The following is a 54,244-nucleotide window of genomic DNA, read 5'->3' on the forward strand; positions in this document are numbered from 1 at the left end:
CTGCGGCGCGGCGGCCCGGCCGCCGCACCCTCACTGGTCGCCGCCTGGGCCGCGGCGGCCGCCCTGCCCGGCGACCTGGGGGAGCGCGCCATGCTCGGCGACACCGGGGCGCACGCCCTGGGCGCGGCTCTCGGCGCCGCCGTCGCCGTGGGCAACGGGCGCGCCGGACTGCTCGCGCACGCCGCCCTGGTGGTCGCCGCCGCCGGGTGCGGCGACCGGGTGAGCCGGCTCGCCCGCGCCCTCTGATCCTCCGAAGCGCCGGGCGCACGCGCCCTCAACGCTTCCCTTTCACTCGTGTGAGTGACGTGGTGCACCGTGTCGGCCCGTCACCGAGCGTTTTCCGCCACCCGTTGGCGCCGGAACACCCGTACGTACTGGCATCCTTGAGGAGGGAGCGGCGCCCGGAGCGGACCCGCGCGACGCGGCCCTCGGCCCCGGACCCTCCGCCCGATCTTCGGTACGTTTCCCCGTGACCGCCCGACGCCGCACCCGCAGGCGCCGACCATCCGAGCCGTCCGACGCCGTACCGACCGGCGCCGACCGTCCGACGCCGAACCAGGAGCCCCGGCCGCGTGAGCCCCGTGACCCGCCACGTAACGCACGGTCAGCCGCCGCTGCGCACCGTGCAGGTGCTGGGCGGCGGCAACGCGGGCAGCAGCGCGCACGTGCGGTCGCTGACCGCGGGACTGATCGCCAGGGGCGTACGGGTCACGGTGTGCGCCCCCGAACAGGTCGACCGCGCCTACGGCTTCACCGCGGCCGGCGCCGAGCACGTCCACGTGCCGCGCAGCAGCGACCCGGTGTCCGTGGCCGCGCTGCGCACCGTCTGCGCGGGCGCCGACCTGGTGCACGCGCACGGACTGCACGCCTCCTTCCGGGCGGCGCTCGCCCTCAGCGGCCACCCCACCCCGCTCGTCGTCACCTGGCACAACCACGCCCACGCCGAAGGGCCCCGCGCGCATCTGCTGCGCGTGCTGGAGCGGCGCGCGGTCAGGGCCGCCACCATCGTGCTCGGCACCACCTCCGAACTGGTGGACCGGGCCCGCCGCCGCGGCGCGCGCGACGCCCGGCTCGCCGCCGTCTCCGTGCCCCGGCCGCACCCCGCCGCCGCGCATCCGGGCCGCCCCGACGCCAAGGTGCGCGCCGAGATCGGCGCCACCGGGCGGCCGTTGCTCGTCACCGTCGCCTCCCTCGACCCGCACCGCGGCCACGAACTGCTGCTGGACGCCGCCCGCGCCTGGCGCACCGCCGAACCCGTGCCGCTGGCCGTGGTCGCCGGCGAGGGACCGCTGCGCGGGGCGCTGCAACGGCGGATCGAGGACGAAGGGCTGCCGGTGCGGCTGATCGGCCGGCGCGAGGACGCCGGCGAACTCCTCGCCGCCGCCGACCTCGCCCTGCTGCCCGGCAGCCGGGAGGCCCGCTCGGTGCTCGCCCAGGAGGCCCTGCACGCGCGCGTGCCGCTGGTCGCCGCCCGCACCGGCGGGATCGCCGAACTCGTGGGCGACGCCGCCGAACTCGTCCCGCACGGCGACGCGCGGGCGTTCGCCGCCGCCGTGCTGCGGCTGCTCGGCGACCCCGGACGCCGCCGGGAACTGCGGGAGCTGGGCGCCCGGCAGGCGGCCGGCTGGCCCACCGAGGACGAGACCGTCGCCCAGGTGCTCAGCGTCTACGACGAGTTGACCCGGCCCGGCCCGCTCGGCCGGCGCCTCGTCACCGGCTGACCGGGGCGGCGAGAGTGCGTGCACGGCGTCTCGCGGCAGCCGGGAATCGTCGGACAGGTCCTACGGCACGTGCCGGCGGGCGCGCAGGGCGAGGCTGAGGGCCAGCACTGTCTGCGGGTCGTCCAGGTCGGTGCCCAGCAGCTCACCGATGCGGGCCAGGCGGTTGTAGAGCGTCTGCCGGTTCAGATGCAGCTCCCGGGCGGTCTCCGCCTTGCGGCCCGCGTGCGCCAGATACGTCTGAAGGGTGGGCAGCAGCGGCGGCTTGGACCGGTTGTCGTGATCCCGCAGCGGGCCGATCGCCCGGTCCACGAAGGCCGCCAGGTCCGGATGGTCGCGCAGCCGCCACAGCAGCAGGTCGATGTCCAGCCGCCGGGCGTCGTACCAGGGCCGTTCCGGCAGGCCCTGCGCCGCCGTTGCCGTCTCCGCCGCGTGCCGCAGCCCCGCCGAGGCCGCCGCCCAGCCGCCCGCCACGCCGACCACCACCACCGGCGGCTGCGCGCCCGGCCGGTGCATCCCGGCCCGCTCCACCCCGGCCCGCAGCGCCGCCGCGACCCGGTCGGCGACCGCCGCCCGCTCCGTCTCGGAGCGCAGGCCCACCAGCAGCGGCACCCGGCCCTCGACCGGCCGCACGCCCAGCAGCACCGGCACCCCCACCGCGGCCAGCTCCTCGGCGACCGCGCGGGCCAGCACCGCCCAGCCGCCGCCGGGCGCCAGGGCGTCGCCGAGCCGCATCACCACGGGCAGCAGCGGACTGGCGCCCGGCTTGAAGCCGAGGACGCGGGCCTGCGCCGGGGCGTCCTCGGCGGCGATACGGCCCTCGGCGAGGTCGGTGAGGAAGTCGCCGCGGCCGCGCGCCGCCAGTTCCTCCTCCTGCCGGGCCTGCATCAGCACCACGGCGAGGATGCCGGCCGCGCGCTCGGTGGCCATCCGGTGCACCGGGGCGAGCGGGGCGCGCACCGGCAGCAGCACCAGCCGGGCGCGGACCGAGCCGGTGCCGGGGCCGCCGCCGGGCACGTCCACCAGGACCGAGCCGGCCGGCGGGGCGTCCTTGTGCTGGCCGCGCAGGCCCTCCCACACCTGGAGCGGGTCGGCGCCCTCGGGGCCGGGGCCGGCCGCGTACAGGAGCCGGCCGTCCGGGGTCTCCAGGAAGACCGGGTTGCCGGCGGCGCCGGCCAGGATGGCGAGCACCTGGGGCACCCCGCCGCCGCCGAGCAGCGCCTCGGTGCAGCGGCGGTGCACCTCCTCGGCGCGTTGCAGCAGGGCGTAGTGGCCGTTGACGATCTCGGTGTGGATCTCCTCGGTGACCGTCACGAACGGCACCTCGCGGTGCAGCTGGACGAGCGGGAGACCGGCGGTGCGGGCCGTCTCCACCAGGGTGGCGGGCAGGCGGGCGAAGCGGGGGCCCAGCTCGACGACGAGGGCGGCGATGCCGCGTTCGGCGAGGGTGCGGACGAAGGCGCGCTGGTCGGCGGGGCGGGTGCCGAGGCCGTAGCCGGTGGTGAGGAGGAGTTCGCCGCCCTTGAGGAGGGAGGCGATGTTGGGGACCTCGCCGGCGTGCACCCAGCGGACGGTGCGGGTGAGGCGGTCCGCGCCCGCCAGGATCTCTGGGAGGCCGCTGCGGAGGCCGGGGAGTTCGAGGGCGCGCTGGACGGTGATGCCGGCGCCCTCGGTGTCTGGTCGAGGGTCCATGAAAGCGGACGCTACCTGCAAGTTTGGGGGCTTGGGGGTTCTTGGGTGACCGGAGTCGCGGGATGCGTGGAGCTCGGGGTGACCGCAGTGGCCGGGTACCCCGAGCTCGGGGTGGCCGTCGGGTGAGTGACGCTTGCCCCGCTTGAGGGGGCGCCTCCCCCAAGCTCTTCGAGCAGGGGGGACCCCCAGCCCACCCGTGCCGCCCCAGCGGCACGACTGCCCGCACTTGGGTGAGGGCAGCCGCGGGGGATGCTTCAGCCGCCGTAGGCTCCGCTCGCTGTGAGGCGGAGGGCGGTGTCGATCAGGGGGACGTGGCTGAAGGCCTGGGGGAAGTTGCCGACCTGGCGTTGCAGGCGCGGGTCCCACTCCTCGGCCAGCAGGCCCAGGTCGTTGCGGAGCGAGAGCAGCTTCTCGAAGAGCTTGCGGGCCTCGTCCACGCGGCCGATCATCGCCAGGTCGTCGGCCATCCAGAACGAGCACGCGAGGAACGCGCCCTCGTCGCCGGGCAGACCGTCCACGCCCGCGTGGTCGCCGTCGGTGGGGTAGCGCAGGATGAAGCCGTCGCTGGTGGACAGCTCGCGCTGGATCGCCTCGATGGTGCCGATGACGCGCTTGTCGTCCGGCGGCAGGAAGCCCATCTGCGGGATCAGCAGCAAGGAGGCGTCCAGCTCGCGGGAGCCGTAGGACTGCGTGAAGGTGTTGCGCTCCTTGTCGTAGCCCTTCTCGCACACGTCCCGGTGGATCTCGTCGCGCAGGTCCTTCCAGCGCTCCAGCGGCCCGTCGACGTCGCCGGACTCCATGAGCTTGATCGTGCGGTCCACCGCGACCCACGCCATGACCTTGGAGTGCACGAAGTGGCGGCGCGGCCCGCGCACCTCCCAGATGCCCTCGTCCGGCTCCTGCCAGTGCTTCTCCAGGTAGCGGATCAGCTTCAGCTGGAGCAGGGAGGCGTAGTCGTTGCGGGCCAGGCCGGTCATGTGGGCCAGGTGCAGGGCCTCGGTGACCTCGCCGTAGACGTCCAGCTGGAGCTGGTGCGCGGCGCCGTTGCCCACGCGGACCGGGGCGGAGTTCTCGTAGCCGGGCAGCCAGTCCAGCTCCGCCTCGCCCAGTTCGCGCTCGCCGGCGATGCCGTACATGATCTGGAGGTTCTCCGGGTCGCCGGCGACCGCCCGCAGCAGCCACTCGCGCCAGGCGCGGGCCTCCTCGCGGTAGCCGGTGCGCAGCAGCGAGGACAGGGTGATCGCCGCGTCCCGCAGCCAGGTGTAGCGGTAGTCCCAGTTGCGCACGCCGCCGATGTCCTCGGGCAGGGAGGTGGTCGGGGCCGCGACGATGCCGCCGGTGGGAGCGTAGGTCAGGGCCTTCAGCGTGATCAGGGAGCGGACCACGGCCTCGCGGTAGGGGCCGTGGTACGTACAGTGCCCGACCCACTCGCGCCAGAACTCCTCCGTCGCCTCCAGCGACTGCTCCGGCTCGGGCAGCGGCGGCGGCTCCTTGTGCGAGGGCTGCCAGGAGATGGTGAACGCGATCCGGTCACCGGCGGCGACGGTGAAGTCCGCGTACGTGGTCAGGTTCTCGCCGTAGGTCTCCGCGGGTGTGTCGAACCACACCGAGTCCGGGCCGGCGACGGCGACCGTCCGCGTCTCGTGCCGGTGCACCCAGGGCACGACCCGGCCGTAGGAGAAGCGCATGCGCAGCGTCGAGCGCATCGGGACCCGGCCGGTGACGCCCTCCACGATGCGGATCACCTGCGGGGCGCCGTCGCGCGGGGGCATGAAATCGGTCACGCGGACCGTGCCGCGCGGGGTGTCGTACTCCGATTCCAGGATCAGCGAGTCGCCGCGGTAGCCGCGCCGGGTGGCCGAGGGCGGCTCCGCGCCGTCCGGGAAGACCGGGCCCAGCCGCCAGAAGCCGTGTTCCTCGGTGCCCAGCAGACCGGCGAAGATGGCATGCGAGTCGAAGCGGGGCAGGCACAGCCAGTCGACCGTGCCGTCCCGGCAGACCAGGGCAGCGGTCTGCATGTCTCCGATGAGTGCGTAGTCTTCGATGCGCCCGGCCACGTGCAACTCCAGTCGAACGGCCACGTCACCCCGCAAATGGGGGCTGTCGCTTGGTGAGGTCAAGGGGTCTTGGTAGTACGTCGTCGAGCGGTGAGGCAAACCGCCGGCCGTGGGGCACGACGACGGACCTTGCGCACACCACTGCTCAACGAACTGACGAGCTCTCGATGTTCCGGTCGGATACGGGCGGGGGTGGTGCCGTCTTGCCGGCCCTGCTCGGCAGCGAGTGTCCGAGCAGGATACGACGCACGTTCATGATCCGCGTGCCGCTCCGGACAACCTGCCTGCGCCGAACGGGTGAGCGCCGGGTGAGGAAACCGTGACCGCCACGCACCGCTGACGACGCGTGTGCGGAGGGTGCCCGGAGGCCCTACCCGTCCGGCGCTGATACCCTGGTAGCCCGTGGACCGGTGGGCAGGAAACCCCCGACCGCAGCGACGGCGCCTCAGCCGGAAAACCCGGGTTCCCCGGGCCGGAGCGCCGTACCGCACGACAATTCGCGACCACGGGAGCCCCCTCTTGGCCATGCCGCCCGCTGCTTTCCGAAACAGCACAGCAACGACGACCAAGCACATCTTCGTCACCGGGGGTGTCGCCTCCTCGCTCGGCAAGGGCCTCACCGCCTCCAGCCTGGGCATGCTGCTCAAGGCCCGGGGCCTGCGCGTCGTGATGCAGAAGCTCGACCCGTACCTGAACGTCGACCCGGGCACGATGAACCCGTTCCAGCACGGTGAGGTGTTCGTCACCAACGACGGCGCCGAGACCGACCTGGACATCGGCCACTACGAGCGCTTCCTCGACCGCGACCTGGACGGCTCGGCCAACGTCACCACCGGCCAGGTGTACTCGACCGTGATCGCCAAGGAGCGGCGCGGCGAGTACCTCGGCGACACCGTGCAGGTCATCCCGCACATCACCAACGAGATCAAGCACCGCATCCGGCGGATGGCCACCGACGAGGTGGACGTCGTCATCACCGAGGTCGGCGGCACGGTCGGCGACATCGAGTCGCTGCCGTTCCTGGAGACCGTCCGCCAGGTCCGCCACGAGGTCGGCCGGGACAACGTCTTCGTGGTGCACATCTCGCTGCTGCCCTACATCGGCCCGTCCGGCGAGCTGAAGACCAAGCCGACCCAGCACTCGGTGGCCGCGCTGCGCAACATCGGCATCCAGCCGGACGCGATCGTGCTGCGCTGCGACCGCGAGGTGCCCACCGCCATCAAGCGCAAGATCTCGCTGATGTGCGACGTGGACGAGGCCGCCGTCGTCGCCTGCCCCGACGCCCGCTCGATCTACGACATCCCGAAGGTCATCCACGGCGAGGGCCTGGACGCCTACGTGGTGCGCAAGCTCGACCTGCCCTTCCGCGACGTGGACTGGACGACCTGGGACGACCTGCTCGACCGCGTTCACAACCCCGACCACGAGATCACCCTCGCCCTGGTCGGCAAGTACATCGACCTGCCCGACGCCTATCTGTCGGTGACCGAGGCGCTGCGCGCCGGCGGCTTCGCCAACCGGGCCCGGGTGAAGATCAAGTGGGTCACCTCCGACGACTGCAAGACCGCGGCCGGCGCCGCGCAGCAGCTCGGCGACGTGGACGGCATCTGCATCCCGGGCGGCTTCGGCGACCGCGGTGTGCTCGGCAAGGTCGGCGCGATCCGCTACGCCCGCGAGAACAAGGTGCCGCTGCTCGGCCTCTGCCTGGGCCTCCAGTGCATCGTGATCGAGGCCGCGCGCAACCTGGCCGACGTCGCGGACGCCAACTCCACCGAGTTCGACCCGGCCACCGCCCACCCGGTGATCTCCACCATGGCCGAGCAGCTCGACATCGTCGCCGGCGAGGGCGACATGGGCGGCACCATGCGGCTGGGCATGTACCCGGCGAAGCTGGCCGAGGGCTCCATCGTGCGCGAGGTGTACGACGGCAAGGAGTACGTCGAGGAGCGCCACCGCCACCGCTACGAGGTGAACAACGCCTACCGCGCCGAACTGGAGAAGAAGGCGGGCATCCTCTTCTCCGGCACCTCCCCGGACGGCAAGCTCGTGGAGTACGTCGAGTACCCGCGCGATGTGCACCCCTACCTGGTCGCCACCCAGGCCCACCCCGAGCTGCGCTCGCGCCCGACCCGCCCGCACCCGCTCTTCGCCGGCCTGGTGAAGGCGGCGGTCGAGCGGAAGATCGCCGAGTAACACACCGGGTTGTACGGTTGCCGGGGTGCACACCTGCCGAAGGTGGGCACCCCGGTTTTTCGTAGGCGGTGCCGGCCGCGGGCCGCGGCGTGTGTGGGAAGGACAGGGCATGACGATCAAGGACACCCCCGAGGAGTGGGAGATCCGGGGGAGCCGGACCCCGTTCACCGGGGCCAAGACCTCCGTCCGCACCGACGAGGTGGTCATGCCCGACGGCTCGGTGGTCGGCCGCGACTACCAGGTCCACCCCGGTTCCGTGGCCGTCCTCGCCCTGGACGGCGAGGACCGGGTGCTGGTCCTCCGCCAGTACCGCCATCCCGTGCGCGAGCGGCTGTGGGAGATCCCGGCCGGCCTGCTCGACGTGCCCGGCGAGAACCCGCTGCACGCCGCGCGGCGCGAGCTGTACGAGGAGGCGCACGTCAAGGCGGAGGACTGGCGGGTGCTGACGGACGTGTACACCACCCCCGGCGGCTGCGACGAGGCGGTGCGGATCTTCCTCGCCCGGGACCTGTCGGAGGCGGAGGGCGAGCGCTTCGCGGCCGAGCACGAGGAGACCGACATGGAGCTGGCCCGGGTGCCGGTGGAGGAGCTGGTGCGCGGCGTCCTCGCGGGCGACCTGCACAACAACTGCCTCGCGGTCGGCGTGCTCTCCCTCGTCGCGGCCCGGCACGGCGCCGGCCCGGACGCCCTGCGCCCGGCCGACGCGCCCTGGCCGGCCCGGCCCTTCGCGTCCTGAGCCGCGGGTGCTCTGTGGGTGCACGGCAGGTGCTCCGCGGGTGCGCCCTCCCCGCCCGTTCCGGTGTGACGATCGCTTGATCCGATTGGGCGATGTATCCGCGCTGCTCGTCACGGCACGTCGCAGAGCGTGAACTAGGCTCTGGAAACGCCCGTACCGAAGACCCGGTGGGCTGGCGCGTGCAGTGGGACGGGAGTGTGGCCCGTGACGGATCAGGCGGTGGACGCGGACGGCGCGAACCTGTCCGGGACCGACCGGTCACCGGCGGCCGCGCCGGGCCTCTTCCTGGGCCGCACACGGGAGTTGAAGGAGCTGCGCGCCGACATCGAGCGCGCCGGTCTTGATACCATCTCCGGCCGCAAGGCGCCCCGCGCGCGGGTCCTGCTCATCGCCGGCCGCCCCGGCTCCGGCCGCACCGCGCTCGCCGAGGAACTGGTCCGCCAGATCGCCGAGCGTTACCCGGACGGCGTGCTGCGCGCCCGCCTCGCCGAGCCCGACGGCGCCCCCGTCCCGGTCGAGCGCGCCGCCGGCGACCTGCTCGCCGCCCTCGGCCTGCCCGTCCCGCCCGGCGCCGCCGAGGACGACCTGAGCCAGGCGCTGCGCACCGCCCTCGCCGAGCGGCGCGTGCTGCTCCTGCTGGACGACGCGGCCGGCGCCGAGCAGGTCGACCCGCTGCTGCCGGACAACGCCGACTGCCTGCTGGTCGCCGTCTCCCGGGGCCCGCTCACCGGCATCGCCGACGTCCGCCCCTGCACGCTCGGCGGCCTCGACGCCAAGTCCGGGGTGGAACTGCTGGCCCAGCACATCGACCCGGTGCGCATCACCGTCGACCCGCGCGCCGCCGAGTCCCTGGTGGAGGTGTGCCAGGGCCAGCCCGCCGCGCTCACCCTGGCGGGCGGCTGGCTCGCCGCCCGCCCCAAGGCGGCCGTCTCCGATCTCGCCAAGCAGCTGCACGCCGATCTGGACGAGGGCGCCGTGCTCGACCGCGTCCTGCGGTTCGTCCACGACTCCCTGCCCGGCTCCGCGGCCCGGGTGCTGCGCCTGCTCGCCCTCGCCCCGGCCGGCGCCGTCGACCCGCAGACCGCCTCCGCGCTCGCCGGCTGCTCGCTGGAGAGCGCCCGGGACCTGCTCGACGACTTCGCCGCCCTCGGTCTGCTGCGCACCGTCGCCTCCCCGCTGCCGAGCTACGAGGTGCCCGGCTGTCTGCACCCGGCCCTCGCGGCCCTCGCCGAGCGCCTGGAGCGCCCCGCCGAGCTCCAGCTGGCCCGGGCCCGGATGCTGGAGCGGACGGTGCGGCTGCTCCAGTCCTGCCGGGCGATCACCGAGACCGACAGCGCCGAGACCCGCGAACGGCTGGGCAGCCTGCCCCCCGGCCTGCGCTTCCCGCATCCCCGGGCCGCCGACCAGTGGCTGCGCGCCCGCCGGCCCGCCCTGCTCGCCGCCGCCCGGCTCGCGGTCGCCGACGGGGAGCTGGACACCCTCGCCCGCCGGCTGATGTCCCAGCTGGTCCGGGCCATGGTCGCCCACCTGGGCACCCAGGCCGCCGCCGGCGACCTCTACGGCATCCACCGCCTGGTGCTGGACGTGGCCCGGCGCCGCCATCTGCCCCGAGAGCAGGCCGCCGCACTGCTCAACCTCGCCGATCTGGACGCCCGCACCGGCCGGACCGCCGACGCCCTGGCCCGCTACCGGGCCGCGCTGGACGCCGGACGCGCCGCGAACGACCCGTACGCGACCGGCAGGGCGATGGAATCCGTAGGCGGCGCCCACCAGGAGCTGGGCGACTTCGACCGGGCGGCCGACTGGTTCGGCCGGGCGCTCGCCCAGCGCCTGGCGCGCGACGAACGCGAGGACGCCGCCCGGCTCTACGGCCGGATCGCGACCGCCCACACCTACGCGGGCCGCTACGGCGAGGCGCTGCGCAACTGGCGGGCCGCCGTCGCCGCGCACCGCAAGGCGGGCGATGTCGCCGCGCACGCCCGGGCGTTGAGCGAACTCGCGCGCGTCCAGGAGTACGCCGGGCGGCCCGCCGACTGCCTGCGCACCTGCCAGGAGGCCGTGGAGCTGGCCCGCCGCGCCGAGGACGTACGGCTCCAGGCGGCGCTCCAACTGCGGCTCGCCGACACCCTGGAGCGACTCGGCGATCCGGCCGCCGCCGCGCTGCACCGGGGCGCCGCCGAACGCCTGCTCGCCGGCGAAATCCGGCCGCCCGGCCCCGCCGACGCGTCCACGGCCCAGGACGGTCAGGACGGCACATCACGGGAACAGGCCGCTGACGCCTGCGAAATCCGCAGCACGCCTGGTGAAGATTGATGCAATGAAAGGCTAGACAGGGAGAACGCCTTCATTAGACTGGCTCTGCCGCTCGTTCTCCTGCGGTGTCTCCTGGTATGCCCGTGCGTGCCGGGGTACGTCTTGTATTGCCCCACATTCCCTGAGCCAAGGACCGTGATCGACGTGAAGGTCGGCATCCCCCGCGAGGTCAAGAACAACGAGTTCCGGGTGGCCATCACCCCCGCCGGCGTGCACGAGCTGGTGCGCAACGGCCACCAGGTCGTCGTCGAGCGGAACGCCGGCGTCGGCTCCTCGATCCCGGACGCGGAGTACGTGGCCGCCGGCGCCGAGATCCTGGAGACGGCCGACGAGGTGTGGGCCGCCGCCGACCTGCTGCTGAAGGTCAAGGAGCCGGTCGCCGAGGAGTACCACCGCCTCCGCAAGGACCAGATCCTCTTCACCTACCTGCACCTGGCCGCCTCCAAGGAGTGCACGGACGCGCTGCTGGAGTCCGGCACCACGGCGATCGCCTACGAGACGGTCGAGCTGCCGGGCCGCGCGCTGCCGCTGCTCGCCCCGATGTCCGAGGTCGCGGGCCGCCTCGCCCCGCAGGTCGGCGCCTACCACCTGATGGCCGCCGCGGGCGGTCGCGGTGTGCTGCCGGGCGGCGTCCCGGGCGTGCCGGCCGGCAAGGCCGTCATCATCGGCGGCGGCGTCTCCGGCTGGAACGCCGCGCAGATCGCCATCGGCCTGGGCTTCCACGTGACCCTGCTCGACAAGGACATCAACAAGCTCAAGGAGGCCGACAAGATCTTCGGGACGAAGATCCAGACCGTCGTCTCCAACACCTTCGAGCTGGAGAAGGCTTGCCTGGACGCCGACCTCGTCGTCGGCGCGGTGCTCATCCCGGGCGCCAAGGCCCCCAAGCTGGTCACCAACGAGCTGGTCTCCCGGATGAAGTCCGGAAGTGTCCTTGTCGACATCGCGATCGACCAGGGCGGCTGCTTCGAGGACTCGCACGCCACCACGCACGCCGAGCCGACCTTCCGGGTCCACGAGTCGGTGTTCTACTGCGTGGCCAACATGCCCGGCGCGGTGCCCAACACCTCCACCTACGCGCTGACCAACGCCACGCTGCCCTACATCGTCTCGCTCGCCAACAACGGCTGGGTCGAGGCGCTGCGCCGCGACGCCGCGCTCGCCAAGGGTCTCAACACCCATGACGGCAAGGTCGTTTACAAGGAGGTCGCCGAGGCGCACCACCTGGAGCACGTCGCGCTGGAGACCCTGCTCGGCTGACCCGGACGGCCGCGCCGCCGGCCAAGTGCCCAGGGGTCACAAGGCGATACGTCAACATGTGTCGTCAACCCCGCCCACCCGGCCGGACCTTGCCCGACAAGGTCCGGCCGGGTGTGTGTATGGTCACTTCGCCGCACTCGGCCAACTCGCCTCGAACGCAACCATTCGACCGATTCACGCACCGGTGAAACCTGCTGTGCGACGGTTGTACGCCCTTGACAGGGGGATGTTCCATTGCCGACACATCGGGCCGGGTCCGGCGGATTGTGTTGCTGCGGACGCCCGACACGCCATAGAGTCGCCGAACGTCGGCATGGTGCCACGCTGACCTGTCTAGAAGTTTCCTGGTCACCAAGGAGGTAAGACGACTTGTGAATGAGTCGACATTTACTCCCGGGGGTGGTCAACCAGGAATGCCTGCGCGGGGCCAGGGCTCCACGGGGCTCCAGGCTGTCGGCTCCGTAGCTGTGCGCACCTTCGCAGCCCACCAGGGTCACCGGTTCCCAGGGGTGACCCAGCCAGGACACCAGAGCATGGATGGCCATCACGTGAACGCCATGGCCGGCGACGGAAGTGGCGCGCCCCACAACCACTTCGCCGACTACGACGAACTGCCCGAGGGGCACTTCTACGACCCCGACGCCGAGTACGAGCCCGATCCCGAGTACGCGGCCACGCTCGCGCCCGACGCGGCCCGCCAGCGCCGTGAGCGCGTCGGTCCGACCGGACGCCCGCTGCCGTACTTCCCGATCCCGGGCCCGCTGACCGAGCACGGCCCCGCGAAGATCATCGCGATGTGCAACCAGAAGGGCGGCGTCGGCAAGACGACGTCGACCATCAACCTGGGCGCCGCGCTCGCGGAGTACGGCCGCCGGGTGCTGCTCGTGGACTTCGACCCGCAGGGCGCGCTGTCGGTCGGTCTCGGCGTCAACCCGATGGAGCTGGACCTCACCGTCTACAACCTGCTCATGGAGCGGGGCATGTCTGCGGACGAGGTGCTGCTCAAGACGGCGGTCCCCAACATGGACCTGCTGCCCAGCAACATCGACCTGTCGGCGGCCGAGGTCCAGCTGGTCTCCGAGGTCGCCCGCGAGTCGACGCTGCAGCGCGCGCTGAAGCCGCTGCTGGACGACTACGACTACATCGTCATCGACTGCCAGCCCTCGCTCGGCCTGCTCACCGTCAACGCGCTCACCGCGGCGCACAAGGTGATCGTGCCGCTGGAGTGCGAGTTCTTCGCGCTGCGCGGGGTCGCGCTGCTCACCGAGACCATCGAGAAGGTCCAGGAGCGGCTCAACCCCGATCTGGAGCTGGACGGCATCCTCGCCACGATGTACGACTCGCGCACCGTGCACAGCCGCGAGGTGCTCGCGCGGGTCGTCGAGGCGTTCGACGACCACGTGTACCACACGGTCATCGGCCGCACGGTCCGCTTCCCGGAGACCACGGTCGCCGGTGAGCCGATCACCACGTACGCCTCCAACTCCGTCGGCGCCGCCGCCTACCGCCAGCTCGCCAGGGAGGTGCTCGCCCGGTGTCACGCCGAGTGAGTCTGCCCGGGGCCGACGAACTGTTCCGCACCACAGGGGGGTCGGCGCTCCAGGCGTCCGCTCCCCGGCGCCAGGCCGGCGGCGAGGGCCGGGTGCCCGCGCCCGCGGGGGAGAGCGATCCCTCCGCCGCCCCGGCGGAGGACGCCCCGCAGTCGGTGCCCGCGCAGGGCGGCGACGGCTCGGGCGCGGAGCACGCGGCGGCCGACGCCGAGCCGGCCGGGACCGGTGAGTCCCGCAGCCGGGGCGCGACGGAGGCCGCGGAGCGGTCCGGCCGCCGTGCGGGCGCGGCGGAGGCCGGCGGGGAGGCCCCGTCGCGCAAGCGCGGACGGGCGGCGGCCCGGCGGCCCAGCGGGCGGGAACGGCACGACGAGAAGATCACGGTCTACGTCTCCGCCGAGGAGCTGATGGACCTGGAGCACGCGCGGCTGGTGCTGCGCGGCGAACACGGGCTGGCCGTCGACCGCGGGCGCATCGTCCGCGAGGCGGTCGCGGTCGTCCTCGCCGATCTGGAGAGCCGCGGGGACGCCAGCATCCTCGTACGCCGGCTGCGCGGGCGGTAGCGGTAGCCTGCGGAGGCCATGACCTCGAACGACCTTCCCCCGGCCGGCCCGGGCCGCAGACGCGCACTGGGCAGGGGACCGGGCGCGACCACCCCGCCCGCACCCGCGGAGCCCGCGCGACCCCGGTCCACGACGCCGCCCGACGAGCAGACGCGCCCCGACGCCCCGGCGGCGACCGCCGAGCCGGAGCCGCCGAGGGCGCCGGAGCAGCCCGACGGCCCGGCCCGGCCCCGGACGACCGCGGCCCCGGGGCGGCCGACACGGCCCGAGACGGCGACACCGACGTCCGACGAGCCCGCACGGTCCGGACCCGCACGGTCCCAGGTGCCCGCAGCGCCCGTAGAGGCCGCAGTGCCCGCGGCCGTAGAGCCCACAGCTGCCGCAGCGCCCGCGGTGTCCGCGGCGCCCGTGGTGCGGGCCGAGGGGGAAACGCTCCTTCCGCGGCCGGCGGGCGGCCCTGGCTCGGTGGACGCCGACGGGGACGAGGAGGGCTCCGGGATCTTCAAGGTCCGGCTCGCCAACTTCGAGGGACCCTTCGATCTGCTGCTCCAGCTGATCGCCAAGCACAAGCTCGACGTCACCGAGGTCGCGCTGTCGAAGGTGACCGACGAGTTCATGGCGTACATCCGGGCGATGGGCCCGGACTGGGACCTGGACGAGACGACCGAGTTCCTGGTCGTGGCCGCCACGCTGCTCGACCTCAAGGCGGCCCGGCTGCTGCCCGCCGCCGAGGTGGAGGACGAGGCCGACCTCGCCCTGCTGGAGGCCCGCGACCTGCTCTTCGCCCGGCTGCTCCAGTACCGCGCGTACAAGCGGATCGCCGACATCTTCAACCGGCGGCTGGACGAGGAGGCGCGCCGCTATCCGCGTACCGTCGGCCTCGAACCCCAGCACGCCGCACTGCTGCCCGAGGTCGTCATCAGCATCGGCCCGGAGGGCTTCGCCCGGCTCGCCGTCAAGGCGATGCAGCCGAAGCCCCGGCCGCAGGTGTACGTCGACCACATCCACGCGCCGCTGGTCAGCGTGCAGGAGCAGGCCGCGATCGTGGTGGCCCGGCTGCGCGAGCTGGGCGAGACCGGCTTCCGCACCCTGGTCGAGGACACCGACGACACCCTGACCGTCGTCGCCCGCTTCCTCGCGCTGCTGGAGCTGTACCGGGAGAAGGCCGTCGCCCTGGAGCAGGAGACGGCCCTGGGCGAGCTGACCGTGCGCTGGACCGGCGGCGACGGCGACGGGACGCCGAAGGTCACCGACGAGTTCGACCGGCCGCCCGAGCCGCCCGAGAAGACCCAGGAGGAGAGGAAGCCGTGAGCGAGGAGAGAGCCGGGGCACCGGCCGGGCCGCCCACCGTCGCCGATCTCGACCTCAAGCCCGCCCTTGAGGCCGTCCTGATGGTCGTGGACGAACCCGCGACCGAGGAGCAGCTGGCGAAGACCCTCCAGCGGCCCCGGCGGCAGATCGCGGACGCGCTGCGCGAGCTGGCCGACGAGTACACCGCGCAGGGCCGCGGCTTCGAGCTGCGCACGGTCGCCGGGGGCTGGCGCTACTACACCCGTCCCGCGTACGCGGCGGCCGTGGAGGACTTCGTCCTGGACGGCCAGCAGGCCCGGCTCACCCAGGCCGCGCTGGAGACCCTGGCCGTGGTCGCCTACCGTCAGCCGGTCAGCCGCAGCAGGGTCTCCGCGGTGCGCGGAGTCAACTGCGACGGCGTGATGCGCACCCTGCTCCAGCGGGGGCTGGTCCAGGAGGCGGGCGCGGAACCCGAAACAGGTGCGATCCTGTACACGACGACGAACTACTTCCTGGAGCGGATGGGCCTGCGCGGTCTGGACGAGCTCCCGGAGCTCGCGCCCTTCCTCCCGGAGGCGGAGGCGATCGAGGCCGAGACCCAGGAAGGGGTGCCGTCGTTCGACCCGGACGCCCCCGATGACGGCCCGGGTCCCCGGACGACCGTCCGGGGGTACGACGACGCAGACGACCAGACGGACATTTGATGCGAAGCAGCGGCAGGAACGGCGGAAACGGCGGGCGCGGCAACCACCGCGGCGCCGGCAACGACAGGGACGACAAGCAGGGGCAGGGCCGCCCCCGCAAGCCCCGCCCCGAGGAGCGCCGCTACGACGTGGGCCCCGGCGCCACGAAGGACGGCCCGAAGGCGGGCCGCGGCGGCGCCGCCCGCGGCGGCGCCAAGGGCGGCCCCCGGCAGGCCCAGGACCGCGGCGGCCGCACCGCCCCGGCGCGCTCGCGCGAGTACGAGGCGCGGGCCGAGGAGCGCAACCGCGAGCGCTACGCCGGCAAGAAGGACGTCAAGCCGCCCAAGACCTTCCCCGGCGCCGAGCAGGAGGGCGAGCGGCTGCAGAAGGTGCTCGCCCGCGCCGGCTACGGTTCGCGGCGCGCCTGCGAGGAGCTGATCGAGCAGGCCCGCGTGGAGGTCAACGGCGAGATCGTGCTGGAGCAGGGCAAGCGGGTCGACCCGGAGAAGGACGAGGTCAAGGTCGACGGCCTGACCGTGGCCACGCAGTCGTACCAGTTCTTCTCGCTGAACAAGCCGGCCGGCGTCGTCTCCACCATGGAGGACCCCGAGGGCCGTCAGTGCCTGGGCGACTACGTCACCAACCGCGAGACGCGGCTGTTCCACGTGGGCCGGCTGGACACCGAGACCGAGGGCGTCATCCTGCTCACCAACCACGGCGAGCTGGCGCACCGCCTCACCCACCCCAAGTACGGCGTGCGCAAGACCTACCTCGCGCACATCGTCGGCCCCATCCCGCGCGACCTGGGCAAGCAGCTCAAGGACGGCATCCAGCTGGAGGACGGGTACGCGCGCGCGGACCACTTCCGGGTGGTCGAGCAGACCGGCAAGAACTACCTGGTCGAGGTCACCCTGCACGAGGGCCGCAAGCACATCGTGCGCCGGATGCTGGCCGAGGCCGGCTTCCCCGTCGACAAGCTGGTGCGCACCGCCTTCGGCCCCATCACCCTGGGCGACCAGAAGTCCGGCTGGCTGCGCCGGCTGTCCAACACCGAGGTCGGCATGCTGATGCAGGAGGTCGACCTCTAGAGACCGGCGCCCCGGGGGATCACGGTCTCCAGGGGCTGGTCTCCAAGGGCTCTTGGCAGGCCGAGGCGTGGCGGACGCGGTGCAGGAAGTCCGCCACGCGGCGCCGGTCGGGCTCCGCGGGCAGGGGCGTGCGCTCGGCGGCCGCCCCGGCCTCGTCCGCCAGGCGGGCCATCCAGGACTCGACCCGGGGCCAGGCCACCTCGCCCCGCTTCACCGCGAGCAGGCTCTCCCGCTCGGCGCCCACGTCCACGGTGAGGCGGCCGGTGCGCAGCAGATCGCGGGCGCTGGTCAGCAGGCGCAGCAGATGCATGGCGTGCTTCCAGCGCGGGGCGCCGTGCGTGCGCAGGTCGGCGTCGAGCTTGCGGCGCTGGCCCAGCGCGTAGCCCGTGAAACTGTCGTACACCCCGCGGGACAGGAACGCCTCCCGCAGGGCGAGCAGCTCGCGGCCGGTGGCGTCGGCGTGCTCGACCAGCGGGGAGTGCAGGCACTCCAGGATGTTGGGGTTCGCGCGCAGGGCCAGTTCGCAGAAGCGTTCCAGTTCCCAGCTGAACTGCTCGGGCAGCGGGCCGTCCACGTGCGCCGGCGGCTTCTCGAAGCGCCAGAACAGCGCGGTGGGGGCCACGTAGACGCCCCGCAGGTCCGTGTCGCTGTCGTCCGTGGCCAGCCCGAAGGCGCGCGAGCCCATGACACAGGCGTAGATCGTGTGGTCGCGTACCAGGTTCTCGGGCTGCATGGCCCGGAGCGTACGCGCGACCTCAGGTCAGGCGAATCGAATTTCCCGACACCTCGATCTTCTTCGGGGCCAGCGGGTGGGTCGCCGGACCGTGCGCCACCGAGCCGTCGGCCACGTGGAACATGCTGCCGTGGCAGGGGCAGTCGATGGTGCCGTCCGCGACCTTGGCCACCGTGCAGCCCTGGTGCGTGCAGACGGCCGAGAAGGCCTTGAACTCGCCCTTCTTCGGCTGGGTGACGACGATCTTGTGCTCGGCGAAGACCTTGCCGCCGCCGACCGGGATGTCGCTGGTGCGGGTCAGCTCCTGCGCCATGGCGCTCGGCGCCGCGGACGTGGCCGCCGCCGCGGAGGAGACCGGCGCCGAGGCGGCGGGGGACCGCTCGGTCGAGCCGGTGCCGGCCGAGTTCGAGTCGCTGCAACCGGCGACGAGCGCTGCGGCGCCCGTCGCGAGAACCGTGCGCCGGGACGATCCCGTCGATCCCGTCGATCCCTGAGTCATGCCGTCGCTCCGAGGGGTGCCGAGGTGGGAGAGCGCTCCGAGTGGAGCGGGCAGCATCCTTCCACCGACAACGCCCAGGACGAAGCAAATCGGCAGGGAGTCCCGCGAATCGCTCTTTTCCCTCCCTTTGCCTCATCCGTCTCAGCGGGCGGGCGGCGCGCACCGGCCGTACCGAGGCTGACTAGGCTGGACGCCTGTCCCATGTCCCATCACATGTCAGCGAGGAGCAGCACCGTGGCGGTACGAGCGGTCCGGGGAGCCGTCCAGCTGGAGCGGGACGAGGCGGGTCACATGAGCGAGCAGGTGGAGGCCCTGCTCACCGCCGTCCTGGAACGGAACGGTCTGACCGCCGACGACCTGATCAGCATCTGGTTCACGGCCACCCCCGACCTGCACAGCGACTTCCCGGCGGCCGCGGCCCGCAAGCTCGGCATCGTCGACGTGCCGCTGATCTGCGCCCAGGAGCTGGACATCGCGGGCGCCATGCCCCGCGTGGTGCGCGTCCTCGCGCACATCGAGTCCGACCGGCCGCGCGCCCGGATCGCCCACGTCTACCTCGGCGCCGCCGCCGCCCTGCGCAAGGACATCGCCCAGTGAGGACCGCACTCGTCATCGGCACCGGGCTCATCGGCACCTCCGCCGCCCTCGCCCTGACCGGGCGCGGCGTCGCCGTGCACCTGGCCGACCACGACCCCGGGCAGGCCCGGACGGCCGCCGCGCTCGGCGCCGGCACCGACGAGGCCCCGGACGGGCCCGTGGACCTCGCGATCGTGGCCGCCCCGCCCGCCTACGTCGCCGACGTCCTCGCCGACGCCATGCGCCGGGGCGTGGCCCGCGGCTACCTGGACGTGGCCAGCGTCAAGGGCGGCCCACGCCGCGAGCTGGAGGCCCTCGGCCTCGACCTGACCGGCTACCTCGGCACCCACCCCATGGCGGGCCGGGAGAAGTCCGGCCCGCTGGCCGCGACCGCCGACCTCTTCGAGGGCCGCCCCTGGGTGCTCACCCCGACCCGCGACACCGACACCGAGGTGCTGAACCTCGCGCTGGAGCTGGTCTCGCACTGCCGCGCGGTGCCGGTCGTCATGGACGCCGACGCCCACGACCGCGCCGTCGCCCTGGTCTCCCACATGCCGCACCTGGTCTCCAGCCTGGTCGCCGCGCGCCTGGAGCACGCCGAGGAGACCGCCGTACGGCTGTGCGGGCAGGGCATCCGGGACGTGACCCGGATCGCCGCCTCCGATCCGCGCATGTGGATCGACATCCTCTCCGCCAACCCCGGGCCCGTCGCCGACCTGCTCTCCGAGGTCGCCGCCGACCTGACGGAGGCGGTCCGGTCGCTGCGCGCGCTCCAGTCCGCCGACGGGGACGAGCGCGGCGAGGGCGCCGCCGGCATCGCGGACGTGCTGCGCCGGGGCAACGCCGGCCAGGTCCGGGTGCCCGGCAAGCACGGGGCCGCGCCGCAGTCGTACGAGGCCGTCGTCATCCTCATCGACGACCAGCCCGGCCAGCTGGCCCGCATCTTCGCCGACGCCGGCCTGGCCGGGGTCAACATCGAGGACGTCCGCATCGAGCACGCGACCGGCCAGCAGGCCGGCCTGGTCCAGCTCCTGGTCGAGCCGAAGGCCGCCCCGGTCCTCGGCGCGTCCCTGCGCGAGCGGGGCTGGGCGGTCCGCCAGTAGCGGGGGCCCCAGCACTAGGCCGTCAGGAGGGCTTCGTGGAGCCAGTAACCTTGTGCGGGGCGCCCTCGCGCCCCGCCCACCCGTCCTCCACCCTTCACCAGGAAGGTGCCCCGCTGTGGAAAACGGCGCCGCCCGGACCGCCCCGCCCGTGATTGTCGCCATCGACGGCCCCTCCGGCACGGGCAAGTCGAGCACGTCCAAGGCCGTCGCCGCGCAGCTCGGCCTCAGCTACCTCGACACCGGCGCCCAGTACCGGGCGATCACCTGGTGGATGGTGACCAACGGCATCGACGTCGAGGACCCGACCGCGATCGCCGCCGTGGCCGGCAAGCCCGAGATCGTCTCCGGCACCGACCCGGCCCACCCGACGATCACCGTCGACGGCGTGGACGTGGCGGGCCCGATCCGCACCCAGGAGGTCACCTCCCAGGTCAGCGCGGTCAGCGCCGTGCCGGAGGTGCGGACCGCCATCACCGAGCTCCAGCGCTCGCTGGCCGCCGCCGCCCCGGCCGGCATAGTCGTCGAGGGCCGCGACATCGGCACCACCGTGCTGCCCGACGCGGACCTGAAGATCTTCCTCACCGCCTCCCCGGAGGCGCGGGCCGCCCGCCGCAGCGGCGAGCTGAAGGGCGCCGACGTCAAGGCCACCCGCGAGGCCCTGATCAAGCGGGACGCCGCCGACTCCACCCGCAAGACCTCCCCGCTGGCCAAGGCCGGCGACGCGGTCGAGGTGGACACCACCGACCTGACGCTGGCCCAGGTCGTCGAGTGCGTCGTCACCCTGGTCGAGGAGAAGAGAGCCGCGAAGTGAGCGCTGCTCCGGAGCGCACGGCGGGGCCGCCGTCGGAGCGCGGCGCCGACGTCGGCCGCCGGATCGGCGTCGGACTGATGTACGGGCTGTGGCGCCCGCGGGTGCTGGGCGCCTGGAAGGTGCCCGCGAGCGGTCCGGCGATCCTCGCCGTCAACCACTCGCACAACATCGACGGCCCGATGGTCATGGGCGTGGCGCCCCGGCCGGTGCACTTCCTGATCAAGAAGGAGGCGTTCGTCGGCCCGCTCGGCTCCTTCCTGACCGGCATCGGACAGCTGGAGGTGGACCGCCGCACCGCCGACCGCACCGCCATCACCCGGGCCCTCGGCGTCCTGGACGCCGGCGGCGTCCTCGGCATCTTCCCGGAGGGCACCCGGGGCGAGGGCGACTTCGCCTCGCTGCGCGCGGGCCTCGCCTACTTCGCGGTCCGCAGCGGGGCGCCCATCGTCCCGGTGGCGGTGCTGGGAAGCGCCGAGCGCGGCGGCACACTGGTGAAGGCGCTGCCGCCGCTGCGCTCCCGCGTGGACGTCGTCTTCGGCGCCCCGTTCCAGGCCGGCGACGGCTCCGGGCGGCGCACCCGCAAGGCGCTGGACGAGGCCACCGAGCGGATCCAGAAGCAGCTGGCCGCCCACCTGGAGAACGCCAGGCGGCTGACCGGCCGCCGGGCGAGACTTGAGTAGTGGATCACCGCGCACCCGCGGCGCTCCACCGACCACCACGATGAACTACGAGGTACGGACTTCATGAACGACGACATCCAGCCCGACGGCTCGGCCGAGCACGAGTACGAGCACGGGGCGCTCGGCGACGCCGAGTACGCGGAGTTCATGCAGCTCGCCGCGGACGAGGGCTTCGACGTCGAGGCCGTCGAGGGCGCCATCGAGGAGGCCGGGCACGGCCCGCTGCCGGTGCTCGCCGTGGTCGGCCGCCCCAATGTCGGCAAGTCGACCCTGGTGAACCGGATCATCGGCCGCCGCGAGGCCGTGGTCGAGGACAAGCCGGGCGTCACCCGCGACCGCGTCACCTACGAGGCCGAGTGGGCGGGCCGCCGCTTCAAGGTCGTCGACACCGGCGGCTGGGAGCAGGACGTCCTCGGCATCGACGCCTCCGTGGCCGCCCAGGCCGAGTACGCCATCGAGGCCGCCGACGCGGTGGTCTTCGTGGTGGACGCCAAGGTCGGCGCCACCGACACCGACGAGGCGGTCGTACGGCTGCTGCGCAAGGCCGGCAAGCCCGTGGTGCTGTGCGCCAACAAGGTGGACGGCCAGAGCGGCGAGTCCGACGCCGCCTACCTGTGGGCGCTCGGCCTCGGTGAGCCGCACCCGGTCTCCGCGCTGCACGGCCGCGGCACCGGCGACATGCTCGACCGCGTCCTGGAGGTGCTGCCCGAGGCGCCGCGCCAGACGTTCGGCGGCGCCGGCCTCGGCGGCCCGCGCCGGGTGGCCCTGATCGGCCGCCCCAACGTCGGCAAGTCCTCGCTGCTGAACAAGGTCGCCGGCGAGGAGCGCGTCGTCGTCGACGAGCTGGCCGGCACCACCCGCGACCCGGTCGACGAGCTGATCGAGCTGGGCGGGATCACCTGGAAGTTCGTGGACACCGCCGGCATCCGCAAGCGCGTCCACCTCCAGCAGGGCGCCGACTACTACGCCTCGCTGCGCACCGCGGCCGCCGTGGAGAAGGCGGAGGTGGCGGTCGTCCTGATCGACGCCTCCGAGTCCGTGTCGGTGCAGGACCAGCGCATCATCACCATGGCGGTGGACGCGGGCCGCGCGCTCGTCGTGGCCTACAACAAGTGGGACACCATGGACGAGGAGCGCCGCTTCTACCTGGAGCGGGAGATCGAGACCGACCTCGCGCAGATCGCCTGGGCGCCGCGGGTGAACGTGTCGGCGCGCACCGGCCGGCACATGGAGAAGCTGGTCCCGGCGATCGAGACGGCGCTGGCCGGCTGGGAGACCCGGGTGCCGACCGGCCGCCTCAACGCCTTCCTCGGCGAGCTGGTCGCCGCGCACCCGCACCCGGTCCGGGGCGGCAAGCAGCCGCGCATCCTGTTCGGCACCCAGGCCGGCACCAAGCCGCCGCGGTTCGTCCTGTTCGCCTCCGGCTTCATCGAGGCCGGCTACCGGCGCTTCATCGAGCGCCGGCTGCGCGAGGAGTTCGGCTTCGAGGGCACCCCGATCCACATCTCGGTGCGGGTGCGCGAGAAGCGCGGCGCGAAGAAGAAGTGACGTGAACGGCGAGAGAGGGCGGCCCCCGACCGGGGGCCGCCCTCTCTCGCCGTCCGGCGCGGGGCCGGCGGGCGGCGTGCGCGGGGTTCAGTCGCCGCGGCGGGCGGGGGGCAGCGCCGCCGGGACGTGGTGCGGACCGGGCTCCGGCCGGCCCAGCGTCCCGACGCGCTGCCACTGCGCCTGCTGCGGCCCGCCGCCGTGCCGGGCGCCGTACGTCCGGCCGCCGTAGGCGACGTACGCGTGCGAGCCCGCGCCGTGCGACAGGTTCCCGAACGCGACGAAGCCCAGGTCCTCCTCGCCGCTGCGGTCACCCGGCAGCGTCCGGTACGACTTGACGTACTCGGCGTAGAGCGCGTCGAAGATCGGCGTGGCCGAGGGGCCGCCGTGGGGGTCCTGGACGGGGCGCGCGGCGGACCGGCTCGGCGAGTAGGGCTGGCGGCGGGGAGCGTCGTATGCGTGCACGTATGTCCCAACGACCCCGGGCCGGAAGGGATGCGGGCTCAGGTGCCGGCCAGCGGCAGCGTGGCCGCGACCAGCCTGCCCTGCGCCGCCGCCCGGTCCAGCGCGTCGCGCAGCAGGTCCTCGCGCGGCTGGCGGCCGATGGCGCCGACCGGCGCGGCGTACAGCAGCACCTGCTGGTGCTTGTTGGCGGCGGCCCGCCAGCCGTCGGTGACCTGGAGCGGCTGGTGCGCCTGCCACCACGCCACCGGGCGGCCGCCGTCGGTGCTGGGCTGCAGGACGGCGTGCAGCTGGCCCACGGCCAGCAGCACCGACCAGCCGTGCAGCACGGGCGGCACGGCGTCGAGGGCGGGCGCCGGCTGGTAGCCCTGCTCCACCAGGAGCTGGAGGAACTCGTCGCCGGGGCCGTTGGTGCCCGGGCGCACGATGGGGGCGGTCGGCTCGACGACGAGCGCGGGGTGCAGCTCACCGGCGATCAGGACCAGGCCGCTGGTCACGCCGAGCACGGCCTGCTCCGGGGCGGCGTGCTGCGGCGCGGTCTGCTGCGGCACGGTCTGCGCCGGCGCCCCGCCGGGGGCGCCCGCGTCCGCGTTGATCGAGCGCACCGCGCCGCGCAGCTGCTCCTCGGTGACCTGGACGACCTGCGAGGGCAGACAGGTGGCGTGGGCGAAGGCGAGGACGGCGGTCTCGTCCCCGACGAACAGGACGGTGCTGGTGCGCTCCTGGGCGGAGTCGCCGGGGGTGCGGCAGGACGTGCAGTCGTAACTGCCCGGGGCGTTGTCTCCGGCGAGCAGCCGGTCGGCCTCTTCGTCGCCGATCTCGGCGCGTACGGCGTCGCTGACGTCGAGCATGCGCGGCACGGGTGGCTCCCTCGGGATGCGGTGCGTGGCGGGACCGGGTGGCTCCCGGCCCAGGAACCGGGAGGGCCCCCGGCTCATGAAGATGACAACGGGCGATCTGTGGCGGGAGTCACGCACCAAGGCGAACGGAATCGAACCATCCTGTGCCCACGGTCACCGGTGGTGCGGAACCCGCCACTCCCTGTCAACTCGTCGCCCTGTAAAGGGGCTTGACCGGGTGAAGTGGGTCACATGGTGGTCGTGCCACAGGTCGACAAATCAGGAAATCAGCGAATGAAGTGGGTGGCCGAAAAAAGCCGTTCCCGCCGGTAACCCCCAACTGGCCTGCCGGAACGGGCGATTGGTTGAAGTGTGCCGCCCGCCCTCCCTACATTCCTCCGCCGGGTGCACCGAGCACCGCCCGGGTACGTCCGCCGACCGCACCGCCCAGCACCACCAGCACTGCTGGCACGACCCCGCACGGCGGACGGGGCGAGCGCGCCGACCGCGTTCTCGCGCGGCGGGCGCGCCACGCCCTGGGGTACCCCGGGTCGTCCGAGAGGGATCCACATGTCCGAATGTGCCCATATCCACGCCGACTCCTCGCCCGAAGGCGCCCGTAGGGCGCGGACGACGGCGGTCCTCGCCGGGGCGGCCCTGCTCGCGCCGCTCGGCCTGCTGACCGCCGCGGGCGGAGCCCACGCCGCGGACAGCGGGGTGTGGGACCGCATCGCCCGGTGCGAGAGCGGCGGCGACTGGCACATCAACACCGGCAACGGCTACTACGGCGGCCTCCAGTTCGCCGCCTCGACCTGGCGCGCCTACGGCGGCGCGGCCTACGCGGCCACCGCCGACCGGGCCTCCAGGTCCCAGCAGATCGCCGTCGCCACCCGGGTCCAGCAGGCCCAGGGCTGGGGCGCGTGGCCCGTGTGCTCGGCCCGCGCCGGAGCGTCCGGCGGCGCGCCGGCGGCCGGTTCGGGCTCCGGGTCGGGTTCCGGCTCCGGGTCGGGTTCCGGCTCGGCCTCCGGGTCCGGCACCGGATCGACGTACAAGGCCCCCAAGACCCGCAGCTCCTACGAGTCGGCCCGGGAGACGGCCCGGCGCGAGAGCCGGAACTCTGCCCCCGCGACCGGGACCGGCGGCGCCGGGCACGGCGGAGCGCACGGCGGCTACACCGTCCGCGCCGGCGACACCCTCAGCGAGATCGCCACCCGCAACGGCACCAGCTGGCAGCGGCTCTACTCCGTCAACGCGTCCGTCATCGGCGGCGACCCCGACCTCATCGTGCCCGGCCAGCGCCTGGCGCTCTGACCCGCGCCGAGGAAGCCAGGCGTCGCGGACCGAACCTGTCCGCGACGCCTGGCAGACTCGCCCCCATGCTGGAGACCTCGGCACGACTGCTGCGGCTGCTCTCCCTGCTCCAGGCCCACCGCCAGTGGTCCGGGGCCGAGCTGGCCGAACGGCTCGGCGTCACCGCGCGCACGGTGCGCCGGGACGTCGACCGGCTGCGCGACCTCGGCTACCCGGTCGACGCCGGCCCCGGCACCGGCGGCGGCTACCGGCTAGGCGCGGGCGCCGAGCTGCCCCCGCTGCTGCTGGACGACGACGAGGCGGTCGCCGTGGCCGTCGGGCTGCGCACCGCCGCCGGACAGGGCATCGAGGGCATCGGCGAGACCTCGGTGCGGGCGCTGGCCAAACTGGAGCAGGTGCTGCCGGCCCGGCTGCGCCGCCGGGTGGGCGCGCTCCACGACTACACGGTGCCGATGCTGCGCACCGCCGGGCCGTCCCCGGTCGACCCCGCCGTCCTGACCGAGCTGGCCCATCTGTGCCGGGACGGGGAGCGGCTGCGCTTCGGGTACCGGGGCCACGACGGCACGGTGAGCCGCCGCAGCGTCGAACCGCACCGGCTGGTGTGCACCGAGTACCGCTGGTACCTGGTGGCCTGGGACCTCGACCGCGCGGCCTGGCGCACGTTCCGCGTCGACCGCCTCACCCCGAGGCCGCCGCACGGTCCGCGGTTCGCCCCGCGCACCCCGCCCGCCGACGACCTCGCCGCCTACGTCTCCGAGGGCGTCTCGCGGCGCGTGTACGCCCAGCAGGCCGCCGTCCGGCTGCTGGTGCCGCACGCGGCGGCGGCCGAGCGGGTCTCGCCCTCCGCCGGGACCTTGGAGCCGGACGGGCCGGACGCCTGCGTGCTGCGGGCCGGCGCCGCCGATCTGGACACGATGGTCGTCCACGTGATGATGACGGGCCTCCCGTTCGAGGTGCTGGAGCCGGCCGCGCTGACCGAGGCGATCAGATCCGCCCGGGACCGGCTGGACGCCGCCCTGGCCCGCGGCGGCCGGGACGGCGAGGGCGGCCGGGACGGCGCGGCGCGCGACGGGGACGCTGTGGCGGAACGGTGAAATTCCTGTGCGGGCGCCGGGTTTTGCCGGGGCGTCGCGGAATCCGTGCGCACGGGCGGCCCAATGCCTCGCCGAACTCGCCCGCGAACGCGCCGGGAACCCTTCTCCGCGTACTTTCCGCCGGGTTTTTCCGGCGGTCGCCGCAGGCGCCGTGCACGGGCGGCGCCGTTCCTGGCGGGGCGCGGGGAATTCCGTTCGAATGGCCGGACGAAGGCGGTCGTGCGGCCGTCCGGGCCGACGGTGCGGGTGGTGCCCGGATGTCGTGGTCCTGTGACAGAAATGTGACAGTGGGGGCGTTTGTGGCCGCTGGGGCAGGTGACAGCCGGTGTCGGGCCGGGCTTCCCCGTCCGGGGTGGCAGGCCCTAGCGTGGCCGTATGGCACCGATTCCCACTCCGCCCGCGGAGCCCCAGGACAGTCCGGAAGGGTACGTCGGCCTGGAGGCCGAGCAGGCCGAGCGGCTGGCGCGGGAGCGCGGCTGGACGACGGTGCGGTCGCTGCCGCCGGGCACGGTCATCACCATGGAGTACCGGTACGGGCGGCTGAACTTCGAGGTGGCGGAGGGCCGGGTGGCCCGGGCCTGGAAGGGCTGACCGGGCGCCGCCCGCCCCGCCGGAACGGCCGGCGGCCCGCACCTCAGGGGCGGGCCGCGGTGGTGGTGCTGTGCGGGACGCGGTCGGAGTGCGGCGGCCGGCGGCTGCCGGCCGGGGTGACCGGGGCGCGCTCGCCCCGCGTGGTGTGCGGGGCGGCGGCGTGGTGGAAGGCCGGCGGCCGCAGCGAGCGGGACGCGCCGACCGCCTCGCGGGTCGCCGGCGCCTCCTCCGGAGCGGGAGCGCGCGGTTTGAGCAGTCCGGGCGCGCCGCCGGTCAGCTCGGGCGCGGGCATCGGCACGCCGCGGCCGTAGCGGTCGCGCAGGCGGTCGCGCAGGGCGAAGAGCCAGTTCTCGGTCCGGGCGATCAGCGGCTCGAACCAGGGCAGCGCCAGCAGGTTCAGCAGTCCGGCGGCCCAGCCGAGGAGCACGTCGCTCAGCCAGTGCGTCCCCAGGTACACGGTGGTGAGGCCGACGCCGAGCGCGGTCACCGCCGACAGCGCCGACAGCCAGCGGCGCGCTCTCGGGGTGGAGGCCAGATAGGCGAGGATGCCCCAGGTCATCACCGCGTTGGCGGTGTGGCCGCTGGGAAATATATCGCCGCCCCGCCACATCTCGTTGGAGCCGATGACGGTCGCGTAGTGCGGTCCGAGGCGGCCCATGCCGTACTTGGCCGCGCCGACCGTGACGTTCAGCAACAGCAGCGAGGTGGCGAGGACGAGCAGCGGGCGCAGGGTGTGCTGCCGCCAGGCGCGCCAGCCCAGCCAGGAGGCGATCATCACCGCGGTCGGGCCGCGCTGGCCCAGCACCACGTAGTAGTCGAGGAACGCGTGGATCTGCGGCCACTGCTGGTACGGCCGGAAGAACATGACCTGCCAGTCCAGGCGGACCAGCCAGGAGGTGGTCACCACGGCCCAGACGATCGCCAGGTAGAAGGCCAGGATCGCCGAGAACAGCACGAGCCGGTGCCGGCTCATCCGCGGCACGTCGATGTGCGCCGGCCGGTGCGGCTCACGGTCCAGCCTGGCGAACACCCGGTCCAGGCGGGTGACGGTTCCTTCGGTACGCACCTAATCGACGTTACAGCGAGTGAGCTCAGTTCCCTGACGCATCACGTGGTTTGTGATGACGATGTGATGTGGGATTGCTCTCAACGGGTCTTTATTTCCCCGGATTCACTAATACGCCCGCCCACCGGCCTGCATTTCCTTTGATCATTCCGGTGAACTCTTATCGGGCGCTTATGAATGCGTTGACCGGAGGCACGGGCGGAATTCACCGCCCGTACACGGTGTCCGCCGGAAGGCCGCCCCGAGAAGTCGATCATGATGGCCGGGAGTCGATCATGATGGCCCGCGGCCGGTCACGGCGGTCCGGAGCCGTTCAGCCAGAACGCCCCGTAGACCGCCGAGACGAGCGCGACGCCGCCCACCACCAGCGCGGCCCGGGCGGCGCGCGTGCGGGCGAGCGCGGCCGCGAGCGGCAGCAGCAGCGGGAAGGCGGGCAGCAGCAGGCGCGGCTTGGAGCCGAAGTAGCTCGACGCGCACAGCGCCAGCGCGGTGACGACGCCCGAGTACACCAGCAGCGGGAGCGGCTGCCGCTGCCGCACCCCGACGACGTAGAGCCGGACGAGCAGGGCGACCCCGGCGATCAGGCCGAGGCCGGCCAGGGCGGCGGGGAAGGAGGTGAGCTTGGCGGCGACGAAGCGGGCGAAGGCGTACCCGCCGTCGAACCCGTTGCGCCAGCCGGCCTGCACGTCGAAGTAGCCGAAGAGGCCGTCGCCGGTGCGCCGGCCGACCCACAGGACGTACCCGGCGGCGCCGAGCGGGGCGAGCAGCACCCCGAGAAGCCCGGGGAGCCCCAGGTCGCCGAGACCCCGGAAGCCCCCGAGGCCGCGGCGGGCGGGGGAGCGGGGGGCGGACTCCGGGGCGTGCGGGGCGGTGCGCGCGCCGTGCGGGACGGGCGTGCTCCGGTTGCGCACGAAAGAGAGGACGGCCGCCGTCCACACCGCGGCGACCACCGCGAGTCCGACCGGCCGGGTCAGCCCGGCCGCCAGCGCCAGCGCGCCCGCGCCCACCCAGCGGCCGGTGAGCGCGCAGTACAGCGACCAGGCGGCGAGCGCCGTGAACAGCGACTCGCTGTACGCCATCGACTGCACGATCCCGACCGGCAGCGCCGCCCACAGCAGCACGGCGAAGAGTCCGGCCCGCCCGCCGTCCACCGCCGCCCCGCCCGACGCGGAACCGGCGGTGCGGCCGTACACGTGGTCGACCACCGCGAAGATCCCCCACGCGGCGGCGAGCGAGGCGAGCAGGCTCACGACGAAGCCCGCGTCGGCGTACGACAGCGGGCCCACCGCGGCGAGCAGCCGCTCCAGCCAGGGGAGCAGCGGGAAGAAGGCCAGGTCGGAGTGGACGTCGCCGTTCGCCAGCCGCACCTCGTAGCCGTAGCCGCCGTCGGCCACCCTGGCGTACCAGAGGGAGTCCCAGCGGGCGGTCAGCAGGGTGTACGCGCTCTTGCCGCGCGCGGCGCTCCACACCGCGAGGACCAGCAGGCCCAGGGCGCGCACCGCCGCGTACCCGAGCAGGGCCGGGGCGGCCCGGCGCAGGGCCGTGGGGCGGGCCGGGGCGGCACGCGTCGCATGATCGATCACGGGCTCGATTATCGACCGGGGCGGAGAGCGGACCGCCGGCCGGGGCGCGCTCCCCGGCCCGGTCGTGGCGTACGCCACAGGCTTCGGCGGGGAGGGTGAGAGGTGGGCCATGTGTGCGCGGGGCGCACTCGCGTACGCTGACGTGTCACTCGCACACCGTTGCGCGGGCCGGAGGCGCCGCTCCCCTCCGGCCGAGCCGTGGGGAGTCCCCGCCCCGCGGGCCCGCCGAACGCGAGGGCTCATCTGGGAGGTACGCACATGTCCGGGACGACCGTGGTCCTTGCCCGGCCGCGCCGTCGGACGGCCGGAGCCGGTGCGAACCGCTGGGCCGTCCTGGTCGTGCTCTGCGTCAGCCTGCTGCTGGTCGCGGTGGACGCGACCGTGCTGCACGTGGCGGTGCCCGCCGTCACCGAGGACCTCAGGCCCGGCGCCATCGAACTGCTCTGGATCGTCGACACCTATCCGCTGGTCTGCGCCTCGCTGCTGATCCTCTTCGGCACGCTGGGCGACCGGGTGGGCCGCAGACGGGTGCTGCTGCTGGGCTACGCCCTCTTCGGCGTCGCCTCCGCCGCGGCCGCCTTCGCGCCGAATCCGCAGACGCTGATCCTGGCCCGGGCGCTGCTCGGCGTCGGCGGCGCCATGATCATGCCGGCCACGCTGTCGATCCTGCGGCAGGTCTTCCCCGACCGCCGCGAGCGGGCGGTGGCCATCGGCGTGTGGAGCGCGGTCGCCGCGGTGGGCGCGGCGGTCGGACCGCTGCTCGGCGGCTTCCTGCTCGAACACTTCTGGTGGGGCTCGGTCTTCCTCGTCAACATCCCGCTGATGCTGGTCAGCCTGCCGGTGGGCCGGCTGCTGCTGCCCGAGTCGACCGGCGAGCGGGACGGCCCCTGGGACGTGACCGGCGCCCTGATGGCGGCGATCGGCCTGTTCGGCGCGGTCCTCGGCGTCAAGCGGCTGGGCGGCGGGGAGGGCGTGCTCGACCCGCTCACCCTGGGGCCGCTGCTGGCCGGGGCGGCGCTGCTGGTGGCGTTCGTACGGCGGCAGCGGCGCAGGACGCACCCGCTGGTGGACCTCGGGATGTTCGCGCGGCCCGCGTTCAGCACGGCGGTGGGCTGCATCGTGCTGGCGATGCTGGCGCTGGTCGGCCTGGAGCTGATCGCGGCGCAGTACCTCCAGCTGGTGCTGGGCCTGTCGCCGCTGGGCACCGGGCTGCGGCTGCTGCCGCTGACCTTCGCCGCGATGGCGGCCGGACTGCTCGGCGCGCGGCTGCTCAGGCGGTTCGGACCGCGCCGGACGGTGTGCGCCGGCTTCTGCCTGACCGCCGTCGCGGTGCTGGTGCTGACCGCGATGGGCGGCCAGGACGACTCCGGGCTGCTGCTGAGCGGTTTCGTGCTGCTCGGCTTCGGTCTGGAGACGACGCTGTTCGGGGCGTACGAGTCGATGCTGAGCGAGGCGCCCGCGGACCGGGCGGGCGGGGCCGCGGCGATCGGCGAGACGTCGTACCAGCTGGGCGCGGGCATGGGCATCGCGCTGCTGGGGACGGTGATGAACGCGGCGTACGCGCCGGGGCTGGCCCGGGTGCCGGGGGTGCCGGCGAAGGATTCGGCGGCGGCGTCGCACTCGCTCGGGGAGGCCTACGAGGTCGCCGGGCGGCTCGGCGGGGCGCCGGGACGGGCGCTGCGGAGCGCGGCCCGCGACTCCTTCGTGCACGGACTGCACGTGACGCTGCTGGTGAGCGCCGCGCTGCTGCTGCTCGGGGCGGTCGCCGCGTGCCGGCTGCCGCGGGCGATGCAGTGCGACGCCGAGGAGGGCGCGGCGGGTCTGCCCACGCAGCGCGAGGCCGAGCGCTCGCGCGTCTCGGCGTGAGCGCGCCGCGCGCCGCCGGACGGCGCGGCCCGGACGCGGGACGCGCGCGGGCTGGACGCGGATCCGACGGGGAACGGGCGCGGGCTGGACGCGGGCCGGGGCGGCTCGCGTGGCGGGGGACGCTGGACGTGGGGCACCTCGCGTCGTAACGTCAGCGCGAGAGTCCTTTAACTAGCGGTGCTAGTTTCCTAGTCGGAGGTGCCCATGCCGGCGTCGTCGTCATCGTCGCTGCCCCCGTTCGACCCCGCCGACCCGCTCGGGATCGACGATCTGCTGGAGCCGGAGGACCTCGCCGTCCGCGACACCGTGCGCGCCTGGGCGGCCGACCGCGTGCTGCCGCACATCGCCGAGTGGTACGAGAACGGCGAGCTGCCCGGCATCCGGGACCTGGCCCGCGAGCTGGGCTCGATCGGCGCGCTGGGGATGTCCCTGACCGGCTACGGCTGCGCGGGCGCGAGCGCCGTCCAGTACGGGCTGGCCTGCCTGGAGCTGGAGGCCGCCGACTCCGGCATCCGGTCGCTGGTCTCGGTGCAGGGCTCGCTCGCGATGTACGCCATCCACCGCTTCGGCTCCGAGGAGCACAAGCAGCGGTGGCTGCCTGCGATGGCCGCCGGCGAGGTGATCGGCTGCTTCGGCCTGACCGAGCCCGACCACGGCTCCGACCCCGCCGCCCTGCGCACCCACGCCAAGCGGGACGGGGGCGACTGGGTCCTCAACGGCCGCAAGATGTGGATCACCAACGGCTCCGTGGCCGGCGTCGCGGTCGTGTGGGCGCGGACCGAGGACGGCATCCGCGGCTTCGTCGTCCCCACGGACGCGCCCGGCTTCTCGGCCCCCGAGATCAAGCACAAGTGGTCGCTGCGCGCCTCCGTCACCAGCGAACTCGTCCTGGACGACGTACGGCTGCCCGCCGACGCCGTGCTGCCGGAGGTCACCGGACTGCGCGGACCGCTCAGCTGCCTCTCCCACGCCCGCTACGGCATCGTCTGGGGCGCCATGGGCGCGGCCCGCGCCAGCTTCGAGGCCGCCGTGGAGTACGCGAAGTCGCGCGAGCAGTTCGGCAGGCCCATCGGCGGCTTCCAGCTCACCCAGGCCAAACTCGCCGACATGGCGGTCGAACTGCACAAGGGGATCCTGCTCGCCCACCATCTGGGGCGGCGCATGGACGCCGGCCGCCTGCGTCCCGAGCAGGTCAGCTTCGGCAAGCTCAACAACGTGCGGGAGGCGATCGAGATCTGCCGCACGGCGCGCACGATCCTCGGCGCCAACGGGATCTCCCTGGAGTACCCGGTGATGCGGCACGCGACCAACCTGGAATCGGTGCTCACCTACGAGGGCACCGTCGAGATGCACCAGCTCGTGCTGGGCAAGGCGCTCACCGGCCTCGACGCCTTCCGGTGAGCCCCGGACGGGGCAGGGCCGACGCGCGGCCCTGCCTCAGCTCTGGTTGAAGAAGCCGTCGGACCGGTACGCCGCCGGGTCACCGCTGATGATCTCGGTGTCGGCGGGGGAGAGCAGGAAGACCCGGGTGGAGACGCGGTCGATGGACCCGCGCAGCCCGAAGACCAGCCCGGCCGCGAAGTCGACCACGCGCTTGGCGTCGCCCGCCTCCATGGCCGTCAGGTTCACGATCACGGGCACTCCGTCGCGGAACAGCTCGCCGATGGCGCGGGCGTCGCGGAAGCTGTCCGGCGTCACCGTGCCGATCCGGCGGCCCTTGTCCTCGGCCGTGTCCGCGGCGACCTTGACCCGGGGGTCGGTCACCCAGGCGTCGCCGGCCTCGGGTCCCTCGGAGTAGTCGTCGTCGTAGTAGCGCTCGTCTTCGTTGTCGTCGACGAGGCCGAGCCACGCACTCGCCTTGCGTACCGATCCCATGGACGCCTCCTCTCACAGCGGTCTTTCGTGCTTTCCGCATCCCTATGGTCATCCATGATGCGGACGGTGCGCCAAGTGGATAGACGCCGCGCGGGGGGTTTGTGACGGTACTGGTGCACAGCCCGATCCGTCGAGGGCCTTGTGCCCCAAGGGTCGTTTCCTACACGGCTGCTGACTGGGAGTGAAATATGATTGTCCATGTGGCGCGATGGCAGTCGGGTGACCATGGGTGCGTACGGGTGAACGTCCGGGCGAACGGGGTGGCCGATACGATGCGGCAGCTCAGCGTCGTACACACCACGGGGGAACGTCGTGTTCGGAATCGTCAGGCCATGCGGTCACCGGCTGGGTGATCATCTCAAGGCTCAGTGGATGGCGCATCTCTGCGGGCTCTGTCTGGCGCTGCGCGGCGATCACGGACAGTTCGCACGGATCGTGACGAACTACGACGGACTGCTCGTATCGGTCCTGACGGAGGCTCAGGCGGGCGACGGCGGCGGCACGGGCGGCGGCCGGCGCACGGCGGGGCCGTGCCCGCTGCGCGGGATGCGCACCGCGTCGGTCGCCCAGGGCGAGGGCGCCCGGCTCGCGGCGGCCGTCTCGCTGGTGCTCGCCTCGGCCAAGGTGCGCGACCATGTCGCCGACGGGGACGGGCTGCTGGCCCGGCGGCCGGTCGCGCTCGCCGCGCGCCGGGCCGCCGCCGGCTGGGGGCGCGCGGGCGCCCGCACCGGCGCCGCCGTCGGCTTCGACACCGCGGTCCTGCTCGACGCGGTGGACCGGCAGGCGGGCGTCGAGGCGCTGGCCGGCCCCGGCACCCCGGTCCTCGCCGTCACCGAGCCGACCGAGACCGCCACCGCCGCGGCCTTCGCCTACACCGCGCACCTGGCCGGACGGCCGGCCAACGCCGCACCGCTCGCCGAGGCCGGCCGCCTCTTCGGCCGGCTCGCGCACCTGCTGGACGCGGTGGAGGACCAGGCGGCCGACGCCGCCTCGGGCGCCTGGAACCCGCTCACCGCGACCGGCACCCCGCTCACCGAGGCGCGCAGGCTCGCCGACGACGCCGTGCACGGCATCCGGCTCGCCCTGCGCGAGGTCGCCTGGGGGTCCGGGGAGTCCGCGCGGGGGCGCGGCGCGGACGGACGCCTCGCCCATCTGCTGCTCGCGCACGAGCTGCCGCGTTCCGTGGACCGCGCCTTCGGCACCGCCTCCTGCGGTCACGCGCCCGGTCACGCGTCCGGCCACGCGCCCGGGCATCCGCCCGCGCCGCAGGGCGCGTTCGGCCCGCCGCAGGGGCCGTACGCCCCGCAGGGCCCCCAGCACCCGCACGGCCCCTACGACCCCGCGGGCCCCTACGACCCCTCCCGGGGGCACCACCCCCTCGGCGGTGAGCCGCCGCGGCCGGGCAAGCGCGGGTTCTGGGCCGGGTGCGCGGCGGCCGTCGGACTGTGCTGCACCTGCAAGGCGTGCTGCGCCGACGAGTTCGAGGGGCCGTGGTCGCGCAAGAAGCGCGAGGGCGCGTGCGGCAACTGCGACTGCGGCGACTGCGACTGCTCGTGCTGCGAGGCGTGCCAGTGCTGCGAATGCTGTGAGTGCTGCTCCTGCTGCGACTGCGGGGTGTGACGGCGGACCCGGCTTCGGACCGTCAGTCCTTCAGCTCCGGCGGGGAGATCTGCGACCGCTTGATCGCCGAGCCGGTGGTGCCCCACTTGTCGAGGATTTCGCGGTAAGTGCCGTCGGCGATCAGCTTGTTCACCGCGGCCTGGAAGGCCGGCGCCAGCTTCGTCCCCTTCTTGAAGGCGAAGCCGACGTCGAGGCGGTGGAACTCGTTGAGGAACTTCAGCCCCGGCTGCCGGGCCACCGAGTACCGCAGCCCGTTGATCGTGGACATCACCACGTCGCTGCGGCCCTGCTGGAGCGAGGACCACAGCGCGCCGGACTCGCCGTAGGTCTGCACCTTGTACGCCTTCTCGCCCGCGTCCGCGCACACGTGCTTGTTCTGCTCCAGCGTGGCCTCGAACGTGGTGCCCGCGCCGGTGGCGATGTTCAGGCCGCACAGCTGCTTCAGCTCGGTGATCTTCTGGAGCTTGCTGTCCTTGCGGGCGGCGAAGCCCTGGCCGTCGTTGATGTAGGTGACGAAGTCGATCGTCCTGCGCCGCGCCTCGGTCACCCCGAAGTTGCCCGCGCCGATGTCGTACTTGCCGCTGCCGAGGGCCGGCAGGATCGCCTCGAAACTCGCCTCCTGCTTGTCCAGGCGGATGCCGAGCACCTTGGCGACGGCGTCGGCGAAGTCGACGTCCTGGCCGGCGAGGGTCTTGCCGTCGGCGAGGTGCGAGGTGCCGGGCGGGGTGTCGCCCACGCTGTAGGCGATGGTCAGGCGGGTCACCCCGGCCGGCAGCAGTCCGGCCGCCGCCGGGTCCTTGCGGATGCCGGAGACGACGTCGGTGGTGGGGATCCGGACGCCCTTGGCCACGGTGCCCGCACCGCCGCCCGCCGAGTCGTCGTCCGACCCGGCGCCGCACGAGGTCATCAGCAGTGCCGCGGAACTGATCAGGGCGAGCGTGAGGAAATGCCGCCGGCGGGCCGGCTGGGGCGTACGCATGGGTGCGGTCTCCTGGGAGGAAAAGGAACGTCGGCGAAGGCGAGGGCGAACGAGGGGAAGCGAGGGGAAGCGAGGAAAAGCGAGGGCAAGCGAGGGGAGGGGAGCGCGTGTGAAGGCGGGAACAACGCTCGGATGCTGCGCTGGACGCGAGGAACGGACCCTGCGGACAGGGGCGGAGGCGAAAAGCGGGCGGCACGCCCCGAACGGACGCGACGCCGGTCGGAAAGCCGGGCCGAAAGCCGGGCGGGAAAGCCTGGCGGGAAAGCCTGGCGGGAACCGGTCGGAGAAAGGAGAACGCTAAAAGCGCCCGTGCTCACAGGGGCGCGCAGGGGGTCGGCTCAACAGGAACAGGACCACACACGACCGAAGTCGATGTGGGAGCGCGTGACCAGCCACTGCTGCGAATGCATGGGCCAAGTGGAACAGGCATCCGGATTCCCGTCAACCGACTTGAGACGTACGGCTCACATGATGGACAGCCTTGACAGCGAGGGGAAACGGGGCCGTACTCTCCTTGTCAACGGCCCTGCTGAGGGGCTCGGCCGTTGCCGCGCGCCCCGCGAGAGGCGCGCTCCCGTGTGAAGGCACCACCGTGTTCCACTCGACGTATCACGGAGCCTTCGCATGTCCTCCTCAGACATCACCCTCGTCAAGGCCACCGCCCCGGACACACCCGAACCGGCGGACGTGCCGCGCATCGTGCCGCAACGCCGGCTCGGCCAGTGGGCCGCCGCCGCCGTCGTCCTCGTCCTGCTCGGCCTCGCGCTGACCTCCGTCATCCGCAACAAGGCCTTCCAATGGGACGTCGTCGCCGACTACTTCACCTCGGACTCCGTCCTGCGCGGCCTGTGGCTCACCCTCTGGCTGACCGCCGTGGTGATGGCGCTCGGCTTCGCGCTCGGCACCCTGCTCGCCGTCTTCCGGCTCTCCGCCAACCCCGTGCTGCGCGCGGTCAGCTGGGGCTACGTCTGGCTGTTCCGCTCCATCCCGATCCTGGTCCAGATGCTGCTGTGGTTCAACATCGGGGCGCTGTACCCGCGCGTCCTCGGCGTGCGGACCGTGGACCTGTTCGGGCCGGTCACCGTCGCGATCATCGGCCTGACCCTGCACGAGGCCGCCTACGCCGCCGAGGTGGTGCGCGGCGGCATCCTCTCCGTCGGCCGCGGCCAGATCGAGGCCGCGCAGGCGCTCGGCCTGAGCCGGTGGCGGCGCTGGCAGCGGATCGTGCTGCCGCAGGCGATGCGTTCCATCGTGCCGCCCGCCGGGAACATGCTGATCGGCACCCTCAAGGGCACCTCCATCGTCAGCGTCATCGCCGTGCAGGACCTGCTCTACTCCACGCAGCTCATCTACCACCAGACCTACCAGGTCATCCCGCTGCTGATGGTCGCCACCCTCTGGTACACCGTGGTCACCTCGGTGCTCAGCGTCGGCCAGCACTACGTGGAGCGGCACTACGCGCGCGGGTCGGAGAGCGGCCGGTGAAACCCGCACTCGTCATCGTGGGGGCCGGGCCGCGGGGGACCGGTCTCATCGAGCGCATCGCCGCCAACGCCGCCGAGCTGTACGGCGGTTCGGACCTCGACATCCATCTGGTCGACCCGCACCCGCCGGGCGGCGGCCGCATCTGGCGCGACGCCCAGTCGCCGCTGCTGTGGATGAACTCGCACGCCGAGGACGTCACCATGTTCACCGACGACACCGTGGACATGGCCGGACCGGTGCGCGAGGGCCCCACCCTGCACCAGTGGGCCGGCCTGGCCGGGAGCACCTTCGCCGACCGCCGCCTCCAGGGCGCCTATCTGCGCTGGGTCCACGACGACGCGGTGGCCGCGCTGCCACCCGGCGTCACCGTGCACCACCACCCCACGCGCGCCCTGCGCGTCGGCGGCCCGCGCGAAGGCCGCCAGCAGGTGTGGCTGGAAGGCCGCCCGCGCCCGCTCCCGGCCGACCTCGTGGTCCTCGCCCTCGGCCACCTCGACGCCGAACACGAGCCGCAGCAGGCGGAGTTGACCGCCTACGCCCGCACCCACGGCCTGGTCCACCTGCCGCCCGACTTCACCGCCGACAGCGACCTGTCCGCCCTGAAGGCCGGCGAACCCGTCCTCGTGCGCGGCTTCGGGCTCGCCTTCGTCGATCTGATGGTGCTGCTCACCGAGGGCCGCGGCGGCCGCTACGCACAGGACGCCTACCTGCCCTCGGGACAGGAGCCGGTGCTGTACGTCGGCTCGCGGCGCGGAGTGCCGTACCACTCCAAGATCGGCTACGACCTCACCGGCGAACGCCCGCCGCTGCCCCGTTTCCTCGGCCCCGCCGAGACCGAGGCGCTGCTGGCCCGCCCCGGCGGCTTCGACTTCCGCCAGGACGTGTGGCCGCTGGTGGAGAAGGAACTCGGCTACGCCCACTACCACCGCCTCTTCACCGCCCACCCCGAGCGAACGGCCCTGGACTGGGCCGACTTCGAGGAGCGGTACGCGCACGCCGGCCCCGGCGAACGCGCCGCCCTCGTCGCCGCCGCCGTGCCCGACCCCGCCGACCGGCTCGACCTCGCCGCCCTGGACCGCCCGCTGACCGGCGAACACCACGCCACGCCCGAGGAGTTCCAGCAGGCGCTGCGCGACCGCGTCGAGGCCGGCCTGCGCCGCCGGCACGATCCCCGGCACAGCCCCGACCTGGCCGTCTTCCTCGGACTGCTCTCCGTCTACGGGCAGTTGGTCCGGCTCGGCGACGTGGGCGCCTGGTGGCACGGCTTCTTCAGCTCCCTCGCCTCCGGCCCGCCCGGACCCCGGCTGCGCCAGATGCTCGCGCTGTCCCGGGCCGGGGTCCTGAAGTTCGTCGGCGCCGACATGACCGTCACCGCCGAGGACGGGGTGTTCCGCGCGAGCAGCCCCACCGTGCCCGGACACACCGTCGAGGCGCGGGCGCTGGTCGAGGCCCGGCTGCCCGAACCCACCGTCCGGCGCGCCCGCGACGCCCTGCTGCGCGACCTGCACGCCGACGGGGCCGCCGAGACACCCGACGGACTGCTGCGCGTGGACCGCGCCGACAGCCGGATCCTGGACGGCGCCGGCCGGCCGCACCCCCGGCGCTTCGCGCTCGGTCCGTTCACCGACGGCCGCACCCCCGGCGCGTTCACCCGGCCGCGCACCGGCGGCCCCGCCTTCCGGCAGAACGACGCCACCGCCCGGGCCGCGCTGACCTTCCTGCGGGCGCTCGCCCCGCACGCGAACGCCGCCTAGCGCCCCACCGCCCGCCAACTACCCCAAGGAACCCCCCATGAGCGTCATGGTCGACATCAAGTCGGTCCACAAGAGCTTCGGCTCGACGAAAGTCCTCAAGGGCATCGACCTCCAGGTGCGCACCGGCCAGGTCACCGTGCCCCTCGGCCCTTCAGGACCGGGCAAGTCGACGCTGCGGCGCACCGTCAACCACCTGGAGAAGGTGGACCGGGGCGCGATCAGCGTGGACGGCACGCTGATCGGCTACCGGCGCTCCGGCGACCGGCTGCACGAACTGCCCGAGCGCGAGGTGCTCAGACAGCGCACCCGGATCGGCTTCGTCTTGCGGAACTTCAACCTCTTCCCGCACCTGACCGCGCTGGAGAACGTCGTCGAGGCGCCGGTCTCCGTGCGCCGGCGGCCCCGCGCCGAGGCGGCGGCCGGCGCGCGACGGCTGCTGGAGCGGGTGGGCCTCGCCGACAAGGCGGACGCCTGCCCGGCCCAGCTCTCCGGCGGCCGGCAGCTGGGGGCGCCCCCCGGCCGTCAGGCACTGGGGGAGCGTCGCCGATGATCGTCGTCACCCACGAGACCGGCTTCGCCCGCGAGGTCGCCGACACGGTGGTGTTCATGGCCGCCGGCCGGATCGTCGAGCAGGGCCCGCCGGACGCCGTGCTCGACCGGCCGCGGCACGAGCGGACCCGGGCCTTCCTCTCCAAGGTCGTCTGAGCGTGGCCCGGCACCGAAAGGACTTACCGCGATGACCGCACCGCACGGCCGGCCGCTGCTGCACCTGGCCGCCGACATCGGCGGCCAGCAGGCCTACGACGCCGGCCCGCACGTCGAGGCGGCCCGGCTCGCCGAGAGCGGCCGGCTCGACTTCGTCACCCTCGACGACAGCTTCGCCCGCCCCGGCCCCGACGCGCTCGCCGTCCTGTCCCGGGCGGCCCCCGCCACGCACCGCGTCGGCCTGGTCCCCACCGTCACCACCACGCACACCGAGCCGTTCCAGGTCCAGGCGGCCGTGGCGACCCTCGACTGGGTCAGCCGGGGCCGGGCGGGCTGGCGGATCGAGGTGTCGCCCACCGAGGGCGAGGCCCGCCTCTTCGGCCGCCGCAACGCCGCCCCCGCCGAGGAACTGTGGCAGGAGGCCGCGGAGGTCGCCGAGGCGGCCGAACGCCTGTGGGACAGCTGGGAGCAGGACACCGGCCCCCGGGACCCGGCCGGCGACCGTCCGGCCGGCCGGGACCGGCTGCACCCCGTCGACTTCACCGGCGGCACCTTCTCCGTCCGCGGCCCCTCGGCCGTGCCCCGGCCCCCGCAGGGGCACCCCGTACGGGTGGTCGACGCCACCGAGGAGCACGCCCGCGCCACGGCGGCGCGCTACGCCGACGTCGTCCTGGTGCGCGCCGCGAGCCCGGCGCAGGCCGCCGCCCTGCGCGACCGACTGCGCGCCGCGGCCGCCGGGTTCGGCCGTGACCCCGGGTCCCTGCGGGTGCTGGCCTCGCTCGTCGTCGACCTCGGCGACGGCGAGTACGCCGCCGAGCGCGGCCACGGCGGGGGCGGCCCGCGGCCCAGCGAGCGCGGCCCGCTGTACCGCGGCGGCCCCGTCGACCTCGCCGAACTGATCGCCGCCTGGCACCGGGCCGGCGCCGTCGACGGCTTCCACCTGCTGCCCGCCGAACCGCGCCGCGACCTGGAACGGCTGGTCAACGGCACCGTGGCGCTGCTCCAGCACCGCGGCCTGTTCCGCACCTTCTACCCGGGCAGCACCCTGCGCGAGCACCTGGGCCTGGCCCGGCCCGCGAGCCGCTACGCCCGGGCCGGAGGCGCGGCATGACCGTACGGCCGCCCCGGCGGATGCACCTGGCCGCCTACCTCCCCGGCACCGCCGCCCCGGCGGCGTCCGGGCCGCGCCGCACCCCGCCCGGGAGCCGCACCGGCTTCGTCGCCTGCGAGGACCTCGCCCGCACCGCCGAGCGCGGCCTGTTCGACTTCCTCCTCCTCGCCGAGGGGCGGCGCGGGACGGGGACCCGCGGCCCGGCCGGGGCCGGGCGCCCGGAGCCGGTCAGCGTGCTCAGCGCGCTCGCCGGCGTCACCGAGCGCCTCGGGCTCGCCGCCACGGCCGACCCCGCCTTCGACGAGCCCTACGAACTCGCCCGCCGGCTCGCCACCCTGGACCACCTCAGCGACGGCCGGGCCGCCTGGAACACCGCCGTCGCCGCCCTCACCGGCGAGGACGCCCGGCGCGGCGGCGAACCCGGCCGCGCCGACCGGTGCGCCCGGACCGCCGAGTTCGTCGCCACGGCACGCGAACTGTGGGACTCCTGGACGCCGGAGGGCGGCCCGCGGCCGTTCGCCCACCGGGGGCGGCACTTCGACATCGCGGGCGAGTTCACCGTGCCGCGCCCGCCGCAGGGCCATCCGGTCGTCATCCAGGCGGGCGATTCGGAGGAGGAGCGGGAGTCCGCCGCGGCGAGCGCCGACGTCGTCCTCACCCGGCCCCGGACGCTGCGGGACGCGCAGGCGTTCTACGCCGACGTCAAGGGCCGGCTGGCCCGCCACGGCCGCGCACCCGGCGACCTGCGGATCCTCCAGGGCGCGCACGTCGTCCTCGGCGACAGCCAGGCGCAGGCGGTGGAGAGGGCGGCGGCGCTGCGGGCCGCCGCCCGGCCGGCGTACGCCGCCCAGGGACCGCCGGTCACCGGCCCCGTGCCGGCCCCGCGCCTCACCCGGCACCGCGACGGCGCCGCCGGCCCGCCGCCCCGGGAGTCGGCCGCGGTCCGGCGGGGCACGACCAGACCGGACGCGGCCGACCTGGACGCGGCAGACCTGGACGCGGCCGGGCGGGACGCTGCCGGTGCGGACGCGGGCGGGCCGGGCGCCGTCGCGGTGAGCGAACTCGCCTCCGTCACGGCCGGCCCGCTCGCCGTCGGCCCGTTCGGGCCGGTCCTCGACGGGGAGGGACCGGTGGCGGGTGCTCCCGGCGGGCCGGTCGCCACCGGCCTGGACGGTACGGCTGCCGCCGGTACGGAGAGAGCGGTCGCCGCTGGTGCGGCTGTCGCCGGTGCGGGCGGCGGCGCGGTCACCGCCGGAGCGGCTGGTACGGGGTGCGCCGGTACGGATGGCAGGCATGGCGCGGTCACCGCCGGGGCGGCTGCAGCCGATACGGACAGTGCGGTCGCCGCCGGAGCGGCCGGGTCGGTTGCTGCCGGCCTGGCTGGTGCGGGCGGGGCGGTTGTCGCCGGCCTGGTCGGTACGGGCGGTGCGGTCACCGCCGGTACGGGCGACGCGGTCGCCGCCGGAGTGGGCGGTGCGGTTGTCGCCGGCCTGGTGCGCGCGGTTGTCGCCGGTGCGGGTAGCGCCGAGGCGGGCGGCGCTGCCGTCACCGGGGCGGCCGAGTGCGACGGCGGGGCGGGCGGGCCGGAACCGCTCGTCTTCGCCGGTACGCCGGAGGCGGTCGCCGCTGAACTCGCCGCGTTCGTGCGGCGGGCGGCCGTCGACGGCTTCGTCCTCGTCCCGTACCCCGTGCCGGGCGCGGGACTGGACGACTTCGTGGACCGCGTGGTGCCGCTGCTCCAGCGCGCCGGCGCGTTCCGCACCCACTACGAGGGCGCCACGCTGCGCTCACACCTCGGTTTGGCCACCCGGCCGCACATGGAAGGGTTGATCACATGACGGACGCATCCGACCAGTGGAAGCAGTGGCACGAGGGCCGCACCGCATCGGTGTCGGCGCCCTACGGCCCGCTCGCGCTGACCGGCACGCACTGGCTCGCGGACCATCCGGACGGTCGACTTCCGGACATCCCGGGGGTCTGGACGGCCGACGGCGACGAGGTCGTGCTCATCGCCGCCGCCGCCGACGGGCTGACCGTGGACGGCCGGCCCCTCGACGGCGAGGTGCGGCTCGGCGCCGACACCGCGCCGGCGCCGGACGCCCGGGTCGCGCTGGGCGACCGCCGACTGGTCCTGCTGGAACGCGACGGCCTGTGGGGCGTACGGGACTTCGACCCGGCCGCCCCCGCGCGCCGGGCGTTCCGCGGCATCGCGGCCACCGGCCACGACCCGCGCTGGTCGGTGCCGGGACGCTTCACCCGCTACGCCGAGGGCCGGACCGTACGGGTGCCGAACGCGGACGGCCGGGAGCGCGGCCTCGCCCTGGCCGGGGAACTGGCGTTCACACTGGCCGAGCGGGAGCTGACGCTCCAGGCGGCCGAGCAGCCGGACGGCACGCTGTGGGCGGTGTTCGCCGACGCCACCAGCGGACACGACAGCTTCCGCTTCCGGTTCCTGCACCCCGGGGCGCCGGACGCCGAGGGACGCACCACGGTCGACTTCAACCGCGCGGTGCTGCCGCCGTGCGCGTTCGGCGACGGCTTCCTCTGCCCCTTCCCGCCGCCGGGCAACACCCTGGACCTCGCGATACCGGCGGGGGAGCGCACGCTGCTCTGAACCAGGGCCCGGCGTACGGCGGCCCGTCGGCACCCGATGCTGACGGGCCGTCATATCCCCCTGATCGCACACAGTCCACTCGAAGCGAACACAGTCGCACGGCCGAAAGGCACTCTTGCGCCGACCGTCCGTTCGGCCGAATACTCCCCCACAGCGCTTGTCAGGGGCACACAACGTCCGGCATCCGGGCGACCGCCCCCGGCTGCGCCTCACGGGCCCCGACCCCACGCGGGCCCCCGACTTCCTTTGTGGAGGCACGAAAAGTGAGGATCAAGCGCACGGCCCCCCGCGGCATCACGAGACAGACCCGGGTGGTGGCCATCGCCGCCGGACTCGTGGCCGCCGCCGCGTTCGCGGTCCCCAGCGCGAACGCGTCCGACACCGACACCTTCAGCGCCGCCCAGCTCACCAAGGCGAGCGACTCGGTGCTGAAGGCCGACGTCCCGGGCACCGCCTGGGTGGTCGACAGCAAGAACAACCGGGTCGTCGTCACCGCCGACAGCCGGGTCTCCGACGCCCAGATCTCCCGTATCAAGCAGCAGGCGGGCACCGACTCCGGCGCCCTGACCATCAAGCGCACCGCGGGCAAGTTCAACAAGCTGATCTCCGGCGGCGACGCCATCTATGCGAGTAGCTGGCGCTGCTCGCTGGGCTTCAACGTCCAGGACTCCAGCGGCAACTACTACTTCCTGACCGCCGGTCACTGCACCGACGGCGCCGGCACCTGGTGGTCGAACTCGTCGCACTCCACCACGCTCGGCACCACCGCCGGCTCCTCCTTCCCCGGCAACGACTACGGCATCGTGCGCTACACCAACAGCTCGGTGACCAAGTCCGGCACCGTGGGCAGCGTGGACATCACCAGCGCGGCCACCCCCTCGACCGGCACCACCGTCTACCGCCGCGGCTCCACCACCGGCATCCACAGCGGCAAGGTCACCGCGCTCAACGCGACGGTCAACTACGGCGGCGGCGACGTCGTCTCCGGCCTCATCCAGACCACGGTCTGCGCCGAGCCCGGCGACTCCGGCGGTCCGCTGTACTCCAACGGCGGTGTCGCCTACGGCCTGACCTCGGGCGGCAGCGGCGACTGCACCTCCGGCGGCACGACCTTCTTCCAGCCGGTCACGGAGGCGCTGAGCGCCTACGGGGTCCACGTCTTCTGACGTCCCCGTCCCCGGGGCCGTGCGCACGGCCCCGGTCCGCACCGTATCCGCGGCCGGCAGCAGATGAAGCCCCCGCACGCGAACCGGCGTGCGGGGGCTTCGCGCTGCGTACGGAACGAACAACGGTTCCCGGACAGGCGATTTCAGGACAGGACTAGACCTCACGCAGCGCCTATCGGTTACTCGCCCGTAGTGTTTGCAGCGCGAACGCAAGCGGTGTGACCTCGGGCGGTGCTGGCACACGGCAAGGCACGGGGGACGTACGCACGTTGACGTACTCCCGTCCAGAACTCGACCTTGTGTGTTCCCTGTGGGCCTCGGAATAGTGGGCTCCGTTCACCGCCTTCCGGCCCGTGAGGTCCCCACTCTTCCAGCCGGTCACCGAGGCACTGTCGGCGCCCGGCGCGCGGATCGGCTGACCGCCCGACTGAACCCCCCACGGGAACCGTGGGAGCCCCGCTCCGCCCGCACGGGCAGCGGGCGGGGCTCCCACAACGGCCCGTCACACGTCCGGACCGGCCCGCGGAACAGGCGGCTCGGGGCCGCGCTCGGGGCCGTGCTCGGGGATGGGTCCGGGTCCGGGGACGGGGTCGACGAAGGTGTCCCCCTCACCCGCCTCCCCGCCCTCGTGTCCTTCAGGGGCCGTCTCCTCGTTCCCGGAGTCCCGCGCGGCCCCGCCCTCCGGAGCAGTCCCCTCGGGGGTGGTCTCTTCGCCCCCGGAGTCCCGCGCGCCCCCGCGTTCGGGGGCGGCGGCCCCTTCGCCCGCAGAGGCGGGGGAGGCCCCGGCCGCCGGTGCCTCCCCGCCCTCACCGCCGTACCGGTGCGCCCCCGCCGTCGCGCCCGCCGGGCGCGGTGCGTCCGGGGCCGGGGCCGGCCGCTTCCGGTGGAGCGCCGACGCCAGCAGGGTGACCACCACTCCGGCGACCGCCCACGCGGCCAGGACGAGCAGGGCGTCCGTCAGGGCGTTGCTCCGGAAGTACGCGATCGAGCGGGCCGCCCAGGTCCCGGCGCCCGGCGGCAGGGCGGGGCCGATCGCCTTCCAGAACGGCGGCAGCAGCGGCAGCGGGAAGGCGCCGCCCGCGCTCGGGTTGCCCGCGATCACCACCAGCAGGATCGCCAGGCCGATGCCGACGACGCCGAAGACCCCCTGGAGGGCGAGGGTCGCGGCGCCCACCGCGAAGGTGACCAGCGCGCCGAGCCCCCACAGCGGGAGGACCCCGCCCGGCAGGGCGTTCAGGGCCGGCCCCACGATCAGCGCCCCGCCCGCCCCGCCCGCGATCGCGACCAGCGCCATCGCGGCCAGCCGGATCGCGGCGCGCCGCGGGTCGGCGGGCCGCGCCCCGGCGCTGACGGCGAGGATCGAGGCGCACAGGTAGCCGCCGACGCTCCAGCCCACGACCAGGTAGAACGAGGACAGCCCGTCGAAGTCGCCGGCGGAGGCGGGAGCCACGTCCACCGTCCGCACCGTGCGCCGCTGCGCCTTCTCCGCCTCTCCGACGATCTTCTCCAGGGTGGTGGCGAGGACGGTGCCGCCGCCGGAGGCGACCAGGAGCGTGTCGGCGGTTCCGGACGGGTCGACGACCAGCGCGCCGTCGATGTCCCGGTGCAGGATCCGCCGGCGGGCCGCCGCCTCGTCGGCCACCGTGCGCGGGTCCAGGGGCGAGCCGGGCAGCCGCCGCAGCCGGTCCGCCGTCCGCTCGGCCGCCGCCCCGGGCGCCGCGACGCCGAAGGGCACGTCGGCGGGCTTCGGCCGGTGCAGCGCGCCCACGTAGGAGGCGATGAACAGCAGCTGGAGCGCGACCACGCCGAGGACGAGCAGCGAGGCCCGGGGCGTGACGGCGTCCTTCACCTCCTGGCGGAAGGAGGCGGGACGCCGGTGGGCGTGGGCGTGGCTCATGTCCTCACGCTGCGTGCCGCCGGGCGTTTCCGCAGGCGGAACACGCCCGAACGGATGCCGTACGCGCGTTCGGCGGCGAACCGCCGCGAACCGCCGGTGAGCGGGCTTGCCGGACGTTTGCGCAGGTCGGACATGCCCGAACGGTTGTCGTACGCATGTTCGAGGATGGGGGTATGGTGGGTGGTGAGGTAGTTGGAACTGATGTTCGAGAGCCGCTGTCGGCTCACAGGTGCGGGAGGTGCGTATGCCGGGTTTCCCGCATCTGCGCACCGTCTCCGGGTTCTCCCTGCGCCACGGCGCCTCGCACCCCGAGCGGCTGGCCGAGCGCGCCGCCGAGCGGGGCATGGACGCCCTCGCCCTCACCGACCGCGACACCCTCGCCGGCACGGTCCGCTTCGCCAAGGCCTGCGCGGCGGCGGGCGTCCGCCCCCTGTTCGGCGCCGAACTGGCGGTAACCGCCCCCGCACCCGTACGGCCCGCCCCCGGGACTTCACCCGTACGGCCCGACGGCTCCGTACCGCGCCGCACGGCGCCCGCGTGGCCCGCGGGGCGCGAGAGCGCCGTACGGCCGGAGCGGCGCCGTACGCCGGTGCGCGGCGGCGCCTTCGTCGACGAGTCGGCGCCCCGCGTCACCTTCCTCGCCCGGGACGGCGCCCGCGGCTGGGCCGACCTGTGCCGCCTGGTCAGCGCCGCCCACGCCACTCCCGCGGACACCCCGCTGCTCGCCTGGCCCGACAACCGCGCCGACGGCCTCACCGTCCTGCTCGGCCCCGACTCCGACGTCGGCCGCGCCCTGGCCGCGGGCCGCCCCGACCGGGCCGCGCGGCTCCTCGTGCCCTGGCGCGAGGTCTACGGCGACGCCCTGCGTCTGGAGGCCGTCTGGCACGGGCGCGAGGGCACCGGCCCCGGCTCCCTGCGGCTGGCCGCCCGCACCGTCGGCTTCGCCGCCGAACAGCGGGTACGCCCCGTTCTCAGCAACGCCGTCCGCTACGCCGACCCCGGCCAGGGCCCGGTCGCCGACGTCCTGGACGCCGCCCGCCGCCTGGTCCCCGTCGAGGCGGCCGGCGAACGGGACTCGGGGGAGGCCTGGCTGAAGGGCCCGGAGGCCATGCTGCGCGCGGCCGAGCGGATCGTCGAGGCCGCCGGCTTCCGCCGCGAGACCGCCCACCGCCTGCTGGAGCAGACCCGGGCCACGGCCGCCGAGTGCCTGGTCGACCCGGAGGACGACCTCGGCATGGGCGCCGTCCACTTCCCCGAGCCGCACCTGGTCGGCGCCGGCCGCCGCACCGCCCAGCGCGCGCTGGCCTCCCGCGCCGCGGCCGGCATGGTGCTGCGCGGCTACGCGGGCCGGCGCGCCTACTGGGAGCGGATGCACCAGGAGCTGGACATCATCGCGTACCACGGCTTCGCCTCCTACTTCCTCACCGTCGCCCAGGTCGTGGACGACGTACGGGAGACGGGCATCCGGGTCGCCGCGCGCGGCTCCGGGGCCGGCTCCCTCGTCAACCACCTCCTCGGCATCGCCCACGCCGACCCGGTCGAGCACGGGCTGCTGATGGAGCGCTTCCTGTCCAAGCGGCGGTTCGTGCTGCCCGACATCGACATCGACGTGGAGTCCGCGCGCCGGCTGGAGGTCTACCGGCAGATCATCGGCCGGTTCGGCGCCGAGCGGGTCGCGACGGTCGCCATGCCGGAGACGTACCGCGTCCGGCACGCCATCCGCGACGTGGGCGCGGCCCTGTCCATGGACCCCGCCGAGATCGACCGCGTCGCCAAGTCCTTCCCGCACATCCGCGCCCGCGACGCCCGCGCGGCCCTGGAGGAGCTGCCCGAACTCAGGGCGCTGGCCGGGGAGAAGGAGCGCTACGGCAGGCTGTGGGAACTGGTCGAGGCGCTGGACGCCCTGCCGCGCGGGGTCGCCATGCACCCCTGCGGCGTCCTGCTGTCCGACGCCTCCCTGCTCGCCCGCACACCGGTGGTGCCGACCAGCGGCGAGGGCCTGCCCATGTCCCAGTTCGACAAGGAGGACGTGGAGGATCTCGGGCTGCTCAAGCTGGACGTGCTGGGCGTGCGGATGCAGTCGGCGATGGCGCACGCGGTCGCCGAGGTGGAACGGGCCGCGGGGGAGCGGATCGACCTGGACGCGGTGCCGGCGGGCGACCCGGCGACGTACCGGCTCATCCGCTCCGCCGAGACGCTCGGCTGCTTCCAGATCGAGTCGCCCGGCCAGCGCGACCTGGTGGGCCGGCTCCAGCCGGCCACCTTCCACGACCTCGTGGTCGACATCTCCCTCTTCCGGCCCGGACCGGTCGCCGCCGACATGGTGCGGCCGTTCATCGAGGCGCGGCACGGCCGGGCGCCGGTGCGCTATCCGCACCCCGACCTGCGGGAACCGCTGGAGGAGACGTACGGCGTCGTCGTCTTCCACGAGCAGATCATCCACATCGTGCACCTGATGACCGACTGCGGCCGGGACGAGGCGGACCGGGTGCGGCGCGGGCTGTCCGACCCGGAGTCGCAGGGGCGGATCAAGGTGTGGTTCGCCCAGCGCGCGGCGGCGCGCGGCTATGACGAAGAAACGATTCAGCGCACCTGGGGGATCGTCGAGGCGTTCGGCTCGTACGGCTTCTGCAAGGCGCACGCGGTGGCCTTCGCCGTGCCGACGTACCAGTCGGCGTGGCTGAAGGCCCACCACCCGGCCGCCTTCTACGCCGGGTTGCTCACCCACGACCCCGGGATGTATCCCAAGCGGCTGCTGCTGGCGGACGCGCGGCGGCGCGGGGTGCCGATCCTGCCGCTGGACGTGAACCGCTCGGGAGTCGCCCACAGTATCGAACTGGTGTCTGAAGAAGAGGGGTCTGGCGAGGGTGGGCGGTCCGGAGGCTCCCAGGGGTCCGCGGCGGCCGGACGGTCTCCGGCGGCCGGACGGTCTGCGGCGGACGGGCGGTGGGGGCTGCGGCTGGCGCTCTCCGACGTGCACGGCATCAGCGGGGCCGAGGCGGCGCGGATCGCGGCCGGCCGGCCCTACGCCTCGCTGCTCGACTTCTGGGAGCGGGCCCGGCCCAGCCGTCCGATCGCCGGGCGGCTCGCCCAGGTGGGCGCGCTGGACGCGTTCGGCGCCAACCGCCGCGACCTGCGACTGCACCTGACCGAACTGCACCGCGGGTCACGGGGCGCGGGCGGCGACCAGCTGCCCCTGGCCGGCGGGCGGAGGACGGCCGCCGCCGGGCTGCCCGACCTGTCCGAGGCGGAGCGGCTCAGCGCCGAACTCGGCGTGCTGTCCATGGACGCCTCCCGCAACCTGATGGACGACCACCGGGCGTTCCTCGACGAGCTGGGCGTGGTCTCCGCCCGCCGGCTGCGCGAGGCGCGGCACGGCGAGACGGTGCTGGTCGCGGGCGCCAAGGCGGCCACCCAGACCCCGCCGATCCGGTCCGGCAGACGGGTCATCTTCTCCACCCTGGACGACGGCACCGGCCTGGTCGATCTCGCCTTCTTCGACGACTCCCACGACGCCTGCGCGCACACCGTCTTCCACTCCTGGCTGCTGCTGGTGCGCGGAGTGGTGCAGCGGCGCGGCCCGCGCAGCCTCAGCGTGGTGGGCGCCGCCGTCTGGAACCTGGCCGAACTGGCCGAACTGCGCGCCGAGGGCGGCCTGGAGGAGGTGGCGGCCCGGCTGGCCCGCCCCGGCACGGCGCCGGACGGCGGCGACGGCGGCGGCAGCAACGGCGGCGGTGGCGACAGAGGCGGCGACGGCGGCGGCGAGGGGCCGCGCCGGGCCCGGCTCGCCGGTTCGGACGGGCGTCCCGCGCCCGCCGGTTCTGCCGCGCCCGACCCGATGGACACCGCCCGCGGACGGCGCGTCCGCATGTCCACCGGCTACGAGATGCATCCGTGGGCGGACCTGCGACCGGCGGGCGAAGGACCCGCCAACGGAAGGAAGTTGTGGCATCAGAGCCCAGGGAGTGCGGGATGACTGTCCTCTGCGTACGTTTCCAGCCGCCCCCCATGCACGAGGCGGCCCTGCCGGGTCTGCTCGGGCTGCTGGAGGAGTTCACCCCGGTCGTCGAGGCGCTGCCGCCGGACGGGGCGCTGGCCGATCTGCGCGGCGCCGAACGCTACTTCGGACGCGACGCGGTCGAACTGGCGTCCGTGATCCGGGTCCGCGCGCTCGCCCGGTACGGCATCGACTGCCTGATCGGCGCCGGACCGGGCCCGATGCTGGCCCGGATGGCGCTGCGCGACGCCCGGCCCGGCCGCACCCGCGCGGTGCCCGGCGACCCGGCCGCCGTCGCGGAGTTCCTCGCCGAGCGGCCCGTCGTCGCGCTGCCCGGCACCGGCACGGCGACGGCCCGCACCCTGGCCGAGTACGGCCTCGACACCCTCGGCCGGGTCGCCGCCGCGCCCCTGTCCACGCTCCAGCGCCTGGTCGGCGCGAAGGCGGGCCGCGAACTGCACGAGAAGGCGAACGGCGTCGACCGCGGCCGGGTCGTCCCCCACGCCGTCTCCCGCTCCCTCGCCGCCGAACGGCCCTTCGACCGCGACGAGCTGGACCCCGGCCGGCACCGCGGGGCGCTGCTGTCGGCCGCCGAGGACCTGGGCGCCCGGCTGCGCGCCGTCGGCAAGGTCTGCCGCACCCTGACCCTCACCGTGCGCTACGCCGACCGGTCGGCCACCGTCCGCGGCCGCACCCTGGCCGAGCCCACCGCCCACTCGGCGGCGCTGACCGCGGCCGCCTACGGCATGTACGAGGCGCTGGGCCTCCAGCGCGCCCGGGTCCGCGCGCTCGCCCTGCGCGCCGAGGGCCTGACCTCCGCCGAACAGGCATCCCACCAGCTCACCTTCGACCCCGTGGACGAGAAGGCGCGCCGGATCGAGGAGGTCGCGGACCGGGCGCGGGCCAGGTTCGGGCCGCGCGCGGTGATGCCGGGCACGCTGGCCGCGTGACCGCCCGCGGGGTGCGGTCAGTTGGCCCACGGCGGGCTGAGCACGGTGCCGTCCGCCAGCCGGGCCCGCAGGCCCACGGGGGCGGTGACCCAGGAGACGGCGGTGCGGTCCGCGTGGTTCTCCACGGTGAGCGTCGCGCCGGCGTGGACGATCAGCGTGTCGCCCGCGGTGACGCGCTCAGTGCGGCCGTCGAGGGTGATCAGCAGCTCGCCGTCGAGCAGATGGAAGATCTCCTCGTGGCTGACGGTGTGGGCCGGGGCCCTGGTGCCCGCGGGGATCTCGCCGCGCCAGGCGCACAACTCCCTCGCGCCGGTGCGCGGGGCGGCGTACGAGACGAAGCGGGCGCCGTGGATCTCGTGGGTGACGGCGTCGGACGGGCGGACGATCGGCATGGGAACTCCTCGGGACACGGATAATGGTCAAGTCACTTGACCAAGTGGCTCGGAGATATGGTCAGGCTCCTTGACCATTTCGTCAAGGGTGTTTCAATGCCTCCGTGCAGAACTCCGAAGCCATGGCCCTGTCCGCCGCCCTGCTCGCCGTCGCCGGCGAGCTGAGTCGGCGCATCCACGACGGCGTCGTCGCCCGCGGCTTCGAGGGGCTGCGGCCCGCGCACGGCTTCGCGTTCGCGCGCATGTCGCCGGCCGGGGCGACCGTCACCGAGCTGGCCGCCCATCTGGGCGTCACCAAGCAGGCGGCCAGTCAGCTCGTCGACGAGATCGTGCGCAAGGGATACGCGGAGCGCCGCCCGCACCCCGAGGACGCGCGGGCCCGGCTGATCGTGCTGACCGAGCGCGGCCGGGCCTGCACCCGCGCGGCGGAGGAGTCGGCCGCCGACGCCGTACGGGCCTGGGCCGGGGCGCTCGGGGAGGAGCAGGTCCGCTCGCTGGGGCAGCAGTTGGCGCTGCTCGCGCCGCACGGCCCGATTCGGCCCACTTGGTGACGATTCGTCAGGGACGCTGCCGCACGCCACGCGCCCGTCACCGGCCGGTCCCCGGATTTTTTACCGACGCGTAACTTCACAGTTGCACTACTCGTTCGTAACTTGACGGGTGAACAGCATCCTCGTGATCCGGATCACAGGGCTCAGTGTCGTCGCCATGCCGTCGCACCTCCCCCAGAGCCGCAAGGAGTTCACCCGATGCTGCCCGTCAAGCGCACCCTGAGACACCTGGCCGCCCTGCTCCTGGCCGCCGCCGTCGCCACCGTCCCGGCCACCGCCGCGCACGCCTCCGGCGCCCCCTCCCGGGGCTGGAACGACTACAGCTGCAAGCCCTCCACGGCCCACCCCCGCCCGGTCGTCCTCGTCCACGGCACCCTCGGCAACTCCGTCGACAACTGGCTGGGCCTCGCGCCGTATCTGGAGGACCGCGGGTACTGCGTCTACTCCCTCGACTACGGCCAGCTGGACGGCGTCCCGCTCTTCCACGGCCTGGGCCCCATCGACCAGTCGGCCGCGCAGCTGTCCGCCTTCGTCGACAAGGTGCTCGCCGCCACCGGAGCCGCCGAGGCGGATCTCGTCGGCCACTCGCAGGGCGGCATGATGCCCCGCTACTACCTGAAGTTCCTCGGCGGCGCCGCCAAGGTGAACGCCCTGGTCGGCATCGCGCCCGACAACCACGGCGCCACCATCAGCGGCCTGACCAACCTGCTGCCGTACTTCCCGGGCGCCGAGGGCCTGATCTCCGCCGCCACCCCCGGCCTCGCCGACCAGATCCCCGGGTCCGCCTTCCTCACCAAGCTCAACGCGGGCGGCGACACCGTGCCCGGCGTGCACTACACGGTCATCGCCACCCAGTACGACGAGGTGGCCACCCCCTGGCGCAGCCAGTACCTGAGCGGCTCCGACGTGCGCAACGTGCGGCTTCAGGACCTGTGCGCGCTCGACCTCTCCGAGCACCTGGCGATCGGTCTGACCGACCGCATCGCCTTCCACGAGGTGGCCAACGCCCTGGACCCGGCGCACGCCACCCCCACCACCTGCGCGTCGGTGTTCAGCTGACGCGCCGCGCCCCGATGCCCGGGGGCCCGCCCGGCCTGAGCCGCCGGACGGGCCCCCGCGTTCGTGTGGCCGCTCAGCGGCCGTGCCGGCCCCCGGTCACGGCGCGCCGCCGGACCGAGAGGAACAGGACCGCCGAGCCGGCCGCCAGGACGGCGGCGCCGCCGACCGCCAGGTACGGGGTGCTGCCGTC

General features: G+C 74.3%; 42 protein-coding genes and 5 pseudogenes. 34 read left to right on the forward strand and 13 right to left on the reverse strand.

Going from position 1 to position 54,244, the window contains the following annotated elements; translation table 11 throughout:
* A pseudogene (locus ABEB07_RS33260) lies at positions 1–246 on the forward strand (hypothetical protein); the annotation flags it as partial.
* A gap of 326 nt (positions 247–572) precedes the next feature.
* Complete coding sequence (locus ABEB07_RS33265; protein ID WP_345671753.1) at positions 573–1,721, forward strand: glycosyltransferase family 4 protein; 1,149 nt, start codon at positions 573–575, stop codon at positions 1,719–1,721.
* Positions 1,722–1,781: 60 nt separating this feature from the next.
* On the opposite strand, the gene ABEB07_RS33270 is transcribed toward ABEB07_RS33265, so the two are convergent.
* Positions 1,782–3,410, reverse strand: a complete 1,629-nt coding sequence (locus tag ABEB07_RS33270) for a PucR family transcriptional regulator (RefSeq protein ID WP_345671755.1) — start codon at positions 3,408–3,410, stop codon at positions 1,782–1,784.
* 254 nt (positions 3,411–3,664) lie between these two features.
* Positions 3,665–5,467, reverse strand: a complete 1,803-nt coding sequence (locus ABEB07_RS33275) for a glycoside hydrolase family 15 protein (RefSeq protein ID WP_164584775.1) — start codon at positions 5,465–5,467, stop codon at positions 3,665–3,667.
* Between the two features lie 525 nt (positions 5,468–5,992).
* Between ABEB07_RS33275 and ABEB07_RS33280 the strand changes: the two genes are divergently transcribed.
* The 9 genes from ABEB07_RS33280 to ABEB07_RS33320 all read left to right on the forward strand — a co-directional run bounded on the left by ABEB07_RS33280 (position 5,993) and on the right by ABEB07_RS33320 (position 17,140).
* Complete coding sequence (locus tag ABEB07_RS33280) at positions 5,993–7,660, forward strand: CTP synthase (protein ID WP_345671756.1); 1,668 nt, start codon at positions 5,993–5,995, stop codon at positions 7,658–7,660.
* Positions 7,661–7,769: 109 nt separating this feature from the next.
* Entirely contained in the window at positions 7,770–8,396 is a 627-nt protein-coding gene (locus ABEB07_RS33285; protein WP_345671757.1) for an NUDIX hydrolase, read from the forward strand.
* Positions 8,397–8,600: 204 nt separating this feature from the next.
* A complete protein-coding gene (locus tag ABEB07_RS33290; RefSeq protein ID WP_176148419.1) occupies positions 8,601–10,709 on the forward strand; it encodes a tetratricopeptide repeat protein in 2,109 nt (702 codons plus the stop codon).
* 135 nt (positions 10,710–10,844) lie between these two features.
* Positions 10,845–11,969: an alanine dehydrogenase gene (ald, locus tag ABEB07_RS33295; RefSeq protein WP_164587198.1), complete on the forward strand. Its 1,125-nt coding sequence runs from the start codon at positions 10,845–10,847 to the stop codon at positions 11,967–11,969.
* 413 nt (positions 11,970–12,382) lie between these two features.
* Entirely contained in the window at positions 12,383–13,519 is a 1,137-nt protein-coding gene (locus ABEB07_RS33300) for a ParA family protein (RefSeq protein WP_164587199.1), read from the forward strand.
* Positions 13,516–14,079: a hypothetical protein gene (locus ABEB07_RS33305; protein ID WP_345671758.1), complete on the forward strand. Its 564-nt coding sequence runs from the start codon at positions 13,516–13,518 to the stop codon at positions 14,077–14,079. The genes ABEB07_RS33300 and ABEB07_RS33305 overlap by 4 nt, the downstream gene beginning before the upstream one ends.
* Positions 14,080–14,097: 18 nt before the next feature.
* Entirely contained in the window at positions 14,098–15,390 is a 1,293-nt protein-coding gene (locus tag ABEB07_RS33310) for a segregation and condensation protein A (protein WP_345671759.1), read from the forward strand.
* Complete coding sequence (gene scpB / locus ABEB07_RS33315) at positions 15,387–16,073, forward strand: SMC-Scp complex subunit ScpB (protein WP_164585530.1); 687 nt, start codon at positions 15,387–15,389, stop codon at positions 16,071–16,073. The genes ABEB07_RS33310 and scpB overlap by 4 nt, the downstream gene beginning before the upstream one ends.
* Complete coding sequence (locus ABEB07_RS33320; RefSeq protein ID WP_176148416.1) at positions 16,073–17,140, forward strand: pseudouridine synthase; 1,068 nt, start codon at positions 16,073–16,075, stop codon at positions 17,138–17,140. The genes scpB and ABEB07_RS33320 overlap by 1 nt, the downstream gene beginning before the upstream one ends.
* Positions 17,141–17,159: 19 nt before the next feature.
* Here ABEB07_RS33320 and ABEB07_RS33325 read toward each other — a convergent pair.
* Together ABEB07_RS33325 and ABEB07_RS33330 are read right to left on the reverse strand one after the other, a co-directional pair.
* Positions 17,160–17,879 (reverse strand): annotated as a pseudogene (locus ABEB07_RS33325) (nucleotidyltransferase domain-containing protein); the annotation flags it as partial.
* A gap of 16 nt (positions 17,880–17,895) precedes the next feature.
* The gene (locus ABEB07_RS33330; protein ID WP_345671762.1) at positions 17,896–18,372 is read right to left on the reverse strand and encodes a Rieske (2Fe-2S) protein; all 477 of its coding nucleotides are present in this window, start codon (positions 18,370–18,372) and stop codon (positions 17,896–17,898) included.
* 234 nt (positions 18,373–18,606) lie between these two features.
* Here ABEB07_RS33330 and aroH point away from each other — a divergent pair, with 234 nt between their 5' ends.
* From aroH to der, 5 genes are all read left to right on the forward strand, one after another.
* Positions 18,607–18,969 carry a chorismate mutase gene (aroH, locus tag ABEB07_RS33335; RefSeq protein WP_176148413.1) on the forward strand — a complete coding sequence of 121 codons (363 nt, stop codon included), beginning with the start codon at positions 18,607–18,609 and terminating at the stop codon, positions 18,967–18,969.
* A complete protein-coding gene (locus tag ABEB07_RS33340) occupies positions 18,966–20,051 on the forward strand; it encodes a prephenate dehydrogenase (RefSeq protein ID WP_345671763.1) in 1,086 nt (361 codons plus the stop codon). Before aroH ends, ABEB07_RS33340 begins: the two co-directional genes overlap by 4 nt.
* Positions 20,052–20,166: 115 nt before the next feature.
* A complete protein-coding gene (cmk, locus tag ABEB07_RS33345; protein ID WP_176148411.1) occupies positions 20,167–20,862 on the forward strand; it encodes a (d)CMP kinase in 696 nt (231 codons plus the stop codon).
* On the forward strand, positions 20,820–21,542 hold the full coding sequence (locus tag ABEB07_RS33350; RefSeq protein WP_425589127.1) for a lysophospholipid acyltransferase family protein: 723 nt from the start codon (positions 20,820–20,822) through the stop codon (positions 21,540–21,542). Before cmk ends, ABEB07_RS33350 begins: the two co-directional genes overlap by 43 nt.
* Before the next feature lie 63 nt (positions 21,543–21,605).
* Entirely contained in the window at positions 21,606–23,090 is a 1,485-nt protein-coding gene (gene der / locus ABEB07_RS33355; protein WP_164589852.1) for a ribosome biogenesis GTPase Der, read from the forward strand.
* An 87-nt stretch (positions 23,091–23,177) separates the two neighbouring features.
* Here the strand turns inward: der and ABEB07_RS33360 are convergent, their stop codons facing one another.
* Both ABEB07_RS33360 and ABEB07_RS33365 read right to left on the reverse strand, forming a co-directional pair.
* Complete coding sequence (locus ABEB07_RS33360; protein WP_176148409.1) at positions 23,178–23,552, reverse strand: hypothetical protein; 375 nt, start codon at positions 23,550–23,552, stop codon at positions 23,178–23,180.
* A 38-nt stretch (positions 23,553–23,590) separates the two neighbouring features.
* The gene (locus tag ABEB07_RS33365) at positions 23,591–24,409 is read right to left on the reverse strand and encodes a hypothetical protein (protein ID WP_345671764.1); all 819 of its coding nucleotides are present in this window, start codon (positions 24,407–24,409) and stop codon (positions 23,591–23,593) included.
* A gap of 549 nt (positions 24,410–24,958) precedes the next feature.
* Here ABEB07_RS33365 and ABEB07_RS33370 point away from each other — a divergent pair.
* The 3 genes from ABEB07_RS33370 (at position 24,959) to ABEB07_RS33380 (ending at position 27,384) form a co-directional block, all read left to right on the forward strand.
* Positions 24,959–25,699: a LysM peptidoglycan-binding domain-containing protein gene (locus ABEB07_RS33370; protein WP_345671765.1), complete on the forward strand. Its 741-nt coding sequence runs from the start codon at positions 24,959–24,961 to the stop codon at positions 25,697–25,699.
* A 65-nt stretch (positions 25,700–25,764) separates the two neighbouring features.
* On the forward strand, positions 25,765–26,793 hold the full coding sequence (locus ABEB07_RS33375; RefSeq protein ID WP_176148406.1) for a helix-turn-helix transcriptional regulator: 1,029 nt from the start codon (positions 25,765–25,767) through the stop codon (positions 26,791–26,793).
* 375 nt (positions 26,794–27,168) lie between these two features.
* Positions 27,169–27,384: an I78 family peptidase inhibitor gene (locus ABEB07_RS33380; protein ID WP_176148405.1), complete on the forward strand. Its 216-nt coding sequence runs from the start codon at positions 27,169–27,171 to the stop codon at positions 27,382–27,384.
* 43 nt (positions 27,385–27,427) lie between these two features.
* Here the strand turns inward: ABEB07_RS33380 and ABEB07_RS33385 are convergent, their stop codons facing one another.
* Together ABEB07_RS33385 and ABEB07_RS33390 are read right to left on the reverse strand one after the other, a co-directional pair.
* Positions 27,428–28,450 (reverse strand): phosphatase PAP2 family protein, encoded by a 1,023-nt coding sequence (locus tag ABEB07_RS33385; RefSeq protein WP_345671766.1) that lies wholly within the window; start codon positions 28,448–28,450, stop codon positions 27,428–27,430.
* A 293-nt stretch (positions 28,451–28,743) separates the two neighbouring features.
* Positions 28,744–30,033: a hypothetical protein gene (locus ABEB07_RS33390; protein WP_345671767.1), complete on the reverse strand. Its 1,290-nt coding sequence runs from the start codon at positions 30,031–30,033 to the stop codon at positions 28,744–28,746.
* Between the two features lie 258 nt (positions 30,034–30,291).
* On the opposite strand from ABEB07_RS33390, the gene ABEB07_RS33395 reads away from it, so the two are divergent.
* Together ABEB07_RS33395 and ABEB07_RS33400 are read left to right on the forward strand one after the other, a co-directional pair.
* Positions 30,292–31,899 carry an MFS transporter gene (locus ABEB07_RS33395; protein ID WP_345671768.1) on the forward strand — a complete coding sequence of 536 codons (1,608 nt, stop codon included), beginning with the start codon at positions 30,292–30,294 and terminating at the stop codon, positions 31,897–31,899.
* Between the two features lie 204 nt (positions 31,900–32,103).
* Entirely contained in the window at positions 32,104–33,300 is a 1,197-nt protein-coding gene (locus ABEB07_RS33400) for an acyl-CoA dehydrogenase family protein (RefSeq protein ID WP_345671769.1), read from the forward strand.
* A gap of 36 nt (positions 33,301–33,336) precedes the next feature.
* Here ABEB07_RS33400 and ABEB07_RS33405 read toward each other — a convergent pair whose 3' ends face one another.
* Positions 33,337–33,774, reverse strand: a complete 438-nt coding sequence (locus ABEB07_RS33405; RefSeq protein ID WP_164588688.1) for a cell division protein SepF — start codon at positions 33,772–33,774, stop codon at positions 33,337–33,339.
* A gap of 312 nt (positions 33,775–34,086) precedes the next feature.
* Here ABEB07_RS33405 and ABEB07_RS33410 point away from each other — a divergent pair, with 312 nt between their 5' ends.
* On the forward strand, positions 34,087–35,394 hold the full coding sequence (locus tag ABEB07_RS33410; protein WP_345671770.1) for a DUF5685 family protein: 1,308 nt from the start codon (positions 34,087–34,089) through the stop codon (positions 35,392–35,394).
* Between the two features lie 22 nt (positions 35,395–35,416).
* Here the strand turns inward: ABEB07_RS33410 and ABEB07_RS33415 are convergent, their stop codons facing one another.
* Positions 35,417–36,373, reverse strand: coding sequence for an ABC transporter substrate-binding protein (locus tag ABEB07_RS33415; RefSeq protein WP_176148400.1), 957 nt, complete (start codon positions 36,371–36,373; stop codon positions 35,417–35,419).
* 624 nt (positions 36,374–36,997) lie between these two features.
* Between ABEB07_RS33415 and ABEB07_RS33420 the strand changes: the two genes are divergently transcribed.
* The 8 genes and pseudogenes from ABEB07_RS33420 to ABEB07_RS33450 all read left to right on the forward strand — a co-directional run bounded on the left by ABEB07_RS33420 (position 36,998) and on the right by ABEB07_RS33450 (position 45,208).
* The gene (locus ABEB07_RS33420; RefSeq protein WP_345671771.1) at positions 36,998–37,858 is read left to right on the forward strand and encodes an amino acid ABC transporter permease; all 861 of its coding nucleotides are present in this window, start codon (positions 36,998–37,000) and stop codon (positions 37,856–37,858) included.
* Positions 37,855–39,612: an FAD/NAD(P)-binding protein gene (locus tag ABEB07_RS33425; protein WP_345671772.1), complete on the forward strand. Its 1,758-nt coding sequence runs from the start codon at positions 37,855–37,857 to the stop codon at positions 39,610–39,612. The genes ABEB07_RS33420 and ABEB07_RS33425 overlap by 4 nt, the downstream gene beginning before the upstream one ends.
* 37 nt (positions 39,613–39,649) lie before the next feature.
* Positions 39,650–40,114: pseudogene (locus tag ABEB07_RS33430) on the forward strand (ATP-binding cassette domain-containing protein); the annotation flags it as partial.
* A 41-nt stretch (positions 40,115–40,155) separates the two neighbouring features.
* Positions 40,156–40,317 (forward strand): annotated as a pseudogene (locus ABEB07_RS39345) (ectoine/hydroxyectoine ABC transporter ATP-binding protein EhuA); the annotation flags it as partial.
* Between the two features lie 31 nt (positions 40,318–40,348).
* Positions 40,349–41,428, forward strand: coding sequence for an LLM class flavin-dependent oxidoreductase (locus ABEB07_RS33435; protein WP_345671773.1), 1,080 nt, complete (start codon positions 40,349–40,351; stop codon positions 41,426–41,428).
* Complete coding sequence (locus ABEB07_RS33440) at positions 41,425–43,266, forward strand: LLM class flavin-dependent oxidoreductase (protein WP_345671775.1); 1,842 nt, start codon at positions 41,425–41,427, stop codon at positions 43,264–43,266. Before ABEB07_RS33435 ends, ABEB07_RS33440 begins: the two co-directional genes overlap by 4 nt.
* Positions 43,263–44,042, forward strand: a complete 780-nt coding sequence (locus ABEB07_RS33445; protein ID WP_176148396.1) for a DUF1684 domain-containing protein — start codon at positions 43,263–43,265, stop codon at positions 44,040–44,042. The genes ABEB07_RS33440 and ABEB07_RS33445 overlap by 4 nt, the downstream gene beginning before the upstream one ends.
* 263 nt (positions 44,043–44,305) lie before the next feature.
* Positions 44,306–45,208 (forward strand): S1 family peptidase, encoded by a 903-nt coding sequence (locus ABEB07_RS33450; RefSeq protein ID WP_345671776.1) that lies wholly within the window; start codon positions 44,306–44,308, stop codon positions 45,206–45,208.
* Positions 45,209–46,046: 838 nt separating this feature from the next.
* Here ABEB07_RS33450 and ABEB07_RS33455 read toward each other — a convergent pair.
* Both ABEB07_RS33455 and ABEB07_RS33460 read right to left on the reverse strand, forming a co-directional pair.
* Positions 46,047–47,105, reverse strand: a pseudogene (locus ABEB07_RS33455) (DUF3533 domain-containing protein); the annotation flags it as partial.
* Positions 47,102–47,332 (reverse strand): hypothetical protein, encoded by a 231-nt coding sequence (locus ABEB07_RS33460; RefSeq protein ID WP_217711066.1) that lies wholly within the window; start codon positions 47,330–47,332, stop codon positions 47,102–47,104. The pseudogene ABEB07_RS33455 and the gene ABEB07_RS33460, both read right to left, overlap by 4 nt.
* A 17-nt stretch (positions 47,333–47,349) precedes the next feature.
* On the opposite strand from ABEB07_RS33460, the gene ABEB07_RS33465 reads away from it, so the two are divergent.
* Positions 47,350–51,081, forward strand: a complete 3,732-nt coding sequence (locus ABEB07_RS33465) for a DNA polymerase III subunit alpha (RefSeq protein WP_345671778.1) — start codon at positions 47,350–47,352, stop codon at positions 51,079–51,081.
* Complete coding sequence (locus tag ABEB07_RS33470; protein WP_345671779.1) at positions 51,078–52,052, forward strand: DNA polymerase Y family protein; 975 nt, start codon at positions 51,078–51,080, stop codon at positions 52,050–52,052. Before ABEB07_RS33465 ends, ABEB07_RS33470 begins: the two co-directional genes overlap by 4 nt.
* Before the next feature lie 17 nt (positions 52,053–52,069).
* Here the strand turns inward: ABEB07_RS33470 and ABEB07_RS33475 are convergent, their stop codons facing one another.
* Positions 52,070–52,444, reverse strand: a complete 375-nt coding sequence (locus tag ABEB07_RS33475; RefSeq protein ID WP_345671780.1) for a cupin domain-containing protein — start codon at positions 52,442–52,444, stop codon at positions 52,070–52,072.
* A 104-nt stretch (positions 52,445–52,548) separates the two neighbouring features.
* Here ABEB07_RS33475 and ABEB07_RS33480 point away from each other — a divergent pair, with 104 nt between their 5' ends.
* Both ABEB07_RS33480 and ABEB07_RS33485 read left to right on the forward strand, forming a co-directional pair.
* Positions 52,549–52,995: a MarR family winged helix-turn-helix transcriptional regulator gene (locus tag ABEB07_RS33480; protein ID WP_345671781.1), complete on the forward strand. Its 447-nt coding sequence runs from the start codon at positions 52,549–52,551 to the stop codon at positions 52,993–52,995.
* A 198-nt stretch (positions 52,996–53,193) separates the two neighbouring features.
* Complete coding sequence (locus tag ABEB07_RS33485; protein ID WP_164587752.1) at positions 53,194–54,054, forward strand: esterase/lipase family protein; 861 nt, start codon at positions 53,194–53,196, stop codon at positions 54,052–54,054.
* The last annotated feature ends 190 nt before the right edge of the window (positions 54,055–54,244 follow it).

Origin of the sequence: Streptomyces similanensis, assembly GCF_039543625.1 — a bacterium.
In the GTDB taxonomy this organism is placed as follows: Bacteria; Actinomycetota; Actinomycetes; order Streptomycetales; family Streptomycetaceae; genus Streptomyces; species Streptomyces similanensis.

Excerpts from the sequence above, each read along its gene's own strand:
- ABEB07_RS33270 (WP_345671755.1), bottom strand. The coding sequence starts at position 3,410 with ATGGACCCTCGACCAGACACCGAGGGCGCCGGCATCACCGTCCAGCGC.
- ABEB07_RS33280 (WP_345671756.1), top strand. The coding sequence starts at position 5,993 with ATGCCGCCCGCTGCTTTCCGAAACAGCACAGCAACGACGACCAAGCAC.
- ABEB07_RS33285 (WP_345671757.1), top strand. The coding sequence starts at position 7,770 with ATGACGATCAAGGACACCCCCGAGGAGTGGGAGATCCGGGGGAGCCGG.
- ABEB07_RS33300 (WP_164587199.1), top strand. The coding sequence starts at position 12,383 with ATGCCTGCGCGGGGCCAGGGCTCCACGGGGCTCCAGGCTGTCGGCTCC.
- ABEB07_RS33310 (WP_345671759.1), top strand. The coding sequence starts at position 14,098 with ATGACCTCGAACGACCTTCCCCCGGCCGGCCCGGGCCGCAGACGCGCA.
- ABEB07_RS33320 (WP_176148416.1), top strand. The coding sequence starts at position 16,073 with ATGCGAAGCAGCGGCAGGAACGGCGGAAACGGCGGGCGCGGCAACCAC.
- ABEB07_RS33330 (WP_345671762.1), bottom strand. The coding sequence starts at position 18,372 with ATGACTCAGGGATCGACGGGATCGACGGGATCGTCCCGGCGCACGGTT.
- der (WP_164589852.1), top strand. The coding sequence starts at position 21,606 with ATGAACGACGACATCCAGCCCGACGGCTCGGCCGAGCACGAGTACGAG.
- ABEB07_RS33370 (WP_345671765.1), top strand. The coding sequence starts at position 24,959 with ATGTCCGAATGTGCCCATATCCACGCCGACTCCTCGCCCGAAGGCGCC.
- ABEB07_RS33375 (WP_176148406.1), top strand. The coding sequence starts at position 25,765 with ATGCTGGAGACCTCGGCACGACTGCTGCGGCTGCTCTCCCTGCTCCAG.
- ABEB07_RS33380 (WP_176148405.1), top strand. The coding sequence starts at position 27,169 with ATGGCACCGATTCCCACTCCGCCCGCGGAGCCCCAGGACAGTCCGGAA.
- ABEB07_RS33395 (WP_345671768.1), top strand. The coding sequence starts at position 30,292 with ATGTCCGGGACGACCGTGGTCCTTGCCCGGCCGCGCCGTCGGACGGCC.
- ABEB07_RS33400 (WP_345671769.1), top strand. The coding sequence starts at position 32,104 with ATGCCGGCGTCGTCGTCATCGTCGCTGCCCCCGTTCGACCCCGCCGAC.
- ABEB07_RS33405 (WP_164588688.1), bottom strand. The coding sequence starts at position 33,774 with ATGGGATCGGTACGCAAGGCGAGTGCGTGGCTCGGCCTCGTCGACGAC.
- ABEB07_RS33415 (WP_176148400.1), bottom strand. The coding sequence starts at position 36,373 with ATGCGTACGCCCCAGCCGGCCCGCCGGCGGCATTTCCTCACGCTCGCC.
- ABEB07_RS33420 (WP_345671771.1), top strand. The coding sequence starts at position 36,998 with ATGTCCTCCTCAGACATCACCCTCGTCAAGGCCACCGCCCCGGACACA.
- ABEB07_RS33435 (WP_345671773.1), top strand. The coding sequence starts at position 40,349 with ATGACCGCACCGCACGGCCGGCCGCTGCTGCACCTGGCCGCCGACATC.
- ABEB07_RS33440 (WP_345671775.1), top strand. The coding sequence starts at position 41,425 with ATGACCGTACGGCCGCCCCGGCGGATGCACCTGGCCGCCTACCTCCCC.
- ABEB07_RS33445 (WP_176148396.1), top strand. The coding sequence starts at position 43,263 with ATGACGGACGCATCCGACCAGTGGAAGCAGTGGCACGAGGGCCGCACC.
- ABEB07_RS33465 (WP_345671778.1), top strand. The coding sequence starts at position 47,350 with ATGCCGGGTTTCCCGCATCTGCGCACCGTCTCCGGGTTCTCCCTGCGC.
- ABEB07_RS33470 (WP_345671779.1), top strand. The coding sequence starts at position 51,078 with ATGACTGTCCTCTGCGTACGTTTCCAGCCGCCCCCCATGCACGAGGCG.
- ABEB07_RS33475 (WP_345671780.1), bottom strand. The coding sequence starts at position 52,444 with ATGCCGATCGTCCGCCCGTCCGACGCCGTCACCCACGAGATCCACGGC.
- ABEB07_RS33485 (WP_164587752.1), top strand. The coding sequence starts at position 53,194 with ATGCTGCCCGTCAAGCGCACCCTGAGACACCTGGCCGCCCTGCTCCTG.